The organism is Micromonospora gifhornensis, assembly GCF_016863515.1.
Lineage (GTDB): Bacteria > Actinomycetota > Actinomycetes > Mycobacteriales > Micromonosporaceae > Micromonospora > Micromonospora gifhornensis.
The window spans coordinates 1-57,671 of record NZ_BOPA01000035.1 but is presented as its reverse complement, the minus strand read 5'-3'; the positions used below and the strand labels follow the sequence as shown (position 1 = coordinate 57,671).

The 57,671-nt window shown below is 71.3% G+C and carries 34 protein-coding genes (1 of these 34 running past the window's edge); 6 read left to right on the top strand and 28 right to left on the bottom strand.

Annotation, left to right across the window (positions count from 1 at the left end; genetic code table 11):
- Positions 1-1,675, bottom strand: partial view of a CHAT domain-containing protein gene (locus tag Vgi01_RS23480; RefSeq protein WP_239089125.1) — the 5' portion only. The gene continues 998 nt to the left of window position 1, outside the view; 1,675 of the gene's 2,673 nt are visible here — the first part of the coding sequence; the start codon lies at positions 1,673-1,675; its stop codon lies beyond the left edge, outside the window.
- 180 nt (positions 1,676-1,855) lie between these two features.
- On the opposite strand from Vgi01_RS23480, the gene Vgi01_RS23475 reads away from it, so the two are divergent.
- Positions 1,856-3,268 (top strand): S8 family peptidase, encoded by a 1,413-nt coding sequence (locus tag Vgi01_RS23475; protein WP_204292395.1) that lies wholly within the window; start codon positions 1,856-1,858, stop codon positions 3,266-3,268.
- A gap of 39 nt (positions 3,269-3,307) precedes the next feature.
- Here Vgi01_RS23475 and Vgi01_RS23470 read toward each other — a convergent pair whose 3' ends face one another.
- The 4 genes from Vgi01_RS23470 to Vgi01_RS23455 all read right to left on the bottom strand — a co-directional run bounded on the left by Vgi01_RS23470 (position 3,308) and on the right by Vgi01_RS23455 (position 9,266).
- Complete coding sequence (locus Vgi01_RS23470; protein ID WP_204292393.1) at positions 3,308-3,826, bottom strand: hypothetical protein; 519 nt, start codon at positions 3,824-3,826, stop codon at positions 3,308-3,310.
- A 35-nt stretch (positions 3,827-3,861) separates the two neighbouring features.
- Complete coding sequence (locus Vgi01_RS23465; RefSeq protein ID WP_102658421.1) at positions 3,862-4,491, bottom strand: RNA polymerase sigma factor; 630 nt, start codon at positions 4,489-4,491, stop codon at positions 3,862-3,864.
- A gap of 186 nt (positions 4,492-4,677) precedes the next feature.
- Positions 4,678-5,994: an ATP-binding protein gene (locus Vgi01_RS23460; RefSeq protein ID WP_126710610.1), complete on the bottom strand. Its 1,317-nt coding sequence runs from the start codon at positions 5,992-5,994 to the stop codon at positions 4,678-4,680.
- Positions 5,995-6,239: 245 nt separating this feature from the next.
- Positions 6,240-9,266 (bottom strand): AfsR/SARP family transcriptional regulator, encoded by a 3,027-nt coding sequence (locus Vgi01_RS23455; protein ID WP_013734748.1) that lies wholly within the window; start codon positions 9,264-9,266, stop codon positions 6,240-6,242.
- Between the two features lie 275 nt (positions 9,267-9,541).
- Between Vgi01_RS23455 and Vgi01_RS23450 the strand changes: the two genes are divergently transcribed.
- Entirely contained in the window at positions 9,542-9,925 is a 384-nt protein-coding gene (locus Vgi01_RS23450; RefSeq protein WP_204292392.1) for a nuclear transport factor 2 family protein, read from the top strand.
- A gap of 90 nt (positions 9,926-10,015) precedes the next feature.
- Here Vgi01_RS23450 and Vgi01_RS23445 read toward each other — a convergent pair whose 3' ends face one another.
- The 21 genes from Vgi01_RS23445 to Vgi01_RS23345 all read right to left on the bottom strand — a co-directional run bounded on the left by Vgi01_RS23445 (position 10,016) and on the right by Vgi01_RS23345 (position 52,611).
- A complete protein-coding gene (locus Vgi01_RS23445; RefSeq protein ID WP_204292390.1) occupies positions 10,016-11,428 on the bottom strand; it encodes an MFS transporter in 1,413 nt (470 codons plus the stop codon).
- Entirely contained in the window at positions 11,425-11,901 is a 477-nt protein-coding gene (locus Vgi01_RS23440; protein WP_204292389.1) for a hypothetical protein, read from the bottom strand. Before Vgi01_RS23440 ends, Vgi01_RS23445 begins: the two co-directional genes overlap by 4 nt.
- Entirely contained in the window at positions 11,898-12,737 is an 840-nt protein-coding gene (locus tag Vgi01_RS23435; RefSeq protein ID WP_204292388.1) for a 4'-phosphopantetheinyl transferase family protein, read from the bottom strand. The genes Vgi01_RS23440 and Vgi01_RS23435 overlap by 4 nt, the downstream gene beginning before the upstream one ends.
- Complete coding sequence (locus Vgi01_RS23430) at positions 12,721-13,875, bottom strand: acyl-CoA dehydrogenase family protein (protein ID WP_204292387.1); 1,155 nt, start codon at positions 13,873-13,875, stop codon at positions 12,721-12,723. Before Vgi01_RS23430 ends, Vgi01_RS23435 begins: the two co-directional genes overlap by 17 nt.
- Positions 13,872-14,546 (bottom strand): hypothetical protein, encoded by a 675-nt coding sequence (locus Vgi01_RS23425; protein WP_204292386.1) that lies wholly within the window; start codon positions 14,544-14,546, stop codon positions 13,872-13,874. The genes Vgi01_RS23430 and Vgi01_RS23425 overlap by 4 nt, the downstream gene beginning before the upstream one ends.
- Positions 14,543-15,448, bottom strand: a complete 906-nt coding sequence (locus tag Vgi01_RS23420; RefSeq protein ID WP_204292385.1) for a hypothetical protein — start codon at positions 15,446-15,448, stop codon at positions 14,543-14,545. Before Vgi01_RS23420 ends, Vgi01_RS23425 begins: the two co-directional genes overlap by 4 nt.
- Positions 15,449-15,450: 2 nt before the next feature.
- Complete coding sequence (locus tag Vgi01_RS23415; protein WP_204292384.1) at positions 15,451-15,717, bottom strand: acyl carrier protein; 267 nt, start codon at positions 15,715-15,717, stop codon at positions 15,451-15,453.
- A gap of 85 nt (positions 15,718-15,802) precedes the next feature.
- Positions 15,803-17,071, bottom strand: a complete 1,269-nt coding sequence (locus Vgi01_RS23410; RefSeq protein ID WP_204292383.1) for an alanine racemase — start codon at positions 17,069-17,071, stop codon at positions 15,803-15,805.
- The gene (locus Vgi01_RS23405; RefSeq protein ID WP_204292382.1) at positions 17,064-18,446 is read right to left on the bottom strand and encodes a preATP grasp domain-containing protein; all 1,383 of its coding nucleotides are present in this window, start codon (positions 18,444-18,446) and stop codon (positions 17,064-17,066) included. The genes Vgi01_RS23410 and Vgi01_RS23405 overlap by 8 nt, the downstream gene beginning before the upstream one ends.
- 34 nt (positions 18,447-18,480) lie before the next feature.
- Complete coding sequence (locus tag Vgi01_RS23400; protein ID WP_102658438.1) at positions 18,481-19,404, bottom strand: 3-oxoacyl-[acyl-carrier-protein] synthase III C-terminal domain-containing protein; 924 nt, start codon at positions 19,402-19,404, stop codon at positions 18,481-18,483.
- A complete protein-coding gene (locus tag Vgi01_RS23395; RefSeq protein WP_102658434.1) occupies positions 19,401-20,720 on the bottom strand; it encodes a glutamate synthase-related protein in 1,320 nt (439 codons plus the stop codon). The genes Vgi01_RS23400 and Vgi01_RS23395 overlap by 4 nt, the downstream gene beginning before the upstream one ends.
- Positions 20,717-21,733, bottom strand: coding sequence for an asparagine synthetase A (locus Vgi01_RS23390; RefSeq protein ID WP_204292381.1), 1,017 nt, complete (start codon positions 21,731-21,733; stop codon positions 20,717-20,719). Before Vgi01_RS23390 ends, Vgi01_RS23395 begins: the two co-directional genes overlap by 4 nt.
- 296 nt (positions 21,734-22,029) lie before the next feature.
- Complete coding sequence (locus Vgi01_RS23385) at positions 22,030-22,236, bottom strand: MbtH family protein (protein ID WP_204292380.1); 207 nt, start codon at positions 22,234-22,236, stop codon at positions 22,030-22,032.
- A 34-nt stretch (positions 22,237-22,270) separates the two neighbouring features.
- The gene (locus tag Vgi01_RS23380; RefSeq protein WP_204292379.1) at positions 22,271-35,818 is read right to left on the bottom strand and encodes a non-ribosomal peptide synthetase; all 13,548 of its coding nucleotides are present in this window, start codon (positions 35,816-35,818) and stop codon (positions 22,271-22,273) included.
- Positions 35,819-36,038: 220 nt separating this feature from the next.
- Entirely contained in the window at positions 36,039-40,844 is a 4,806-nt protein-coding gene (locus Vgi01_RS23375; RefSeq protein ID WP_239089127.1) for a condensation domain-containing protein, read from the bottom strand.
- Positions 40,845-40,992: 148 nt separating this feature from the next.
- Complete coding sequence (locus Vgi01_RS23370) at positions 40,993-42,810, bottom strand: non-ribosomal peptide synthetase (protein WP_204292377.1); 1,818 nt, start codon at positions 42,808-42,810, stop codon at positions 40,993-40,995.
- A gap of 7 nt (positions 42,811-42,817) precedes the next feature.
- Complete coding sequence (locus tag Vgi01_RS23365; protein WP_102660633.1) at positions 42,818-43,852, bottom strand: TauD/TfdA family dioxygenase; 1,035 nt, start codon at positions 43,850-43,852, stop codon at positions 42,818-42,820.
- Between the two features lie 29 nt (positions 43,853-43,881).
- Positions 43,882-44,706 carry a thioesterase II family protein gene (locus Vgi01_RS23360; RefSeq protein ID WP_233197060.1) on the bottom strand — a complete coding sequence of 275 codons (825 nt, stop codon included), beginning with the start codon at positions 44,704-44,706 and terminating at the stop codon, positions 43,882-43,884.
- 57 nt (positions 44,707-44,763) lie between these two features.
- On the bottom strand, positions 44,764-51,087 hold the full coding sequence (locus Vgi01_RS23355; RefSeq protein ID WP_204292376.1) for a non-ribosomal peptide synthetase: 6,324 nt from the start codon (positions 51,085-51,087) through the stop codon (positions 44,764-44,766).
- A 145-nt stretch (positions 51,088-51,232) separates the two neighbouring features.
- A complete protein-coding gene (locus Vgi01_RS23350) occupies positions 51,233-51,469 on the bottom strand; it encodes an acyl carrier protein (RefSeq protein WP_102660635.1) in 237 nt (78 codons plus the stop codon).
- Between the two features lie 95 nt (positions 51,470-51,564).
- Positions 51,565-52,611 (bottom strand): beta-ketoacyl-ACP synthase III, encoded by a 1,047-nt coding sequence (locus Vgi01_RS23345; RefSeq protein WP_102660636.1) that lies wholly within the window; start codon positions 52,609-52,611, stop codon positions 51,565-51,567.
- A 27-nt stretch (positions 52,612-52,638) separates the two neighbouring features.
- On the opposite strand from Vgi01_RS23345, the gene Vgi01_RS23340 reads away from it, so the two are divergent.
- The 4 genes from Vgi01_RS23340 to Vgi01_RS23325 all read left to right on the top strand — a co-directional run bounded on the left by Vgi01_RS23340 (position 52,639) and on the right by Vgi01_RS23325 (position 55,435).
- Positions 52,639-52,836: a hypothetical protein gene (locus Vgi01_RS23340; protein WP_146017640.1), complete on the top strand. Its 198-nt coding sequence runs from the start codon at positions 52,639-52,641 to the stop codon at positions 52,834-52,836.
- Positions 52,837-52,939: 103 nt separating this feature from the next.
- Positions 52,940-53,113, top strand: a complete 174-nt coding sequence (locus tag Vgi01_RS23335) for a hypothetical protein (RefSeq protein WP_203222841.1) — start codon at positions 52,940-52,942, stop codon at positions 53,111-53,113.
- Between the two features lie 58 nt (positions 53,114-53,171).
- Positions 53,172-54,029, top strand: coding sequence for a 2OG-Fe(II)-dependent halogenase WelO5 family protein (locus Vgi01_RS23330; protein ID WP_102660638.1), 858 nt, complete (start codon positions 53,172-53,174; stop codon positions 54,027-54,029).
- 53 nt (positions 54,030-54,082) lie between these two features.
- Entirely contained in the window at positions 54,083-55,435 is a 1,353-nt protein-coding gene (locus Vgi01_RS23325; protein WP_204292375.1) for an aldehyde dehydrogenase family protein, read from the top strand.
- Between the two features lie 111 nt (positions 55,436-55,546).
- On the opposite strand, the gene Vgi01_RS23320 is transcribed toward Vgi01_RS23325, so the two are convergent.
- Positions 55,547-56,218, bottom strand: coding sequence for a MerR family transcriptional regulator (locus Vgi01_RS23320; RefSeq protein ID WP_204292374.1), 672 nt, complete (start codon positions 56,216-56,218; stop codon positions 55,547-55,549).
- A 144-nt stretch (positions 56,219-56,362) separates the two neighbouring features.
- The gene (locus Vgi01_RS23315) at positions 56,363-57,250 is read right to left on the bottom strand and encodes a helix-turn-helix domain-containing protein (RefSeq protein ID WP_204292373.1); all 888 of its coding nucleotides are present in this window, start codon (positions 57,248-57,250) and stop codon (positions 56,363-56,365) included.
- Between the last annotated feature and the right edge of the window lie 421 nt (positions 57,251-57,671).

Below are 57,671 nucleotides of genomic sequence, written 5' to 3'. Positions count from 1 at the left end.
TCCCGTCGCGGCCCCAGGACCGCCGCCTGATCTGCGCCTCCAGCGTGGCCTGGCGAGCCAGCAGGGTGCGCGGTAGTGGGCCACGTTCGCGCCGCGCCGCCCGCAGTTCCTGCTCGACCGTACGCAGCGCGATCACGAGGTCGTCGAGGTCGTCGTGGGCAGCGGGTTCCACGGTCAGCAGGGCAGCGGCCCGGGTGCGTTCCAGCCAGTGCAGCACCCGACTCGGGGGCGCGGTGCGCAGCAGGTGGCGCAGACCGAGGTCGCCGAGTTCCACGCCGTGCCCGGCGGCCAGCACCCGCAGTTCCACCGACGGCAGCGCCGCCCGGTGGCGGGCGAGGTCGGCCAGTCCGGCCGCGCAGTGCCGCACCACGGCACCCGCGTCGGGCGCTGCCGAGCGGGTCGCTGCCCCCTGGCCGTACGCCGATGCCGTGCGGGGGCGAGCAGCCGTGCCCTGGGCGGTGTGCGTCGTGGTGTCGGCCAGCAGGGCCAGCGCCAACCGTCCGCGTAGCCGCACCAGCAGCGTCTGACCGTCCGCCAGGGCACCGGCCGCTGCCAGGTGACGTCTCGCTCGCCGCTGGTCATCCGTGGCCAACGCCGCCCGCCCGGCCACCAGATGCGCCTCCACCGCGTTGGCCCGCAGACCGAGACGATGCAGCGTGGCCGCCGCGTGACCGAGTCGGCGTACCGCCATGGTGGTGAAGCCGTCCGCGACGGCGTCCGCCTCCACGGCGGTGACGACGGCCCACGCCGCCCAGGCGGTGCGGCGCTGCCGCCGGAAGTCACGCACGGCGCTCGTCGCGTCGGCGCGGGCCGTGTCGACGTCGCCCAACGCCAGCGCCAGCCGGGCACAACGCAGCCGCGCCTCCGCGGCCATCAGCCGGGCACCGTGCCGTTCGAGGTCGGTGGCGGCCAGCCGGGCGACCGCGGCGGCCTCGTCCAGCAGGCGCAGCTCGGCCAGCGCGTCGGTGTAATCCAGATAGTGTTCGCCGAGCGGCAGCCCGGCTGCGGTGTACAGCCGGCCGGCCTCGGCGAACCGGCGCAGACTCTCGGTGAACCTGCCGGCATGGAAGCTGGACCAGGCCCGACTGTTCTCGATGACCGCCGACAACATCGGTCCCAGGTCGCTCGCCAGCGAGGCGGCCCGGTCCAGGTAGGCCAGCGCCGCCTGCGGACGACCGAGCTGGGTCTGCGCGTACGACAGGTTGTTGGCCGCCTTCACCCAGATCACCGGCGGACAGGCGGGCTCGGCGAGCACCACCCGGTACTGACGCGCGGCGGCGCGCACCCGACCGGCGTTGTGGTCCAGGATGGCGAGCTGCATGAGCAGTTCGGGACGTTGCTGCGGGGACACCAGGCCCGCCGCCCGCCGCAGATCCCGCGTCGCCGCGGGATACCTGCCGAGTTCCTGAAGCGCCACCGAGCGGGTGAGGAGCACCTCCCCGAGTCGACGGTGCAGGCCACGGCGGGTGGCCAGCCGGGCCGCGGAATCCAGCAGGTGCTTGGCCGTCTCGTTGTCCAGTACCGCGTGGCGGGTCCAGGCCAGCGCCCGCAGACCCACGATCAGTGCCTCGTCGTTTCCCGCCCGGCGGGCGAGGTCGACGATTTCTCTCGCCGTCGCGGTGTATCTCGCGGGGTCGAGGACGACTCTGGAGTACGCGGCATCCGCCTCTGCCACGAGAGCTGCGCAAAGATCAGCGGTCATCGTGGGGCCGCTCGTCGCCGTACGTCAATGTCCGCAGTGTATCCGTACCTTGCGTCGGGTTATTGCTGGTGTACCGACGAGCCGTGACCGAATCTGACTGCCGTCACCGCAGCGCCAATCACCAAGATCTTCGATAGGAGCGTCACTGTGAACATGAAGCCCAGGCCCCCGTCGGCGCCGTCGCCGGACGAGTTCCCGGAGCACCGCTCCAGCAAGCAGTTGAAGATCGACGCCGCCCACGCACGCCGGCAGGTGCAAGTGATGATCGTCGACGCCAGACGCGGGCGCACCAACGAGATCATCGACCAGATGCAGGAGCGGCAGGACCGGGCACCGGGGCAGTTCGCCCTGCCCTTCGACAGGTACCCGGTGACCGACCTGGCCGGCCAGCGGACCTACGTCCTCGTCGCGCGGGGGCAGCTGGTGGTCGACTTCGAGGCGACCCGACCGGAAGTCGACCCGCTGCAGGTGTTGCGCCGGTTGGGCTACCGGCCGTGGAAACAGGCCGAATCGTCGCAGCAGCGGCGCACCGCAGTGTTCGAAGGGCGCAAAGGCCCGCAGGACCTGGCCGGTGACGTCCGCCAGTTGGCGAAGCTGGGCATCACCGCCGCGCCGCACCTGGTCGTACCGCTCGGACACATCATCAAGGGCGACGACTATCCGTTCGCCACCGCCGCCCTCGGCGACTTTCCACAGGCCGCAGCCGCGCGCAGACCGGGCGTCCCGGCGGTACGGGTGGCGGTCATCGACACCGGCATCACCCCGGAGGACCGGACCGACAGTTGGCTGGACACCATCGTCCGGCGGCCGGACAACACCGAACTCCTCGACGTGCTGCCGGTCGTCAACGGCCGCGCGGGGGACGGCCGGCTCGACTGGTCGGCCGGGCACGGAAGCTTCGCCGCCGGCATCGTGCAGCGGGTGGCGCCCCGCTGCGAGGTACGGGCATATCGGTTCACCCGCAGCGACGGGCTGGGCACCGACCAGGAGGCCGCCGAGGCGATGCTGCGCGCCGCGCACGAGGCCGCCACCGACGGCGTACGGCTGATCATCAACGCCTCGATCGGTACGCCCGCCGTCGACGGTGTGCCACCACTGGCCCTGCAGAGCGCGGTGCGGACGATCGTGGACCGGTTCCCGGAGGTCCTGATCGTGGCGAGCGCCGGAAACAACGGCAGCAAGGATCCGATGTATCCGGCCGCCTTCGACGGTGTGGTCGCCGTCGGTGCGCTGACCGCGGACCTGCTGCCGGCCCCGTTCTCCAGCCACGGCGACTGGGTCGACTGCTCCTGCGTCGGTCTCGGCGTGGTCGCCACGTTCGTGACCGGCACACTGCCGCCGGTGCCGGACCCGTCGGTAGCCGACTACACGTTCCCGGCGAACTCCTGGGCGGTCTGGAGCGGCACCTCGTTCTCCGCCCCACAGATCAGCGGCCTGGTCGCCCGGGCCTGCCTGGACGACCCGAAGCTGACTCCCCGCGATGCGTTGAACGCGTTGCTGGCGGGGCGGCGCATCCTCCGCGACTACGGGCGGGTGCTGCGGGTGCTGCCGGGCACCCCGGTCTGAGGACCACGGTGCCGGTCGGCGTGACGCCGGCCGGCACCGTCAGTCCAGTCTGAACCAGGCCGTGGCGATCGCGTGGCGTCCCGGGCGATGCCAGGTCAGCCGGATCAGCCCGACCCCGACCGCCGCCACGACGAACCGGCCCTGCTCGTCGGCGTCCACCGGATCAACGGCGTCACCCCCGGGCTGCCGTACCTCGATCCGGGCCGCCCCCGGCGGATGCAGCTGGCCGAGCAGCCGCCGGTACCGGCCGGAACCGCTGACCTCCACCTCCACCGCCTGCGGGGTGTCGTCCGGGCCCTCGACCTCGAAGGTGAGCAGCCGAGGGAGGGTGCTTTGCTCGCCGGCGCGTACCGCGGTCCCGACCGGGTCCATCGCCGAGTCGGCCACGAGCGCCGCCAACTCGGTGTCGACCTGGCGCAGACCGAAGCTCTGCTTGGCCAGTTCCACAGCCACGGTCGGCGGTGCGTCGGCCGCCCGGATCAGCTCGCCGAGGGGGGCCAGCAGCGGATCGTCCGCCCCCGGCGCCGGCGTCTGCGGCCCCGTGTGCTCGTCGTCCACGATTCCTCCCTCAGTCCTCGGGTTGCCGTTTCCTCCTAGGAGTCGCGAAGCGCGTCGCTGATACCCTCCGCGTCGAGCAGGCGGCGTAGTCGTGTCAGGCACCGCCCCCGGATCGGGCCGAGACTACCCACCGGCATGTCCAGCGCCGAGGCGACCAGCTCGTAGGAGACCCGGTCACCGTCCGGTTCGATAAGCAGGAGCCGCAGGATCCGCTGACAGCGGGCGTCGAGTCGGTCGAACTCACGCCACAGCCGTGCGTTGCGGTCCGCGATCAGCACCGGCTGGTCGGCCGACGAGGACGGTCCGCGCAAGCGATCGAGCAGCCGGTCGTCATCCGTGGGCCGGACCCGCTTGGTGGGCCGCAGCAGACCCAGGCACTCCCGGCGACAGGTGGTGCCGAGCCAACCGGGCAGGCGAGCCGGATCCTGGATCGTGTCGAGATTCTCCAGCAGTCGCAGCCAGGTGAGCTGGAACGCGTCCGCCGCGTCGGCCGAACTCAGACCGAAGTGCCGACAGATGGACCAGAGCAGCGGGCTGAACCGGTCCACGAGGTCATTCCAGGCGACCTGGTCGCCGGCGGCGGCGAGTTGCAGTTGGTGCGCGATGTCCTGCTGCGCAGCGGCCACCGGTCGAGGCGAATCCGCTTCGGTGTGCCGCTGTCTCATGCGAAGCCCTCCGACGTGCCGGCCGCGCAGCTGTCGGTGGGCGGGCCGGACTCCGGCCGCACACACGTCGAGGTGAGAGCTGAGCAGACCAGCGGATCCTATCGGATGCGGTGAATGCGACGAGGACAGACCGCGGACGAGCCGGGGGCACGCCGGGTGGCGTGCCGCCGCGGCCGCACCGCACCGTCAGACCCGGACGTCGAGAGCGCAGAGCTGGGCCGCGCGTACCAGGTGCAGGATCCGGAACCGGGACTGGCCGCCGGTGTACCAGGGGCGGACCAGACCGCGCAGCACCAGAGCGCGGACCGCACGGCCGCTGTCGGGCAGGCTGCGGCCGGTCAGCGCCATCACCTCGGCCAGGTCGAAGGTCTCACCCTGGCCGCAGAGCGCGTCGAGCAGGTCGCGTTCGGCGGTGGGCAGGGTGGTCAGCCGGCGTTCCAGGGCGTCGCGCAGGCTGGTGCCGCCGTCGGGGCCGGCGAGGTGGTGCAGCAGTCCGGACGGACCGTCGTGCAGGCAGTGGTGCAGGGTCGCGATGTCGTAGACGACGAGCCAGGAGGCGGCGGCGTGGATGGCCTGCGGTATCCCGTCGAGGCGGCGGCAGATCTCCGCGATCAGGGCGGTCTCCCGGGCATCCGGGTCGACGTCGGGACGGTACCGGCGGGCCCGCTCCATGAAGATCCGGACGGCGGGCGCGTGCGCGTCGAAGGGTTCGCCTTCGTCGGCGACGGCCAGCGGGTTGAGCAGGAAGTGTCGCTCACCGGGCACCCCCAGCGGGAACGCGGCGGTGACCAGGATGCGCAGGCCGGGGCAGTCGCGCAGCAGCTGCACCAGGCGGCCGGGGTGGGCGACCTCCCGTACCCCGTCGAGCACCAGCAGCGGCGGCCGGTCGGCGACGATCTCGACGAGGGCGGCGATGGCGTCCGTGCCGTCCGCGGGGTGCGTACTGTCGCCGAGCAGTTGGTCGGCGGCGGCGCGTACCAGGGTGGAGAGCCGGTCACCGCTGGTCGGGCCGGTCACCGGACACCAGAGCACCGGGGTACGGTCTGCCGCGTGCATCCGGGTCGCCACCTCGATGGCCAGCCGGGTCCGGCCGACCCCGTCTATCCCGACGACGGTCACCAGCCGTTCGGCGCCGGTGGCGAGTTCGTCGACGATGACGGCGGTCTCCGGTTCCCGCCCGAGCTGCACGTCGATGGCGAAGGGGGGCGCCGGCGGGTCGGCCTCGTAGCCGGCCTTCACCGCCCAGCTGGTCCGACCCTCCCCGGCGGCCGACTCCAGGTCGGCGCGGGCCCGTGCCCCGAGCCGCAGGCCGTCGGCGATCAGCCGGACGGTGTCCTGGCGCGGTCGGCGGGCCCGGCCCTGTTCGAGGTCGCGGATCGCCCGGACGCTGACGGTGGACAGGTCCGCCAGTTCGCGCTGGGTCAGCCCGATACGCATGCGATGTTGGCGTACCAGTAATCCGAACAGTGGCACGGTGTCGCCGGTCGGCAGGTCGATGCTCATCTGGTGTCCCACTCCCTATCACGATGTCGTGGCGCGGGGGTAGCGCGCCTGGAAGCGCCGCCCGGCACCGCTCACGACACCGGGACAACCGCCGTCACACACCATGGTCGGGATCTCACTATCGGCCGGCCATCATGCCGCCAATCGGCAGCATTTTCGCAGCTCAGGGTGGATTTCCCAGGGGTTTGTCGAGGGTGGGCGCGCCGCTGGTGCGCCGCGCCGTGATAACCGTGATAGCGGCGAGGTCAGCCGGCGGACGGGTCCGCGGCGGTCAGCTCCTGCGCCAGCCGTTCCGCCTCACGCAACTCGGCCCGCATGCCCCGGGCCCGGAAGGTCTCCGTGGCCTGTTCCAGCAGCCCGCCGGCCTCGGCGAACTCGCCGGTGTGGAACAGCAGCCGGGCCAGGTCGAGGCGTACCAGCGCCGCACCGCCGAGGTCGATGATCTTCTCCCGTACGGTCAGTGCCTGCGTGTACGCCTCGCGGGCCTGCTCGTGGCGGCCACTGGCCTCGTACACCTCACCGAGGTTGCGCAGCAGGTGCCCCTCGCCGATGATGTCGCGGCTGCGGCGGACCATCTCCAGCACCCTGGTCAGCACCTGTTCCGCCTGCGCGTGTTCACCCCGGCGCAGCAGCACCTGCCCCGCACGGCGCAACGCGTGCGCCTCCCCGTGCGAGTACCCGACGGAACGGAAGGCGGCCAGCGCCTCGTCGAGCTGCTCCTGCGCCATGGCGGTGTGACCGCGGCGCATCCACACGTACGCGCTCTGGGTCAGCACCGTCGCCCGGCCGATCACGTCCCCGACCCGATCGAAGTCACGGGCCGCCTGCTCGTAGAGCACGAGCGCGCGGTCGTCCTCACCGATCTGCCGGTCCAGCAGGGCGAGATCCCGGCGGCACAGGGCGAGGCCGTGCAGATCCTCCAGGTCGTCGAAGATCTCCAGCGCCGCGGTCAGCGACTGCCGCGCCTCGTCCGGCTGCTGCCGGCTCAGGTGCATCGTGCCCAGCGACGCGAGGACGGCGGCGATGCCGCGTCGGTTGCCCGCGTCCCGGGTGGCCTCCAGTGCCCGCTGGTGCGTCCGTTCCCACTGGTCGAAGTAGCCGCGCGCCTCGAACAGGGTGACTAGCGTGGTGGCCAGGTTCCAGGAGAGCTCGTGCAGACCCGCGTGGGCGGCCTGCTCGACGGCCAGGCAGAGGTTGGGCTGCTCGCTGTCGAGCCATTCGAGCGGATCGGTCAGCAGGTTCTCCACGTAACCGGCCGGCGGATGCCACCGCATGCCGTCGCCCTGCAGCAGCGTGTAGGCGCCGCCGTAGATGCGGGCGTGCGCCTGCTCGGCGATCGACAGCCAGCCGCCGATCATCCGTTCGGTCGCCGCGCGCTGCACGGCTTCGCCATCGTGCAGGGTGAGCTGTTCGCGGGCGAACAGCCGGATCACCTCGTGGAACCGGTAGCGGAACTCCCCGGTGCGCTCGATCGCCACCGCGTCCAGCATCTGCACGTCGACCAGGGGCTCCAGCAGGTCGGACGGGAACGGCCGGTCGTCGTCGAGCAGGGCACCCGCGATCCAACCCGGCACCGTCGGCCCCTGCGCCAGGCTGAACAGCCGCAGCAGCCGCCGGTCGGGGCGGCGCAGACCGTCGTGGGTCAGCGACAGGCTGGCCCGCATCGTCATCTCGCCGTGCGCGAGCTCATCGAGCCGGTGCCGCTCGTTGGCCAGCCGGTGCACCATCGACGCGAGGTTCCAGTGCGGCCGGGCGGCCAGCCGCGCGGCCACGATCCGCAACGCCAGCGGAAGCCCGCCGACCGTACGGACCAACGCGATGGCGGCCTCCTTCTCCTGGCTCACCCGCTCGACGCTGATCACCCGGCCCAACAGTTGCAGGGCCTGCTCCTGGTCGAGCACGTCCAGCTCGACCCGCTGGGCGCCGGGCAGCGCGGTCAACCTCGACCGGCTGGTGACCAGGACCGCGCAGCTGCTGCTGCCCGGCAGCAGCGGCATGATCTGGGCCTCGTTCGCGGCGTCGTCCAGGACCACAAGCATCCGGCGGGAGGCCAGCAGCGTCCGGTACATCTCGGCGCGTTCGTCGGTGCTGTCCGGTATCACCGGGCCGGGAATGCCGAGGGCCCGCAGGAACCGGCCGAGGGCGTCCTTCGCGCTGACCGTGTCGACGCCGACCCCCCGCAGGTCGCAGTAGAGCTGACCGTCGGGGAACCGCTGGGCGCCGAGCCGGTGCGCGACATGGGTGGCCAGTGCGCTCTTGCCGATGCCGGGTTTGCCGGCGATGACCACGAGCCCGAGTGCCCGCTGCCCGTCGCCGCCGACCAGCGCGGCCTCGATCGTACGCAGGATCGGCTCGTTGACGACGAAGTCCGCGGTGTCGGCGGGCAGCTGGTGCGGCTGCTCCTCGCCGTACGGGGACAGCGGCGCGGTGGGAACCTCGGGGACGCGCGGTGCCGCGGTCACCGGGGCCGGCGTCGCCGGCAGGTGCAGGGCGGGATCCCTGGTGAGAATGGCGGTCTCCAGTTGCCGCAGCTCCTCACCCGGCTCCAGCCCCAACTCGTCGTTGAGCAGCTGCCGGCCGGCCCGGTAGATGTCGAGCGCCTCCGCCTGCCGGCCGGAGCGGTGCAGCGCCAGCATCAGCTGTCCGCGCAGCCGCTCGCGCAGCGGATGCTCGTGCAGCAACTGGCTGATCTCGCCGACCAGCTCGTGGCCGCGCCCGAGGTTCAGTTCCAGCCCGAGGTACGTCTCGATGGCCGCCAGCCGCTCCTCGTCCAGCCGCAGCCCCCGGGTGCGCAGGGCGTCACTGGGTACGCCGCTGAGGCAGGGTCCCCGCCACAGGGCCACGGCGGCGCGCAGCCGCTCGGCCGCCTCGGCGAGCCTGCCCTCCTTGACCAGCACCCGCGAGGCCATCACCTGCCGGTTGAACACCTGCAGGTCCACGCTGTCGTCGTCGGTGCGCAGGAGGTAGCCGGGGGCGCGGGAGATCACCGAGGCGCTGACGCCCGCCTCGGTGAAGCTCTTGCGCAGGCGTGACACGCAGATCTGGATCTGGGTGCGGGCGGTGTCGGGTGCCTCGTCCGGCCAGACGAGGTCGAGCAACCGGTCGGTGTCGACGAGCCGGCCCGCCTCCATGAGCAGGCAGGCGAGGATGACTTCCTGACGCCCCGGTGGGATCCGAACCGTCTTGGTCGGCCCGTCCACCTGTAGCGGACCGAGAACTCGGAAGACGATTCCAGCCTCGGCGACCGGGCTGGCGAGGATCAGGTTGCGCATGGTACTCCCGGGCCGACACTGTTTCTGTCGAAACAGTGCACTCCATTGAGGATGCACTTGTCCAGCCGTTGGAGCGAATGCGCGATGCTTCTATGGCTATCGATGGATATTGCCGGTTTACGGTCGTAATTTCGGCATCTATGCAGGCTGAAGGCGTCGCGTGGTGGGTGAGGAAAGCGCCGTGATAGGCGGAGGTTGTCCGTCTGGTGGAGATTTATGTTCAGCGGCCGCACACGGAGTTGGGGCCAGCTAGCCAGACAAGAGGAGACCGCCGGATGACCTGCCATGGGGGTTCGCTGAAGTACAGTGCCGCCACTGCGGTCGGGGTCGACCACGTCCGCCTGTCGTACCACTATCTCAACATCGGCGACATCGACGGATACGGCTCACTGCTCGACGAGAACGTGCAGGTCCAGAGACCGGACATGGCGCACGGCTGCGGGCGCAACGAGGTGCTGCGTACCCATGCCCGGGTTGCCGGACCGCCGAGCCACCACCAGATCTACAAGGTGATCGCCGACGGTGACGGTGTCGCCGTCACCGGCCGGTACACCGATCTGCCGGGTCGGACCACGCTGGACTTCGTCGACGTGTTCACCCTGACCGACGAGGGGATGCTGCTGGGCTACCGGCGCTTCTACTACGTCGCACCGGACTGACGGGTCAGCGGCCGGGATCCGTGGGCTGACGCCCACGGATCCCGGCCGCTTCACCATGCGGGGCACCAGGTCACGGTGCACCGCGTCGGATCATCCGTTGCGACTCGCGGCGACCAGGACCTGGTCGGCAGGGTCGCGATCGGATCCCTCGAAGGCCACCGGCACCGGCTGGGCCTCGGGCGTCGGCTGCGAATCCGGAGTCGGCTGCGCCTCGGCGGTGGCCGGCTCGGGCTCGGGGGACGGTGCCGCCGTGTCGGTGCCGCCCAGGCTCTCCGGTCCGGGCGGCGGCTGACGCAGTGCCCGCAGCGCCGCCACCGGCGCGGCCAGGGCGACGAAACCGCACACGAACCAGGTGGCGGTCACCCCGATCACAGCGGAGAGCGCGCCGAAGACCACGATCGACACCGGAACGGTGCCGATGCCGGCCAGCGTCAGCATCGACATCGCCGTGCCCATCCGGGCACGCGGGGAGGCCTGCTGGTAGACGGTGACGATCGCCGGGCCGTTCAGGCCGGCCATCAGACCGACCAGCGCGCCGACCGCGGCGAGGGTGAACACCGAGTTCATCGCCGCCATCGCCAGGATGCCCAGACCGATGCCGACGCCCGTGACGACCAGGCGCACCATCAGCGGGATGCGGTGGGCGAGCAGGGCACCGGTCACCCCGGCGGCGATCGCGCCGCAGCTGAACGCGACCACGACCACGGCCACCGAACCGACACCCCAGCCCCGGCCGTCGACGATCAGCGGCAGGGCCACCTCGATCGGCCAGCCGAAGGCCATGTCGAGCAGGAACGCGCAGATGAACAGCCAGCGCAGGCGGCCGTACGTGCGCAGCAGGCGGATGCCGTCGCCGGAGCGTCGGAGCATGTTCTCGCCCGGCGTCCGGTCACCACCGGCCATACCACGGGTGACCACCCACATCGCGGCGAACGAGACACCGCAGGTCGCCGCCACCACCGCCATCGCCTCCCACAGCTCACCGGTGGCGATCAGCCAGGCGCCGATCGGGGTACCGATGATCGGCGCGAGCCGGGTGACCAGGGACGACAGTGAGTTCGCCCGGGCCAACTGCTCGCCCTGGGCCAGCCGGGGCATCAGGGTGCCGGCGGCCGGGCTGCCGATGCCCAGCAGCACCCCCTCGATGGCAGCGACGACCACCAGCGGCCAGAACCACGGCGTGGTGAAGACGACCACCGCGCCGGCGGCGAGTAGCACGGCGCGGGCGGAGGTGGTGCGCAGCAGGACGAACCGGGCCCCCAACGAGTCGGCGATGGGGCCGGAGAAGACCAGCGTCAGGGCGCGGGGGACGGTGCCGGCCAGCATCAGGGTGGTGATCGCGCCGACGCCGCCGAGTTGGACCGCGGTCCAGGCCAGGGCGACGAGCAGGACGTAGTCGGCGGTCAGCGACAGGCCCTGGCTGGCGGTCAGGGTGATGACCTTCCGCCACTGGACCGCCGCCTGGACCCCGTCGGGGGCCTGGGACTTCTGCGTGGACGTCATCGGAGTTCCTCACTCTGAATGCGGGTCGTGGGTGGGGGAGCGGACGGGTTTGGGGTGTCCGGGCGGTCGCGGTGCCGTGTCGACGGAGGGCGAGGTGGCGGGAGCAGGACGGTGCCGCAGCCGCCGTGCAGGGCGTTCTCGACGGCCCGCCGGGCGGCGAGGCGTTCGGCGGCGGCGTCGGCCGAACCGGGTGCGCTGACCCGCAGAATGCCGCCCAGATCCGAGCGGCCCAGGCGGGCCAGGGCCTCCACGGCACCGCGTAGCGCCGCTTCATGCCGGGCGGGCACACAGGTCAGGACGGGTATCGCCGAAGGAGTGAAACGCATCCGTGGCACAGCATCCGGCGGGTACGGTCCACCGCCGGTCCGTCGGGCGATGCACCTGTCGTCCGGCTCACCGCCGCGGCCCCGGCCCGGTCCGGTGGAGTTGGTCGGCCGGTATCGGCGGCCGGCGGGTTCGAGATGGTGTCTCATGCGGCTCTCCTCGCTACGGGGGGCGGGGACGAGTCCTCGTCTCCGGGTGGTGGGGTCGCGTCGGGTCGCTCCGGTGCTCGCCCGGTCGGTGCCTCGGCGTGGCCGCCGTACGGGTAGGTCCGCCAGTCCCACTCGAACATCCGCAGCCGCCGGGGACGGTCACCGAGGGTGGCCAGGGTGGCGACGAAACCGGGCGGGGCGGGCAGGTCCCGCAGCGACCAGCGCTGCCCGAGGAAGGCGCCGGAGCCCTCGACGAGCCCGGGCACCAGGACGCCGAGGCGCAGCCCGTCCAGCAGCCGCCCGCCGCTGGCTTTCACACACGCCTCCTTGCGGGACAGCAACCGGTGGTAGGCGGCGTTACGCGCGGCGTCGTCGGGCTGGGCGGCGACCTCGGCGGCCTCCTCGGGCGGCATGAACCGGGCCGAGAGGGCGTGGGCCCGGACGTCGTCGCGGATCTGCTCCACGTCCACCCCGACCGGCTCGTGCAGGCGGACGGCGAGCAGGGCGTGCCCGCCGGACCGGCTGAGGCTCCACTGCCACCGGCTCCACTCGCCGTCGAAGTACGGTTTGCCGTTGGGGCCGCGGGCCCAGTGCAGCGCGTAGCCGGCGACGTCGAGGTAGCTGCCCAGCACCGACCGCACCGCTCCGTGGGCCGCCACGAAGCGGTGGGCCGCCTGCTCGTCGCGCAGCCGGTGCGCGCGCCGCAGTTCGTTGGCGTCGAGCAGCGCGGTGAACGGGTCGACGGTCTCGCGTGCGACGTCCAACACGATGTGCCACACGTCGGTGCCCGGCGGCGTTCCGACGTCGACCCAGACCGGATCACGCGGCGCGGACATCGGGAAGCCGCCTTTGCAGGTAACCCTCGGCGAGGGTGAGCCGCTGAACGTTGCCGGTGCCTTCCATGAACTCGAAGGCGCGTGCGTCGCGCAGGAGCTTGTCCAGAATCGGGTGCTCCCAACGCGCCCCCGGCCCGAGCAGCCGCACCGCCGTGGTGGTGATCTCCTCGGCGAGGCGGGTGGCACGCAGCTTCGCCGCGGCGGCGAGGGTGCCGTCGCCTGGATTCGCGTCGGCGGATCGGGCGGCGGCCAACACCAGGGCGCGGGTGCCGGTGAGACGCTGTTCCCAGTCGGTGAGCAGGTGCCGCTCGGCGACCCGGTATCCGCGGCGTTCCGTGACGACCAGGTCGTACGCGGCCTGGGCGACGCCCAGCGCGAGGCAGGACACCACCGGGCGGTACCGGTTGAAGGTGCGGGTGGCCGCCCACATGCCCTGCCGGGTGGCGGAGCGGTGCCGGCCGAGAATGTCGTCCTCGGTGACCGGTACCTCGGCCATCCGCAACTCGCTCAGCTGCAGCGCGCGTACACCCCGGGTGGACAGCGGTGCGGCGGTGAATCCGGGCAGGTCGGTGTCGACGAGGACCGCCACCATGCCCAGCGGACCGGCGCCGCGGCGGGCGAAGACGATGCCGATACGCGACCGTGCGGCGTTGCCGATGTACCGTTTCGTGCCGTTGAGCAGGAAGCCGTCACCATCGCGGCGAACGGTGGTGCGCATGCCGCTCGGATCGGAGCCGTGCGTCGGCTCGGTCATGGCGAAGAAGGTCCAGGTGGGTTCGGCGGTGATCCTCTCCCAGAACCGTTGCCGCTGGTCATCGTCGGCGAGGTCCCCGATGACGGACGAGGACATCGACGGGCCGGGCAGGGCGAGCACCGCACCGGCGTCGACACGGGCCAGTTCCTCCAGCACGACGACCCGTTCGACGCAGCTGTGCAGCAGGACGGGCCGGCCATCGACCCGCAGCGGCTCGGGGTTGTACTCGGCGGGCAGGCCCGCGAAGGTGCGCCACGGCAGTCCGCAGCCGGGCGACGAGACCGCGAGGTCCGGGTTGCGGTCGCGGTCCAGCGCGGTGGGGCGCAGCAGGTCCGCGTACGCGCGGGCATGTGCCCGCAGATCGGTGAGGAAGTCGGTGTTCATGACGCCTCCATGTCGGTCGGGGGCGGGTAGGTCTCGGCGAGCAGCTCCGACACGTGCAGGTCACCGCCGGGCCCGTCGGTGAGGAAACCGGCGGCACCGAACAGGTGCAGACAACTGCGGCCGCTCTCGTCGAGGGCGCGGTGCACCCGGTGCAGATCGGTTCCGCACGCGTCGGTGTCCAGCAGCGCCCGTGCCTCGGCGATCCCGGCGGCGGCGTCGGCGAGGATTCCCCGGACCATCGGCAGGTGCAGGGTGACGACGCCGGCGATGGTCCGGCCACGCAGGTGTTCGGCGGCCTGTTCGAGCAGCCGGGTGGTCAGGCCGAGCCGGATCCAGGCGATCCCGGCGGTCCAGGCCGCCCCGGTGTCCGGGTCGGGGCCGCCGCCCGGTACCCGCCAGGCGATCAGCTCCCCGTCGGCGGTGACGATCCGGTCCAGCACCTTCTGGCCGTACGGCTGCGGTCGTGGTCCCTGTGGTGTGGTGTAACGGTCGCTGGCGGCGTAGACGGCGGCCGGTAGCAAGGTGTGTCCGCCCGGCCCGACCGGCACGATCCCGGGGCTGGTTTCCGCCTGGAGCACGCCCAGTGCCGTGACCACCCCTGTGGTGCACGCGAGGGTGTGGTACCGCGCCAGGTCGGTGGCGGCGGCCGGCGTGCTGACGGTGACGGTCATCGGACCAGTTCCCTCACCTTCTGCGGACGGATGGCCAGGTGCGGCATGGCGGGTGACGCGATGTCGCCGGCCGGGTGCCGTGGTGGTTCGGGGTGCGACGTCGGCAGGGTGACGGTGACGGCGCACCGGTACGGCAGCACCGGGTCGCGGTCGGCGACCAGCACCCGGCCGCCGTCCGGACGGCTGTCGAGCAGTTCGGCGAGGGCCAGCCACACCCCGGCGCAGGGGTGTCCCGGCTCGGCCCGCCGCACGGGTACCCCGGTCGGCAGGTCGGCCAGCGCGGCACCGGCGACCACCAGGTCGACCTCGTTCGTCAGCGCCCCAGCCGCCTCGGCACGGGTGACCGCCACCGTCGGCAGGTCGAGTTCGACGGTGCCCTCCGGGCCGAGCAGCAGGGCAACCGCGACGTCCCGGACGGGCCGGACCGCCGCGTCGTCGGGCGGCAACGTCGACTGTTCCATGATCAGGATCAGGGCTCGGGTGGCCGCGCCGGAGCGCAGGTACTGGTGGGCGATCCGCAACGCGGTGTACGGGCCCGCCACACCCTGCTCCGATACTCCGAGCATGATCGGGTCGCCGGGCAGGAGGTGGGACAGGACCGGCCCGGGAAAACTCTGGTGCCGGCAGTCGGGGCTGGCGTCCACGGTGATCGCCAGATCGACGTCGACGAGTTCCGGGCCGAGTTCCTGGACGACCGTACGGACCATGTCGTGGTAGCTGACCATCGGTCCGTCGGTCAGCCAGGACACGTCGGTGAAGTCGCCGTAGAGCTTCTCCATGCGATCCCGCAGGTTGGCCCGGTCGGCCGGGTCACACGGGATCACCGGGTGGGTGAAGGTGCGGGCGAAGAGGCGTTCCAGCCCCGGCCCGGCCCGTTCACCGGGTTGCCGCAGGGCCGACATGGTCAGCGGCTCTCGGCGAGGAAGGCGGCCAGGGATCCCACCGACTCCAGGTGGGCCTGTTCCAGGCTCTCCGGGTCGACCTGGGTGTCCAGGGCGTCCTCCAGGGTCATCAGCAGGGCGAGGACGCTTGTGGAGTCCAGGTTCAGGTCGTCGAAGAGTCGGGTCTCGACGGTGATGTCGGTGAGTTCCTGGCGCAGCACCTCCTCGAGCGCGGTGACGATGACGCTGACGATCTGCTCGTTGCCGGTCTCGACGGTCGTGGCGTTCATTGCGGGCCTGCCTTTCGGGCGTGAGGTGGGGGAGATGACGCGGTAGGAAAGAGGGCGTTGCAGGTGGTGCGGAGTCGAGCCGGGGTCAGCGGAAGTCGTGCAGGATCTGCGCGGCGAGCATGCTCTCCACGTCGTCGCGGGAGCGGACCAGCCGGGGCTCGCCCTGGTGGATCAGCACCTCGGCCGGGTAGCCGTGGCTGAGGAAGTGCACAGGCGAGGCGGTCGGGCCGTACGCGCCGGAGCGGTCGACTCCGACCACGTCGCCGGGGCGCAGGTCGCCGGGCAACTCGACGGCCTTGCCGATGGTGTCGTTGGGGGTGCAGAGCGGGCCGGTGACGTTCCACTTCACCGGCTCGGCGGTGCTGTCCCGGTTGAGCAGCCGCATCGGGAAGTTGCGTTTGACGAAGGAGCCGATGCCGACCGCGGCCATGTGGTGGTTCGTGCCGCCGTCGGCGACCGCGAACCGTTCGCCCATCGACTCCTTCACGTACCGCACCTGTACGGCGTAGGTGCCGCTGTGCCCGACCAGGTATCGACCCAGCTCCATCACCAGGGCGGTCTGCGGGTGGCGGGCGTGGAAGGCGGCGAAGACCGGGTTGAGCTGGTCGGTCAGCGCGGCGATGTCGAGGTCCTGCTCGCCGGCGAAGTACGCCACGCCGAGCCCGCCGCCGACGTCGACGACCTCCAGGTCGACCGCGAGGTGCCGACCGAGTCGTTCGGCCAGGTCGAGGATCCGCGCGGTGTTCTCGGCGATCATCGCCTCGGAGAGGAACCGGGTGCCCAGGTACGCCTGGAAGCCGCGCAGCCGCACCGACGGGTGCCGGCCGGCGAGGTCGGACTCGGCCAGCAGGGCCGTCTCGTCGATGCCGAACTGACGGGGCTTGCCGCCCATGGTCAGGCCGCTGCCCTTGACCGCGAAGCTCGGGTTGACCCGCAGCACCACCCGGGCGGTGGTGCCCAGCTCCGCGGCCAGCTCGTCGATCAGGGCGAGTTCGCCGAACGACTCGCAGATGAGGGTGACCTCACCCTTCAGGCACGCGGTGAGCTCGGTGCGGCTCTTGCCGGGGCCGAGGAACATGATGTCCTCGGCCGGGACACCGGCGCGTTCCGCGGTGACCAGTTCGGTCAGGGACGAGACCTCGGCGCTGGCGCCCAGCGAGTGCAGCAGCGCGCAGACGCTGATGTTGGGGTTGGCCTTCAGCGAGTAGAACATCCGCACCGCCGGATGCAGCCGTTCACGCAGTTGCCGGTACCGGTCGGTGATCGTCGCGCCGTCGTAGACGTACAGGGGCGTACCGAACCGTTCCACAAGTTCGGTGACGGGGACACCGCCCAGCGCGGTCGACTCAGACATGGACGGTCTCCTTCTGCACAGCCGCGACAACGGCGTTGTCGAGGTCGGTGAGTTCCTGTTGGGTACGGGCCAGCAGCAGCCCGTACAGGCGTCCCACGTACGGGCGGGTGTCGCCGGGTTCGGGGGTCGCGGCGTTGACCGTGGCGAAGTTGTTCACCACCAGGCCGGTGCCCCGCTCCCGGTCGAACAACAGGTCACCGAGGCGGTCGGCCAGGCCGGCGAAGGTGACCGGCCCGGTCAGCCGCAGGTCGTACTGGCGGGCCAGGGCGACGCTGTCCGGGCCCATGAAGCGCTCCTGCAGCCCGGTCTGGTACGTCGACATGTTGTTCCGGGCGTTGATCTCCAGGACCGGCAGTAGACCGCCGTCGGTGGTGGTGATGGCGTCGACCCCCACCACGCCGTGGAAGCCGTCGGCGGCCAGTCGCGCGCCGAGCCGTTCGCTGGCGACGACGAGCTGCGCGGCGTGCTCGGTGGAGAGTCGGGCGGGGAAACGGTGTCCCTTGTGGACGCCGTTCTCGGTCAGCGCCTCCTTGACGAAGTCGAACCGGACCGAGCCGTCGCGGGCGACGGTGAAGTGGTAGTTCAGGTCCAGCGCCTTGTCCGCCCACTCCTCGATGACCAGGGCGACCCGCTGGTCGCCGGTGCGTTCGGCGCGTCGGGTGACCATCCGGACGAGCTGGTCCATCCGGCGGAGGTCATCGACGACCATGATGCCCTTGCCGGAGACTCCGTACGCGTCCTTGACGCCGACCCGGCGCCCGGCGGCGACGGCGCGTGCCGCCTCGCCGGCCGCGGCGACGAACTCGTCCACGGTCTCGCACTCCCAGCCCACGGCTTGGGGCAGCCCGAGGTCCGTCGCGACCCGGCGGCTGTAGATCTTGCTGTTGACCGCCTTGACCACCGACACCGCCGGCAGCGCCGGGGCGAGCCCGGTCAGCTCGCACAGCTGCTGCTCCAACACCGACATGCCGTGCGGCAGCAGGTACGCCCCCTGCCCGGCCAGCGACCGCAGCGCGGCCAACAACCGGGGCGAGCGCAGCGCGTCCTCGCTGACCGTGGCCGCCGGGTCGTGTTCGTCGGTGAGCAGGATCCCGGGAAGCTCGATCCCCAACTGCCGCAGGTAGTTCAGGTAGTCGGAGTCGGGGGCGGACTTCAACACGACGTGGTCGCCGGGACCGGCCAGCAGGACGGTGAACTCGTCCATCCGGTTGACGATCGCCGTGGACGCCCGACCGCCGAAGACCGGCAGTCCCACCTCGTCGCGGGCCCACTCGTCCTCGACCTCGAAGTTGCCCAGCAGGACGAACGGAGTGCCGGTGGCTCCGGTACAGGCACTCTTGACACCCTGTAGGAACGTCGGATCCGGAGGTGACATCGGCTGTTTCCCTTTCTGCGACGAGGTCGACGGGTCAGTGCCGCAGCACGGCGGCGGTGAACGTCGCGCCGAGCCCGACGGCGGCCATCAGGTACAGATCACCCGGGCGTAGCCGGTCGGCCGCGCGGGCATGGACGTAGTTGACGAACGGATCGGCACCGAAGCAGTGCCCGGTGGCCGCGATGTTGTCCAGGTAGACCCGGTCCAGCGGCACGTTCAGCAGCTGACAGGTCCACGACCAGGACAACTTGTTGACGTTGTGGGGCAGCAGCAGTGCCAGGTCGTCGACCTCGACCCCGGCGTCACGGCACGCCTGCCGGATCACCTCGGCCAGCACCTCGTTGTGGTCCTTGACGAAGTCCGGGTGCAGGGGCTGCGGTGGGACCGACTCGGCGAACTGGCCCAGGGTGCGGGTGGCCACGCCGAGCAGCCGGTCCCGTTCACCGTTCGCGGTGACCAGGCAGGCGGCGGTGGCCTCCCCCATCACGGTGCTCTCCGGGATGGTCTCCAGCAGCGGCATGAAGGCCTTCTCGCCGGTGAGCACCAGGGCCAGGGCGTCCGGGTCACCGTCCGCGGCGAGCAGCCGGCCGGCGAGGTCCACCGCGAGCAGACCTGCGGCACAGGCGCGCTGGGTCAGGGTGAACGCGACCGCGTTGGGTAGGCCCAGCGTGCTGCAGACGTCCTCCAGCAGGGTCTCCCCGGCCCGGTCTGCCGGAACGATGGTCCGGCCCAGCACGACGTAGCGGACCCGGTGTTCGTTGCCGCGCAACTCCGTCAGCGACTCGACCGCCGCGACCAGCAGCGGTCGCAGATCCTGCCCGGGATCGCGGAGCACCTTCTTCAGCCCGAACAGGCGCCGGTAGGTCCACATCTGCTTCGGGTCGGCGTCGACACAGATGTCACCGATGTCCACGCTCAGCGCCGGCAGGTGACATCCGACGTCCAGCAAGGCGGTCATGCCGGGCTGCCGATCGGTGCGGTACGCGCCGGTGACACGGCCGTCGGGGTGGCACCCGGCCACCAGAGGTCCTCGTCGGTCAGTGCGTCGGCGCGGTACTTGCCGACCGAGCTGACCAGCAGCCGGGCCTCCAGCGCCAGGGCCTCGACCAGCCGGGTGAGGCCCTGCTCGGGATCCTCGTCGACCGCGAGCAGCGCGGCCCTACCCAGACCGACGGCGGTGGCGCCCATCGCCAGTGCGCGGACCGCCCGGCCGCCCTCCCAGATCCGGCCGGTGGCCAGCAGGCAGCCCTGAGGGCGGCCGATGCGACGCAGACACTCGCCCAGCGGCAACCCGACCTGATCGAGGAACGTCCGGGGTGCCCACCCCGTGCCGCCCTGCGCGCCGTCGACGGTCACCGCGTCACTACCGGCCTGCCAGGCCGTGGTCGCAGCCGACGCCACGTCGCGGCCGGGGTGGAACTTCACCCACACCCGGGCCCGCGGGAAGTTGTTGCGCATGAACCGCACCTGCTGGCGCAGGATCTCCTCGGTGAAGGTTCCCGGGGTGGCGCAGCGCAGCCACCGGTCCGGACCGAGGATCTCCCGGACGGCGAACTGACCGGCCAGCCGGGCGGCTTCCTCGGCGTCCACCGCGGTCATCCCGCCCAGTCCCGGCTTCGCGCCCTGACCGGTCTTCAGCTCGAAGCCCAACCGACCCGAGTCCCGCAGCTCGCGCACCGACGTGTCGCTGTAGACGAGGTTCCACACCTCGGAGTCGGCGTCCTCGGTGCTCTGCTGCACCACCACACCACCGACCCCGGGCGGGCACTCCTGCGCGTAGGCGCGCAGCCGGGCCAGGATCGGCGACTGGCTGGCCTCGGCCCGCCGGTACCCGCCGACCGGCACCATGTTCTCGCCGATCACCATCGGAATGCCGAGCCGGCCGGCCTGCCGGCTGGCGGCGATCCCCGCGTCACCGGAGGCGACCCGGGTCGAGCCGAACGCGGAGACGTACACCGGCAACGGCGAGTGGAAGCCGCCGATGACGGTGGTCAGGTCCACGTCCTCGTGCAGTGGCTCCCGGCCCAGGTCGATCAGCTTCTCCAACCGCCGAGGCATGAACACCGGCGGCACCAGGCGGGCCAGGTCCAGGTCGTCGGTGATGCCGGAGGGGCCGGACAATTCCTCGTCACCGGCGCCGTGCAACTGTCGGCCGTACGTGTCGACCGGCGGGAACACCGCGGCCACGCCCTCGCGGGCCCGCTGCCGGATCAGCCCCTCGGGCAGCCCCGGCGCGTAGACCCCGCCCCGCTGCGTTGCACCCTCAGCGCTCACGGCGAGACCACGCCGGGAAGCTTCGGGTACGCGCTGACCTGCCAGAGTGCGTCCAGGCCGGTCAGGAACCGGATCAGGCGCTGCAACCCCATGCCGAAACCGGCGCTGGCCGGCAGGCCCTCGCGCATCAGCCGCAGGTACCAGTCGTACTTGGCCGGGTTCTCGCCGCTCTCCCGCATCCGGGTCACCAGGGTGGCGTAGTCCGCCTCCCGCTCGCTGCCGCTGACCAGCTCCCCGAAACCGCCGTGGGCGATCAGGTCGAAGTTGCGCAGCACTCCCGGGTCCTGGGGGTTCTCCCGGTCGTAGAAGCCCCGCGATCCCTTGGGGTAGTCGGTGATGAAGAAGGGCCGGTCGGCCTCCCGGGACAGGATCTCCTCACCCGCCCAGTTGATCTCGGCGTCCGGGCTCTGCGGGTGACCCTGGTCGCGCAGCCGCTGGACCGCCTCGGTGTGGGTGCAGCTGTCGAACTTGCCGGTCAACAGCTCGGCGAAGTCGAGCGGGTCACGGCCCAGCTGCCGCAGCACGTCCGGCACGGTGTCGAACACGTGCGCGACGACGTGGGTGAGCAGCCCGGCGGCGGTGTCCATCGCGTCCTCGCGGGTACCACCGGCGATCTCCACGTCGATCTGGTGGAACTCCACCAGGTGTCGGCCGGTGTCCACGGTCTCCGGCGGTTCCACCCGGATGTTCGGGGCGATGTAGAACAGCTTCGGGAAACCGCGCAGCGACGCCTGCTTGTAGAGGATCGCGCTGGTCATGATCTTGTACGTGTGGCCGTAGAAGTCGACATCGAGGGCCTTGGCGCCCCGGGCGCCCGGGTCGGTGACCGGCCCGATCAGCGGGGGCAGCAGCTCGGTGAAGCCCTGGCTGCGCAGGAACTCCCGCGCGGCGTACAACGCCTCCTGCTGGACCGCCATGGCGGCCCTGGTCTTCTCGGCGATCAGGTGCTCGCCGAGGAGACCGGGGTAGGCGACGGCTTTTCTCACCGCCACCGTTTGCTCTGCCTGGTACATCTCGCCTCCCGGGGTCTTTGCTCGTACCTGGTTACGACGGCCGGCAGCGCCGACAGCAGACGTGTCGAAGTGTGCGAATCACGCACCGGAGATTTGCACCGGCTCGCGGTCGACCCATTCGGTCGCGCTATTTCCCACACGTCGAATATAGGAGCGCCCGGGGGTGGTAGACGGTAGTTGGAAGGGCAGAAAGGCGGGCAGTCGAAGCGGCAGTGACCGGCGTGTGGACACGACTGAGCGGCCCCTGCTCACGAGGTGAGCAGGGGCCGCTGGAGGTGATCTGACCTGGCGTTTCGTTACGCGTACTGCGCCACCAGGCTCCGCGGTCGGATGTCGGTCCAGGAGCTCTCCACGTGCGCCAGGCACTCCGCCCGGCCGGCCGGCCCGAAGGCCGTCTGCCAGCCGCCGGGTACGGCGGCGAAGACCGGCCAGAGGCTGTGCTGGGCCTCGGCGTTCACCAGCACCAGGAACGTGCCGTTCTCGTCGTCGAACGGATTCGCCATGTCATTTCCCTTCTCGAAGGTTTCCGGAGTTCTCTTATGCCAATTCGGCAAGTCTTGCGGCGAGCTTCTCGCCGATTTCCGCGAGTGGTTCCCGTTCGGTCATCCGAAGATGAGTGGTGGCCACGTCGTGCCACTCGATGACGCCGCTGAAGTGCTCTTCCCACAGTTTCGGTGCCGGGCCGTCGGCCACGCCGGCCCGGCCGGCGGAGAAGAACAGCAGGTCACCGGCGACCATCCCGGGCCGGTACGCGGCCATGATGTCGGCGTGGTTGACTGCGGCCCGGACCAGGGCGTGGACCTCCCCGGGGGTGAAACCGGCGAGCACCGGGTCGCGCCGGCGCAGGACCTCGACCACCGCCGCCGGGTCGTACCGGTCGAGGAGCCCGTCCGGCAGCTCACCGGTCTCTCCGTCGTCGTCGCCGAGCAGCATCAGCATGGTCTCGCGCTCGGTGCGCGGCCGGGCCGCCTCCTCGACGGACACCGGGTAGGCGTCCATCATGGCCAGCAGTTCGACCTCCTCGCCGGTCTGTTGCAGCGCAGTGGCCATCGCGTGTGCGACGACCCCGCCGAAGGACCAGCCGAGCAGCCGGTACGGGCCGTGCGGTTGCACCCGACGGATCTCCGTCAGGTACTCCTCGGCCAACTCGGCTACTCCTGCGGCCCGGTAGCCGGGCAGGCTCAGCGCCCGGGTCTGGAGGCCGTAGATCGGCTGCTCCGGGCCGAGGTGCCGGGCGAGTCCGGCGTACGACCAGCTCATGCCGGCGCCGGGGTGGACACAGAACAGCGGGCGGTGTCCACCGGACGGTTGCAGCGGCACCAGGACCTCGGAGGCTTCCCCGCGCCGCGTGCCGTCGAGCAGCCCGGCGACGGTCGGCCGGTCGAACAGGTCGCGGACCCGGATGTCGAGACCCATCGTGTCGCGGATCCGGCTGACCAGCTTGGTGGCGAGCAGTGAGTGTCCGCCGAGTTCGAAGAAGTTGTCGTCGACGTTGACCGCTGCGACGTCGAGGGTTTCGGCGAACAGGCCGCACATCAGGTGTTCGTCGGGGGTCCGGGGGGCTCGTCCGCTGCGTTGTCCCTGCTGAGGGGCGGGCAGGGCACGCCTGTCGAGTTTGCCGTTGGCGGTGACGGGGAGTTGGTCGAGTACCACCACCGCGTTCGGCACCATGAAGTCGGGCAACGTGCGGGCGGTGAGCTGACGTACGGTCGCCTCCCAGTCGCGTGGGGCGGCCGCCTGGGTGGGGACGACGTAGGCGACGAGTCGCTTGTCGCCTGGCCGGTCCTCGCGGACGACGACGGCGACCTGCCCGATGCCGGGGTCCTCGCCGATGGTGGCTTCGATCTCGGCCGGTTCGATGCGGAAGCCCCGGATCTTGACCTGACCGTCGGCTCGACCGATGAAGCGGAGTCGACCCTGGCTGGTCCAGGCGACGAGATCGCCGGTGCGGTACATGCGAGCGCCGTCGGGGTCGTACGGGTCGGCGACGAAGCGCTCGGCGGTCAGCCCCGGCCGTCCGAGGTAGCCGCGGGCGACCTGGTCGCCGGCGAGATAGAGCTCGCCGGTGGCGCCGAGGGGTACGGGGTTGAGGTGTTCGTCCAGGACGTAGGTGCGGTTGTTGTCGAGGGGACGGCCCAGGTGGATGCCGGGGAACTCGCTGCGGTTGGTGTCGAAGCGCTGGTGGTGTGAGGCGAAGGTGACTTCGGTGGGGCCGTAGCTGTGGACGACGACGGTGTTGGGGCAGTGGTCGAGGACTCGCTGCATGGCGGCTGGTGAGGCGGTGTCGCCGCCGGTCCAGACCTCTTCGAGTCGGGCGAGGGTGTCGAGTCCCTCGTCGGCCATGATGTGGAACAGGCCCATGGTGAAGTAGGCGGCGGTGATCTGGTGCCGGGTGATGGTGTCGGCTAGTTCTGCCAGGTCGGCGCCTTCTCCGGGGGCGATGACGAGTTCGCCGCCGAGGAGTAGTGGTACCCACATCTCGTAGGTGGAGGAGTCGAAGCCGTAGTTCGAGTGGACGAGCATCCGGCGGTGGTGGGCGGCGTTCCAGCAACGGTCGGCGGCGAGTTCGCGGACGTTGTGGTGGGTGACTCCGACCCCCTTGGGCCGGCCGGTGGAGCCGGAGGTGAACATGACGTACATCAGGGAGCGGTCGTCCAGGGGCAGGTTCAGGTCGTCGTCGCGGCCACCGGTCGGGCCGTCGAAGGGCACGATCACGGTGCCGTGCTCCCGCTCCGCGTCCTGGGCCGGGTTGGTCTCGGCGTGCCGGTCGACCAGCAGCACCGGAGCCGCCGAGTCCGTCATGATCGTGCGTACCCGGGCCGGTGGGAGGGTGCTCCCGACCGGCACGTACGCCGCACCGCACTTGAGGACCGCCAGGCTGGCCGCGATCAGATCCGCACCCCGGTGCATCAGGACGCCGACGGTGGACTGGGGTGTGACGCCGGCCGCGATCAGACGGTGGGCCAGCCTGTTGGCGCGTCGGTTCAGCTCGGCGTAGCTGATCCGCTGCTCGCCGAAGGTGACGGCGGTGTGGTCGGGGGTGCGCCGGGCCTGCTCCTGGAAGGCTTCGTGGACGCAGCCTCGGGTGGGCGGGACGGTGGTGTCGTTGTAGGCGACGAGGAGTTGGTGGCGTTCCTCAGCGCTGAGGAGGTCCAGTTCACCGACGCGCTGTTGCGGGTCGGCGACGGCCGAGTGCAGCAGTCGGGTGAGTCGTCCGGCGAGGAGTGCGGCGGTGTGCTCGTCGAACAGGTCGGTGGCGTATTCGAGGGCGCCGTCGAGTCCGGCGGGTGCGCCGGTGGCGTCGGTCAGCTCACCGACGGACAGGGTCAGGTCGAACTTGACGGTACCGATGGCCAACGGGATGTCGCTGCCGGCGAAGGGTGAACCCGTGGTGTCGGTCGGAGCGGTGTTGTTGACCATCAGCATGATCTGGAACAGGGGGTGGTGTGCGGTGGTGCGGGTGGGGTTGAGTTCTTCGACGAGGCGTTCGAAGGGGAGGTCCTGGTTGTCGTAGGCGGCGAGGTCGGTGTCGCGGACGCGGGTGAGTAGTTCGGTGAAGGTGGGGTTGCCGGTGAGGTTGGTGCGTAGGACGAGGGTGTTGACGAAGAATCCGACGAGGTTGTCGAGGGCTTCGTCGGTGCGTCCGGCGACGACGGTGCCGATGGGGATGTCGGTGCCGGAGCCCATTCGGGACAGCAGGGCGGCGAACGCGGCCTGCAACACCATGAACACCGACGTACCGGTGGTGCGGGCCACCCGCAGCAGCGCCGCATGGCCGGCCGCGTCCAGGGTGAACCGGACGGCGTCGCCACGGTGACTGGCACGGGCCGGCCTCGGCCGGTCGGCCGGGAGGTCCAGGACCTGCGGCGCGTCGGCGAGGGTGGTGCGCCAGTAGTCGAGTTGCCCGGCGAGCAGGCTGTCGGGGGCGTTCGCGTCGCCGAGGAGATCCCGTTGCCAGCGGGTGTAGTCGGTGTAGCTGACCGGCAGCGGAGTCCAGCCGGGTGCGTGGCCGGCGGCGCGGGCCTGGTAGGCGACGGTGAGGTCGCGCAGCAGGGGTGCCATGGAGGCGCCGTCGCCGGCGATGTGGTGGAGGACGACGACCAGCACCTGGGGAGCGCCGGTGGGTCGGAGGAGCCAGGTCTTCAGCATCGGATCGGTGCTGAGGTCGAAGACGTGTCCGACAGCGGCCTCGACGGCCGCGGGTAGCTGGTCGGGGGTGAGGTCCTCAACGGTCAGTCCTGGTCCGGGGTCATCGAGGATGACCTGGTGGGGTTCGCCGTCGATGGTGCGGAAGACCGTACGCAGGGCGTCCTGGCGGTGCAGGACGTCGGTCAGGGCGGCGGCCAGGACGTCCGCGTCGAGGTCGTGGTCCAGTTGGAGTGCGACGGGGATGTTGTAGACAGCGCTGGGGCCGTTGAGTTCGTTGATGAACCAGAGCCGGTGCTGGGCGTACGACAGCGGCACCGGACCGGTCGACTCGGTTGCCACCAGCGCGGGCCGTACGGGCGTGCCAGCCAGTTCCCGGATGCGGTGCAGCAGTCCGGCCGGGGTCGGAGCCTGGAACACGTCCCGCACCCCGATCTCGGTGCGGAAGACCACCCGGATCCGGTTCACCAGTCTGGTGGCGAGCAGTGAGTGTCCGCCGAGGTCGAAGAAGCCGTCGTCGACGCCGACTGCGGGGACGACCAGGGCCTCGGCGAACAGGTCGCACATGAGGTGCTCGTTGGGAGTACGGGGGGCACGTCCGGTGCTCTGGCCGTATTGCGGTGCGGGCAGGGCGCGACGGTCGAGTTTGCCGTTGGCGGCCAACGGCAGCCGCTCCAGCACCACGAAGGCGGCCGGCACCAGATGAGCGGGGAGTGTCTCGGCCGCGGCGCGGCGCAGCTCGGCCTCGTCCAGCTCCGACCCCTCCACAGCGGGCGTCAGGTACGCCACGAGCCGTTTGTCGCCGGGCCGGTCCTCACGAACGATCACGGCCACCCCGCCGACGCCAGGCTGTCGGGCGAGCACCGCCGCGATCTCACCGGGCTCGATCCGGAATCCCCGGATCTTGACCTGGTCGTCGGCCCGTCCGACGATCGCCACCGCGCCATCGCGGGTCCAGCGGGCCAGGTCGCCGGTGCGATACATCCGGGCGCCGGCTGGATCGAACGGGTTGGCGACGAAGCGCTCGGCGGTCAGCGCGGTCTGGCGCAGGTACCCGTCGGCCAGCCCGGTACCGGCGACATAGATCTCGCCGGTGACGCCGACCGGGACCGGCCGCAGCTCATCGTCGAGGATGTAGCAGGCGCGGTTGACAAGTGGCGCACCGACCGGGACCGGCGCATGGTCAGGCGGTGCCTGGACCTGGTGGCAGTTGGTGAAGATCATGCTCTCCACCGGCCCGTACGCGTGGATCAGGCGCTGTCGGGGCAGCAGACGGCGGGCCCGGGCCAGGTGCTCCACCGAGGGCGCCTCACCACCGGTCATCACCTGCCCGGCGGCGGCGAGCGTGTCGGGGTACTCGTCGAGCATGACGTTGAACAGCCCGGCCGACAGCCACATGGTGGTGATCCCGTGGCGGGCGACCAGCTCGGCGATCCGGGCCGGCTCCGGCCGCTGGCCGGGGTGCAGCACGCAGCTGGCGCCGTGCAGCAGCGGGCCCCAGAAGTCCAGCGCGAACGCGTCCCAGGAGACCGGCGCGCTCTGCAACCACACCTGGTCCGGTCCGAAGTCGACGAAGTCCTGTCCGGTGAGGGTTCCGACGATGGCCCGGTGGGACGCGAGCGCCCCCTTGGGCGTTCCGGTGGAGCCGGAGGTGAACATGATGCAGGCCGGGTCCCCGGGGTCGCCGGCAGGTAGGGCGGGCACATCCGCCGGTGCCGCACCGGGGACGGCGCCTGCCTCGTCGACCAGCACGGTGACTGCGGGACGCGCCGTGCCGAGCCGACCGGCCAGGTCGTTCGCGGTGACCAGCGCGGCCGGTGCGGCGTCGTCGGCCAGGGCGGTCAGCCGGGCGTCCGGAAATTCCGGATCGAGCAGGGCGTACGCGGCACCGGCGCGCAGCGTGGCGAGGACGGCGACGGCCATCGGCAGGCCACGCTCCAGCAGCACCCCCACGATGTCCCCGCGCCGTACGCCGACCGTCACGAGATGCCGGGCGAGCCGGTCGGCGGCGATGTCGAGTTCGGCGTACGTCATCCGGGTGTCGCCGTCGATAAGCGCGATCCGGTCCGGGCCGGTGGCGACCTGGTGGGCGAACACCTCGGTGACCCGCAGGTCCGGTGCGGAAACCCCGGTGTCGTTGAAGGTGTTCAGCAGGGTGTGACGCTGGTCGGCGGTGAGCAGGTCGTGCCGCCCGACGGGGGCGTCGGGTGCGGTGGCGAATGCGCCGAGCAGCCGGATGAAGGTGGCGCAGAGGTCGTGGACCGTCTCGGTGTCGAACAGGTCGGAGGCGTACTCGAGGATGCCGTCCATCCCGTCGGGGGCGCCGGTGGGGTCCTGCCGTTCGGCGACGGAGAGGGTCAGGTCGAACTTGACGGTGCCCATCTCGAACCCGACCTCGGTGCCGGCGAACGGGGATCCGTCGGAATCGGCCCCGACGGCGTTCCGGACCATCAGCATCACCTGGAACAGCGGGTGATGCGCGGTGGTGCGGGCCGGGTTGAGCTCCTCGACGAGACGCTCGAAGGGAATGTCCTGGTGCTCGTATGCGGCCAGGTCGGTCTCCCGAACCCGGGCCAGCAGTTCGGTGAAGGTGGGGGCACCGGAGACATCGGTCCGCAGCACGAGGGTGTTGACGAAGAACCCGACCAGGTCGTCGAGGGCCTCGTCGTCCCGACCCGCCACCACGGTGCCGATGGGGATGTCGGTGCCGGAGCCCGTCCGGGACAGCAGCACCGCGAAGGCGGCCTGCATCACCATGAACATCGACGTGCCGGCGGCACGGGCCACCTGACGCAGCGCGGCATGGGTGGCCGGGTCCACAGTGAACGGGACGCCGTCGCCCTGGTGGCTGGCCCGCGCCGGGCGGGGCCGGTCGGCGGGCAACTCCAGCACCTGCGGTGCGCCGGCCAGAGTGTGCCGCCAGAAGTCGAGCTGCCGGGCCAGGAGGCTGTCCGGGTCGTCGGCCGCGCCGAGCAGATCCCGCTGCCAGAGGGTGTAGTCGACGTACCGTACCGGCAGGGGCGCCCACTGCGGTTGCTGTTCCACGGTCCGCGCTGCGTACGCCGTCGACAGGTCCCGCAGCAGCGGTGCCATCGACATGCCGTCACCGGCGATGTGGTGCAGGACCACCACCAACACCTGGGGCGCACCGGCCGGGCGCAGCAGCCAGACCCGTACGGGGATCTGCGTGGCCAGGTCGAAGACGTGTCCGGCCGCCGCGTCCACCGCCGCCGACACCTCGTCGGGGGTCAGGTCCCGCACGGTCACCTCGGGGCGTACCCCGTCGAGAACGACCTGATGGGGCTCGCCGTCGGTGACCTGGTAGACGGTGCGCAGCACCTCCTGCCGTTCGACGACGTCGGCGAGGGCCGCCGCCAGGACGTCCGGGTCGATCGCCTGGTCCAGTCGGATGGCGACGGGGATGTTGTAGATCGCACTCGGGCCGTCGAGTTCCCCGAGGAACCAGAGACGGCGCTGCGCGTAGGACAACGGCACCGGGCCATCCGGTGTGGACGCCACCAGCGCAGGCCGCACGGGCGTACCGGCCAGCTCACGGATCCGGTCGAGAAGCCCAAGCGGGGTCGGCGTTCCGAAGACGTCCCGGACACCGATCTCCGTTGCGAAGACCGCCCGGATCCGGTTCACCAGTCTGGTGGCCAGCAGAGAGTGTCCGCCGAGAGTGAAGAAGCCGTCGTCGATGCCGACCGTGGGAACTCCGAGGACCTCGGCGAAGAGGTCGCACATGAGCTCCTCGTTCGGGGTGCGGGCGGCACGGCCGACGCGCTGCTGCTGCTGGGGGGCGGGCAGGGCGCGGCGGTCGAGTTTGCCGTTGACGGTGACCGGTAGCTGATCAAGGACCACCACCGCCGAGGGGACCATGTAGTCGGGCAGGGTCCGTGCGGTTCGTTGCCGTACGGCCGCCTCCCAGTCGGCGTCGGTGCGGGCGGCTGCCCCGTGGGCGGGCGCGATGTACGCGACGAGCCGCTTGTCGCCGGGCCGGTCCTCGCGGACGATCACGGCGACCTGACCGATGGCCGGATCCGCGGTGATGGTGGCTTCGATCTCGGCGAGTTCGATGCGGAAGCCGCGGAGTTTGACCTGCCCGTCCGCGCGGCCGACGAAGCGCAGCTCACCCCGACCGTTCCAGGCGACGAGGTCACCGGTGCGGTACATCCGGCCGCCGGCCGGGTCGAACGGGTCGGCGACGAAGCGTTCGGCGGTCAGCCCCGGCCGGCCAAGGTAGCCGCGGGCGACCTGCTCGCCGGCCAGATACAGCTCGCCGGTGCCGCCCAGGGGCACCGGGCGCAGCCGCTCGTCGAGCACGTACGTGCGGTTGTTGTCCAGCGGCCGGCCCAGGTGGACCCCGCCGAACTCGCCCCGGTCGGTGTCGAACCGCTGCTGGTGGGAGGCGAAGGTGACCTCGGTCGGGCCGTAGCTGTGCACCAGCACCGTGTCCGGGCAGTGTTCCAGCACCCGCGCGACGGCGGCGGGGGAGGCCACGTCACCTCCGGTCCAGACCTCCTTCAACCGGGCCAGGGTGTCCAGCCCTTCGTCGGCCATGATGTGGAACAGGCCCATGGTGAAGTAGGCGGCGGTGACGTCGTACCGGGTGATGGTGCGCGCGATCTCCGCCAGGTCGGCGCCTTCGCCTGCCGCGATGACGAGTTCGCCGCCGAGCAGCAGCGGCACCCACATCTCGTAGGTGGAGGAGTCGAAGCCGTAGTTGGAGTGCACAAGCATCCGCCGATGGTGTGCCGCGTTCCAGCAGCGGTCGTTGACGAGTTCGCGAACGTTGTGGTGGGTGACACCCACGCCCTTGGGGCGACCGGTGGAGCCGGAGGTGAACATGACGTACATCAGGGACTGATCGTCCAACGGCAGGTTCAGGTCGTCATCGCGACTGCCGGTCTGATCATCGGTCGGGCTGTCGAAGGCGACGACGACGGTGCCGTGTGTGTGCTCTTCGGCCAGTGCGGGGTTGGTGCTGGCGTGGCTGTCGACCAGGAGTACGGGGGCGTTCGCGTCGGTCATGATGGTGCGTACGCGGGCTGGTGGCAGGGTGGTGCCGACCGGTACGTAGGCGGCTCCGCACTTGAGTACGGCGAGGCTGGCGATGACGAGGTCGGCGCCACGGTGCATGAGGACGCCGACGGTGGATTGTGGTGCGACGCCGGCCGCGACGAGTCGGTGGGCCAGCCTGTTGGCGCGTCGGTTCACTTCGGCGTAGGTGAGTTGTTGTTCGCCGAAGGTGACGGCGGTGTGGTCGGGGGTGCGCCGGGCCTGCTCCTGGAAGGCTTCGTGGACGCAGCCCCGGGTGGGCGGGACGGTGGTGTCGTTGTAGGCGACGAGGAGCTGGTCCCGCTCCTCGTCGCTGAGCAGGTCGAACTCGCTGACGCGTCGGCGCGGGTCGGCCACGGCGGCGGTCAGTAGCCGGGCGAACCGGTCGGCCAGCAGCGCGGCGGTGTGCTCGTCGAACAGGTCGGTGGCGTACTCGAGGAAGCCGTTCAGTCCGGCGGGGGCGCCGCTGGTGTCCGCCTGTTCGCGGATGGAGAGGGTCAGGTCGAACTTGACGGTGCCGATGTCGAAGGGGATCTCCGTACCGGCGAAGGGCGATCCGTCGGGATCGGGCTGGGCGGTGTTGCCGACCATCAGCATGATCTGGAACAGGGGGTGGTGTGCGGTGGTGCGGGTGGGGTTGAGTTCTTCGACGAGGCGTTCGAAGGGGAGGTCCTGGTTGTCGTAGGCGGCGAGGTCGGTGTCGCGGACGCGGGTGAGTAGTTCGGTGAAGGTGGGGTTGCCGGTGAGGTTGGTGCGTAGGACGAGGGTGTTGACGAAGAATCCGACGAGGTTGTCGAGGGCTTCGTCGGTGCGTCCGGCGACGACGGTGCCGATGGGGATGTCGGTGCCGGAACCCATCCGGGACAGCAGGGCGGCGAACGCGGCCTGCAACACCATGAAGATGGTCGTGCCGCTGTCAGTGACGAGTCGCAGCACCGCCCGGTGCATGTCCGCGTCGAGCCGGAACGGCACCGCACCCCCGCGGTGGCTCGCCTGGGCCGGTCGGGGCCGGTCGGCGGGCAGGTCGATTACCTGGGGGGCCCCGGTCAACGTCTCCCGCCAGAAGGTCAACTGCCGATTCAGCAGGCTGTCGGGGTCGTCGGCGTCGCCGAGGAGGTCGCGTTGCCAGAGGGTGTAGTCGGTGTAGGTGACCGGCAGTGGGGCCCAGTCGGGCGTGCGGCCTGCCAGGCGGGCCTGGTAGGCGGTGGTGATGTCACGCAGCAGGGGAGCCATGGAGGAGCCGTCCCCGGCGATGTGGTGCAGGACCACGACCAATACCTGGGCGGCGTCGGCGGGGCGCAGCAGCCAGGTCTTCAGCATCGGGTCGGCACTCAGGTCGAAGACATGTCCGACGGCGGCTTCGACGGCTGCGGGTACCTCGTCGGCGGTGAGGTCGAGGACGGTCAGCCCTGAAGCGGGGTTGTCGAGGACGACCTGGTAGGGCTCGCCGTCGACGGTGCGGAAGACGGTACGCAGCGCCTCCTGGCGGTGGATGACGTCGGCCAGGGCGGCGGCCAGAACCTCCGCGTCGAGGTCGTTGTCGAGTTGGATCGCGACGGGGATGTTGTAGATGGCGCTGGGGCCGTTCAGCTCGTTGATGAACCACAGCCGGTGCTGCGCGTACGACAACGGCAACCGCTCCGTCGGCGCCGCGGCCACCAGCGCGAGCCGCTCCCGAGCGGTCAGCTCGCCGATCCGGTGACCCAGCGCGGCAGGGGAGGGGGCGAGGAAGATGTCGCGGATGCCGACCTCGACATCGAGTACCGACCGGATCCGGTTGACCAGCCGGATCGCGAGCATGGAGTGTCCACCGAGGGCGAAGAAATCGTCGCCCGGGGCCACCGTGGGCAGGCTCAGCACCTCGGCGAACAGGTCACACAGGACCGGGGTACGGGGACAGCCGTCGTGCCCGCCGACGAATACGGGAACCGCGACCGGGCGGGTACGGGCGGCGCGGCGCCGCTCCTCCAGGCCCGCCTGCTCGGCGTCGGTGAGCACGTCGAGGGTGCTGACCGGGGTGCTCGGGTCGGTGGTGGCGGCCCGCAGCAGCCGCAGGTACGTCTCCAGCATCAGGGCCGCGGTGTCGGCGTCGAACAGGTCCACGTCGTACTGGAGCCAGATTTCGACCTCGGCGTCGTCGGCGGTGGCGATGCAGGACAAGCTGAGGTCGAACTTGGCGGTGTCGAGGCCGGCCGGGGCGATCCGGCCGTCGAGGTCGAGGATCCGCAGCTGGTCCGGGGTGGACGTGTTGACGGTCAGCATCACCTGGAAGAACGGATGGTGCGCCAGCGACCGGACCGGGTTGAGTCGCTCCACCAGCAGGTCGAACGGGACCTCGGCGTGCGCGTACGCGGCGAGATCGTTGTCGCGTACCCGGACGACCAGGTCGGCGAAGCTGGGGTCGTCGGAGAGGTCGGTGCGCAGCACGGCGGTGTTGACGAAGAAGCCGATGAGGTCGTGCAGCGCCTCGTCGCCGCGTCCGGCGACGGGGGTACCGACCGGCACGTCAGGGCCGACGCCGAGCCGGGTGAGGGTGGCCGCGAGCGCGGCGTGGAAGAGCATGAACGCGCTGGCCTGGTGGGTGTTGCCGAGGTTGCGCAGGCGCTGGTGGGTGTCGGCGTCGAGGACCGCGCACAGCGAGGCGCCCCGGTGGCCGAACTCGACCGGGCGGGGCCGGTCCAGTGGCAGATCGAGCACGGCCGGCAGATCGGCAAGGGTTTCGCGCCACCAGGACAGGTGCCGCGCCATCAGGCTCTCCGGCTGGTCGGCGTCGCCGAGCAGTTCCCGCTGCCAGAGGGCGTAGTCGGCGTACTGGACGGGCAGCGGCTCGAAGTCCGGTTCCGTTCCGGCCAGGCGGGCCCGGTAGGCGATCTCCAGGTCGCGCAGCATCGGGGCCAGTGACCAGCCGTCGGTGGCGATGTGGTGCACCAGCACCACCAGCACCGAGCGCTGCGGCGTGTCGACGAGCAGCAGGGACCGCAGTGGCGGCTGCGTCGCGATGTCGAAGGTGCCGTCGACGAACTCGGCCAACCGGGTGTCGACGTCGTCGCCATGGCAGTCCTGCACGACCAGCAGCCGGGGGTCGGGGTCGTCGAGGATCCGCTGGACGGGTGTGCCGTCGACCGAGGGGTACACGGTGCGCAGCACCTCGTGCCGGGTCACCAGGTCGGTCAGCGCAGCGGCCAGCGCCTGCTGGTCCGGCACCCCGTCCAGTTCGATCACCAGCGGCATGTTGTACGTCGCGGTCGGGCCCTCCATGGCGTGGAGGAACCACAGCCGGTGTTGGGAGTAGGACAGCGGGATGAGTTCCTCGCCGGCCTCGGGCAGGTACTCGGCCGACCCCGAGCCGGCGAACGGCTCGGCGGGAGTGGGGCCACCCGGCCCGGACGCCGGAGTGGCCCGCAGCGTGCCCCGGTCGATCTTGCCGGTGCTGCTGCGGGGCAGGGCACCCACGAGCCGGACCACGCCGGGCACCGCAGCGGCGGGCAGCCGCTGCGCGAGATAGCCGCGGACCTCGTCCGCGCTGACCGTGCCGGCCACGTACGCCACCAGGCGCTTCATGCCGTTGCCGAGGTCCTGGGCGACGACGGCGCATTCGCGCACCCCGTCGAGGCCGAGCAGGACCGACTCGACGGCCGCCGGATCGATCCGGTGCCCGTTGATCTTGACTTCGTCGTCGAGGCGGCCCAGGTAGTCCAGTTGACCGTCGTCCCGGACCCGGACCCGGTCACCCGTGCGGTAGGCGGGCTGCCCGCCAAGGGTGGTGAACCGGTCAGCGGTCAGTTCCGGGCGACCCAGATAACCGTCAGCGAGCGCGCCGCCGAGCAGCCACAGCTCACCGTCCACGACGGCCGCCCGCACCCCGGGCAGGGGCAGCCCGATCGGAACCTCGTCGGCGTCGTCGTGCCCGGACAGGTCGGCCACCGTCGCGACCACGGTCGCCTCGGTCGGCCCGTACGTGTTGAGCAGCCGTACCCGGTCGCCGACGGCCTGCCGCCAGCGGGCCACCCGCTCGGGTAGCGCCGCCTCACCACCGATGATCACGGTCTGGAGGGTCGGGGGTAGTTCGGCGACCCCGGTGGCGAGCGCGTACGCCAGCTCGTGCCAGTACGCCGTCGGCAGGTCCAGAACGGTGATCCCGTGTCGGACACAACCGGCCAGCAGCGCCGGTACGTCGAGCATGTCGTCGTCGCGCAGCACGAGTGTGCCGCCGGCGGTGAGGGTCAGGAAGATCTCCTCGACGCTGGCGTCAAAGTGCAGGGGGGCGAACTGGAGCATCCGGTCGTCGGCGGTGACACCGTACCGGCAGGTCGCTCCGGCGACGAAGTGTGCCAGGGCGGCCTGTCCGACGAGGACGCCGTTGGGCGTTCCGGTGGAACCGGAGGTGTAGATGACGTAGGCCGTACCGGCTGGCACGCCTGCCCCGCTGAGCACCACCTCGCCCTGCGCGATCACCTGGGCCAGGGCCGGCGGCGTCCCCGCGCAGGCGTCGGCGAGGATCGCCTCGTTGCGGGCGGCCGGCGCAGCCGGGTCCAGCGGCAGGTATGCGGCTCCGGTACGCAGCACGGCCAGGACCGAGACGATCGCCTCCACACTGCGGGCCCGGCAGACGGTCACCAGCCGGCCAGGTCCGGCACCCTCGGCGTGCAACAGTTCGGCGCGCAGTGCGACAGCCGCGTCCAACTCCGCGTAGCTGAGGCGGGTCGCCCCGGCGACCAGGGCCGGGCGGTCCGGGTCGACGGCGACCCGCTGCGCGAACGCCTGCGACACGCCGACGACCGGCCCGGTGAGCGGCCCGCCGTTGAGGACCGTGCTCGCCCGACGGTCGTCGCGGCCCGGCCCGGCCTGGACAACCGGTTCCGCGTAGTCGATCGATGGCATTGCACTTCCTCCTGCGGTTTGCGGACGGGGTGGGCCCCGGACGGTCGCGTGTCTAACTCCAAAGTGGACAGAACTGGTGCCGCGTCCGGCCGTCGACTGCCGGCGGAGAGGGCCCGCCGGAAGGAAAAAGCCCCGGCGGTGCGCTGACATCAGGCTAGTCAGCACACCACCGGGGCAGCGGCAGTCGGCGCGGCAGGATGCTCCCGCCGCCGGGGCAGGTCTACCGCACGCCGGCTCGACGGCGCAGGGTCGGCCGGGCCGGCGTCACGGTGGCCGTCAGCCGTTCCACGAGCGCCGCCACGGTCGGCGCCTGGAACACGTCCCGGATCGTCACCTCGACCGACAACGTCGACCGAATCCGGTTGACCAGTCGCACCGCCAGCAGCGAGTGCCCGCCGATGCGGAAGAAGTTGTCGTCGAAACCGACCGGACGCCCACCGAGCAACTCCGAGAAGATTTCCCGCAGCACCTCCTCGCGCGGATCCCGGGCGGTCTTCCCGGCACCGGTGTCCTCCGGGCCGGGCAGCGCACGGTGATCGAGTCGACCGTCTCCGGTGAGCGGAACCGTCGTCAACACCACGACCCGCGCGGGCACCAGGTGCTCCGGCAGAAGCTGCGCGACATGCCGCCGCACCTGCGCGACATCGACCGACGACGTCGTCGGCACGACGTGCGCCACCAACTGCTCGCCACCATCGGCCTCTGCCCGGACGGACACCACCGCCCAGCGCACCGACGGATGGCTGATCAACGCCGTACTCACCCGCTGCGGGTCGACCGGCACCCCGTTGCAGGTCGGCGCGGCGACCGGCCCGTGCACCCGCAGGCCACCCTCGGCGGACCAACTCGCCGAGGTGCCGGTGGCGAACATCCGGCCACCACCCGCATCGGCGACGAAGCGGGCGGCGGTGGCACCGGGCCGGTCCGGGTAGCCGTCGGCGAGTCCGGGACCGCACAGGAACAACTCGCCCCGGACCCCGGCGGGCACCGGCCGCAGCCGACCGTCGAGGACGTGACAGCGCAGCCCGTCCTGCGCCACCGGCACATCCGGACCGACCGGCGGTGTGTCGACCACCCGGCCCAGCGCCCACCATCCGCCCTCGACGCCGCCGTACCCGTGCACCAGGCGCAGCGTGGGATGACGATCACGGGCCAGGGCCAGGTGGGCCGCCGCCGTACGACCGGTGACAAGGATCTGCCGTAGCCGGGTCAGCACCTGTGGGTGTTCCTCGACGAGCAGCGCGAACAGCTCCGCGGTGACCGTGAGGCTGGTGACGCCCTGCTCGGCGACCAGCCGCGCCAGCCGGGCGGCGGACGGCGGAGTCGGTGCCGGCAGCACGCATGTCGCTCCGGTGCTCAACGCGGACCACAGCGGCATCATGAACTCGCCACCGGCCGGTGCGGCCCACCCCAGCCAGACCTGAGCGGCGTCGGTGTCGAGTCCGGCGCGCCGTGCCGCGCCGACCAGTGCCCGATGCGGATATCGCACCGCACGCGGCCCGTCCGCGTCATCGACCACCAGTACGACGGCCCCGTCGCCGGGGTCGCGTGGCCCGGGCGGTGGGGCGGCCGACCGCTCACGCCAACCATCCACGTCGGTCAGCACCGTACGGCCGACCCGCAGCCCGGCCAGCCGGGTCGCCTGGTCCGACGTGGTCACCACCGCGGCGAGCACGACCGTACGGATGTGGGCGGCCAGCCTGTCATCGCGTGCCGCCGGGTCGAGCGGCAGGTACGTCGCCCCGGCCCGCAGCGCGGCGAGCACGGCCACTGCCAACGTCGGACCCGCCTCCAGGAGCACACCGACGGTGTCCCCCCGACGTACGCCGCGCGCGGCCAGGTGCGCGGCGAGCCGGTCGGCGTCGGCGTCCAGATCGGCGTACCGGATCCGGTCGGACCCGGTCACCACCGCGACGGCCTGCGGGTTGTCGGCGGCGTGCCTCGCGACCAGGTCGGCGAGCCCGACCGACTCGGCCCGGCAGCCGTGTTCGGCCGCGGGGCCGTAGCGTCGGCGCTCGGCGGGGGTGAGGACGTCGAGGTCGTCGATCCGGGTGCCGGGGTCCGCCGTCACCGCACGTAGCAGCTGGACGAAGCGGTCGGCCAGCAGCTGCGCCGTGGCCGGGTCGAACAGGTCGGCGGCGTACTCCAGCGCACCCTTGAGGCCCTTGGGCGCACCCCCGTCGAACTCCTCCCGTACTCCCAGGGTGAGGTCGAACTTCGCGGTGCCGGTGTCGAACGGGACCTCGGTGCCGGCCAGCGCGCTCGGCCCGGCCGCGCCGTTCTGCACGCTGCCGGTGTTCTGCAGGACCAGGGTGACCTGGACCAGCGGGTGGTGTGCGGTGGACCGGTTCGGGTTGAGTTCCTCGACGAGGCGTTCGAAGGGTAGGTCCTGGTTGTCGTAGGCGGCGAGGTCGGTGTCGCGGACCCGGGCGAGCAGCTCGGTGAAGGTGGGGTCGCCGGAGACGTCAGTACGCAGGACGAGGGTGTTGACGAAGAATCCGACGAGGTTGTCGAGGGCTTCGTCGGTGCGTCCGGCGACGACGGTGCCGATGGGGATGTCGGTGCCGGAGCCCATGCGGGACAGTAGGGCGGCGAACGCGGCCTGCAACACCATGAACACCGTCGTACCGCTGTCGCGCGCCGTACGCAGCACCGCACGGTGCAGATCCGCGTCCATTCCGAACGGCACCACGTCACCGCGGTGGCTCGCCTGGGCCGGGCGGGGCCGGTCTGCGGGCAGGTCGAGGACCTGCGGTGCCCCGGCGAGCGTGGTGCGCCAGAAGTCGAGCTGCCGTGCCAGCGCGCTGTCCGGATTTCCGGCACCGCCGAGCAGATCACGCTGCCAGAGCGTGTAGTCGGCGTACTGCACGGGCAGCGGCTCCCAGCCCGGCGCCGTACCGGCCAGTCGCGCCTCGTAGGCCACGGCGAGATCCCGCAGCAGCGGCCCGGTCGACCAGCCGTCACCGGCGATGTGGTGCACCAGCACCACAAGCAGTTGACCGCCGTCGTCACAGCGCAGCAGCCACACCCGCAACGGGATCTGGGTGCCGAGGTCGAAGACGTGTCCGGTCGCCGCGTCGATCACCGCAGGCAGGTCGGCGACCGGCACGTCCAGCACGGTCACCTCGGGCTGGGCGCGGTCCAGCACGACCTGGCACGGCTCACCGTCGATGACCGCGTACACGGTGCGCAGCACCTCGTGCCGGTCCGCCACGTCGCGGACCGCCTCGGTCAGCGCCGCCGGTTGCAGCGGCCGGTGCAGGCGCAGCACCACCGGGATGTTGTACATCCGGCTGGCCCCGCCCATCTCGTCGAGGAACCACAACCGGCGTTGCGCGTACGACAGCGGCAGCAGGTCCGGCCGGACCGCGGGGGCCAGTGGCGGGCGCGCCCCGGTCCCGGCCAGGGTCCCGATCCGGCGGTCCAGGCCGGCGACCGTGGGGTCCACGAAGAAATCTCGCAGCCCGACCTCCACGCCCAGCACCGCCCGGACCCGGTTGACCAGTTTGATGGCGAGCAGGCTGTGGCCGCCGCGGCGGAAGAAGCTGTCGTGGCGGCCGATGCGGTCCACGCCCAGCGCGTCGGCGAACAGCCCGCAGAGGATCTCCTCCCGCAGGCTCGTCGGCCCGTCGTCCGGCAGGTCCGGCCGACGTACCCGGGTGGCGTCGACCCGGGCGATCCGCTCGGCGAATCCGGCGCGTTCGGTGTCGGTGACGACGTCGAGGGCACCGACCGTGGTGGTCGGGGCGAGGGCCACGGCCCGCAGCAGCCGCAGGTACACGCCGAGCATCGACTCCACGGTGGCACGGTCGAACAGGTCCACCGGGTACTGGAACTCCACCTGCACACCGGTCGGTGTGCCGTCGGAGTCGCGCAGCTCGGTGCAGTAGACCGTCAGGTCGAACTTGGCCACCTCGAGATCGACCGGGAGGCTCCGGGCGGGCAGGTCACCGAGGCGCAGGTCGGTCGGGGTGTGCGTACCGACGGTCAGCATCACCTGGAAGAACGGGTGCTGTCCCGGTGCCCGGACCGGGTTGAGCTGCTCCACCACCAGGTCGAACGGCACCTCCTCGTGGGCGTACCCGGCCAGGTCCGCGTCGCGTACCCGGGCCAGCAGGTCGACGAAGGTCGGGTCGCCGGAGACGTCGGTGCGCAGCACCACCGAGTTGGCGAAGAAGCCGACGAGATCGTGCAGGGCCTCGTCGGAGCGGCCGGCGACCGGAGCGCCGACCGGTACGTCGGTGCCCGACCCGATCCGGGTCAGGGCGGCGGCCAGGGCGGCCTGCATGGTCATGAAGGTGCTGGCCCGCTGGGACCGGGCGAGGTCGACCAGGCGGCGGTGGGTGTCGGCGTCGAGCAGGCCGGTGACGGTGCCGCCGCGCCCGGAGGCGCCCGTCGCGCGGGGCCGGTCGAACGGCAGCGGCAGCGCCGACGGGGAACCGGCCAGGTTCTCCCGCCACCAGGCCAGGGACCTGGACAGTTCGCTGTCCGGATCGTCCACCTGCCCCAGCAGTTCCCGCTGCCAGAGGGTGTAGTCGGCGTACTGCACCGGCAGCGGTTCCCAGTCCGGTGCCGCACCGGCCAGCCGGGCCCGGTACGCGGTGGACAGGTCCCGCAGCAGCGGGGCGATCGACGCCCCGTCGGTGGCGATGTGGTGCAGCAGCAGCACCAGCACCGACTCGTCGGGGCGGGCGACGAACAGCCGGACCCGCAGCGGGCCCTGCTCGGCCAGGTCGAAGGTGCCGACGCAGAAGCGCCGCACCTCGGCGTCGACCTCCTGCGGTGCGCACCGCTGGACCGGGACCGCGACGGTGGCCGTGGGCAGGACCCGCTGCACCGGCTCACCGTCGACCATCGCGAAGGCGGTACGCAGCACCTCGTGCCGCTCGACCACGTCGGTGAGCGCCGCCGTCAGCACCTCGGGGTCGGGCACCCCGGACAGGGCCAGCACCACTGGAGCGTTGTAGGTCGACGACGGGCCTTCCAACCGGTTCAGGAACCACAACCGGCGTTGCGCGTACGACATCGGGATCACGGGAACTCCTCCTGCTCGGCCACGACCCGACTACCGCCGCGCAGCCGTGGAACTCACGAAAGTCAATGTCCGGATAGGGGCGGCGTGCGAGCCGTCCGAGCAGCGCCGGTACGGCTCGCACGCCGGTGGTACGTGCCGGTCAGGCCGAGGCCGACGGCTCCAGCCGGGCTTCGATGGCCCGGGCCAGGTCCCGCAGTCGCGGGTTCTCGTAGACGGCGCGGATGGGCAGACTCAGGCCGAGTTCCGCGCGGACCCGGGAAACCAGCTTGATCGCCAGCAGCGAGTGGCCGCCGAGCTTGAAGAAGTTGTCCTCGGCGCTGATCGACGGCTGCCGCAGCACCTGGGACCAGACCCGGGCGATGAGCTCCTCGACCGGGCCGGTCGGGGACACACCGGAGGGCACCTGCGGTGCGGGGGTGAGGGTGGGAGCGGGCAGGGCCGCCCGGTCGAGCTTGCCGCTGTTGGTGCGCGGGAAGCGGTCGACGGCGACGAACGCGCCCGGCACCATGTACCCGGGCAGGCTGCGCGCCGTCCACTCGCGCAGCGCCGCCGCGTCCACCGGCGCGGCCGGCCGGTAGTAGGCGACGAGCAGTTGCCCGTCCTCCTCGTGCACCAGCACGGCCGTCTCGGCCACCGCCGGGTGGGCGCCGACCACCGACTCGATCTCACCCAGTTCCATCCGGTGGCCGCGTACCTTCACCTGGCTGTCGACCCGGCCGAGGAACTCCAGCCGGCCGTCGGGCAGCTGCCGGCAGCGGTCCCCGGTGCGGTACATCCGGGTGCCGTCATCGGAGTCGAGGTCGGCGACGAACCGCTCGGCGGTCAGGCCGGGGCGGCGGCGGTAGCCGCGACCGACCCGCGACCCGGCCAGGTAGAGCTCCCCGACCTCGCCGGGGGTGACCGGGGCCAGGGTGTCGTCGAGCACCCGCAGCCGCAGGCCGGGCAGGACGGTGCCGATGTGCGGGGCCCGGTCCGAGGTGATCCGGCCGACGGTGGCGTCGACAGTGCACTCGGTGGGCCCGTACGCGTTGACCGCGCGCAGGATCCCGGCGTCGACCAGCTCACCGAGCCGACCCCACAGGGTCGGGCTGATCGGTTCGCCACCGACGATCAGGGTCAGCGGCCGACCCTCGGCACCGCGCGGAGAGGCGGCCAGGTGCTCCAGCAGCAGCTCCAGATGCGACGGAGTGATGTCCAGGTCGGTGAGCGGGTACCGCTCGACGAGTGCCCCGAGCAGCGCCGGGTCGGTACGGGTCTGCTCGTCGAGCACCACCACCGTGTCGCCCCGGCAGATCCGGATCCACTGCTGCACGGAGGCGTCGAAGGAGGGCGAGGCGTTCCAACCAACCGTGCCCGGACCGGGGCGTACGACCCCGGTGGACTCCAGTTCGGCCAGCAGCGAGGCGAGCGCGCCCCGGCTGATCTCGACGCCCTTGGGGCGGCCGGTGGAGCCGGAGGTGTAGATGACGTACGCCAGGGTGTCCGGGCCGACCGGCACGGGCGCGTACCCGCCGGTCGGCGCGTCGTCCGGGGTGGCCAGCGCCGCCAGGGACACCTGCGGGGTCGACGCGGTGAGGGGCTCGGTGTCCCCGTCGACGATCAGCAGGTCGGCGCGGGCGTCGTCGACGAGATAGCGGCGTCGGTCGACGGGCAGCTGCGGGTCGACCGGCAGGTACGCCGCGCCTGCGGTCATGGTGCCGAGCAGGGCCGCCACCAGGTCGACTCCGCGGGGCAGGCCGAGGGCGACGACGCTCTCCGGACCGACGCCGCGGGCGGTGAGACGGCCGGCGACGACGCCGACGCGCTCCCGCAGCTGTCCGAAGGTGAGGCTGGTGTCGCCGCAGACGACGGCCACCCGGTCGGCCGGCACGTCGGCCAGCCGGTCGAGCAGGTCCGCTGCCGGCACCGCCGCGACGGTGGGCTCGGCCATTGGGGCGTTGATCAGTGCGCTGGTCATCGTCGGCTCACTTCCCGTCCGACACGGTGGTGGACGGGGGAGTCTGCGGCGCGCAGTCGGCCAGGGCGACCGGGTCGCCCATCGCCACCAGGATCTTGCGGGCGCCGGAGAACGCCTCCCGCCCGTGCGCGTTGAGGATGTTGTCGACCATCAGCAGGTCGCCGACCTGCCAGGTCTCGCGGACGGTCACCTGCTCGTACACCGCCGCGATGCTCTCGACCTCCTCCCGGGTCAACGCCGAGCCGTCACCGACGTACGTGTCGAAGGGCAGCCCGTCGTCGCCGTAGGTGTCCAGCAGCACGTCGCGCACGTCCGCGTCGAGGGTCCACCGGTTCCAGAAGGCGTAGTGGTTGAACCAGGACTGCTCGCCGGTGACCGGGTGGGTGACGATCGCCGAGCGACGCTGCCGGGTGCGCAGCTCCTCCTCGTCGAGCCACTCGTAGCCGATCACGTTCTCGTCGCAGTAGGACTGCACGTCGGCCGGGTCGTCGCTGGCGAAGCTGGTCTGCCAGGGCAGACCGGCCAGCTCCGAGTAGTTGCGTACCAGCAGCCAGCCGTGCGCGGCGAAGCGCTCCCGCAGGTCGGCGGGCATCAGGCGCAGCGCCTCGCGCATGTCGCCGACGGTCGTCGCGCCGCCCTCCTCGGGCGCGACCACACACCCGAACAGCAGGGTGCCGGGGAAGTCGAGGGTGTAGCTGTTCTCGTTGTGCAGCCGGATCGGCTGGGCGGCGGGCAGGTCGGTGGAGGAGAAGACGCCCTGACCGAAGTCGGTACGCGGGGTGGCCTTCTCCCGGTAGCCGGTCTGCTGCGGCATCAGCACGTCGCGGACCCGGGCGAAGTCGGTGGTGTCCCCGACGGGCAGGCCACGGATCATCAGGCTGCCGCAGTGCAGCAGTTCGGCGCGGATCGCCGCGCGTTGCGCGGTGAGCCACCCGACGGCGTCGTCGAGGTCGTTGAACGACGGGGTGACGAGGATGGTCGGCTTGCCCGGTTCGTGACGTACGTCGAGGTGGGCTACGGGCGCTTGGGCGGTGAGAGACATCGAGATCCTCCTGAACGAGGTGGAGTGGGTCAGGCGAATTCCGGCCGCGCGGCGCAGCCGTCGAGGACACCGGTGACCAGGGTGAGAAAGGCTTCGAGCTGGTCGTTGAAGTAGAAGTGGCCGCCGGGCAGCACGTGCGTGGTGACCGGTCCGTCGGTGATCTCGGCCCAGCGGCCGAGGGCCTCGGCCGGCACCACCGGGTCGGTGCTGCCGCCGAAGACGACCACCGGGCAGGCAAGCGGTGCCGCCGGCGGGCTGTGGTAGGCGTCGTCGATGGCGAAGTCGGCCCGGATCGAGGGCAGCACCAGCTCCCGCAGCTCCGGCTCGTCGAGGATGCCGTTCTCCGTACCGCCCCGTTCCTTGATCGCGGCGACAAGCGCGTCGTCGTCGAGGTCCTCCGGATGCACCGGGCTCGGGTTGACCAGGAACGGTGCCCGGCAGGCGGAGACGACCAGGGCGCGGGGCGGGCGGCCGGCCTCGGTCAGGGCCCGGGCCACCTCGTACGCGACGAGGGAACCCATGCTGTGTCCGAGCACGACCAGGTCGTCGGTGTCGGCGGGCAGGCTGGCCAGGACCGGGTCGACCAGGTCGGCCATCGTCTCGGGCAGCGGCTCACTGAACCGGGCACCCCGACCGGGGTACTGCCCGACGAGCAGGCGTACCCCCTCGGGCAGCAGGTCCCGCCAGGGTGCGTACGCGTGTGCGTTGCCACCGGAGTGCGGCAGCACCAGCAGCGAGGTGTGGTGCGGGGCGTCCCCGGTGCCGCCGGGCAGCACCCAGACGACGTCGTCGGGGGCGGGCGACGGATGCCGGTCCGGCATCGCGCCGGCCGGGTCGAAGTGGGCATGGTCCACGATGCGCTCCATTCCTGGACGGCTTCACGGTCGGTGGTGCAGGGAGTGCGGGTGCGGTCAGGTGCTCTGTGGGCTGCTCGGCAACGCCCTGCCCGCTTCGGTGCGCCGGCGCAGCGTGGGTCGGCTGCGGGTCGGTGCGGCCGTGGGCAGTTGCGCGGCCAGGGCGGCGATGGTGGGGGCCTGGAAGATGTCGCGGATGGTGAGTTGGGTGCCGAGGATCGCGCAGACGCGGGCGGCGAGTTTCGCGGCGAGCAGGCTGTGCCCGCCGAGGTCGAAGAAGTCGTCGTCGATGCTGACGGTCGGTACGCCGAGGATCTCCGCGTACACCCCGCAGAGGATCTCCTCGCGGGCGTCGCGGGCCGCCCGACCGGTCCCGGCGGTGAACTCCGGCTCCGGCAGGGCCCGCCGGTCGAGCTTGCCGTTGGCCGTCAACGGCATCCGCTCCAGCGGGATCACCGCGGCGGGCACCATGTGCTCGGGCAGCCGCTCCCGCAGCCACGGTCGCAGACCGGCCGGGTCGGTGTCGCCGACCACGTAGGCGATCAGGCGCATCGTCCCGGTCGGATCGGGTACGGCGATGACGGCGGCCTGCGCCACCTGGTCGTGGCCGCGCAGTACCGACTCGATCTCACCGGGCTCGACCCGGAAGCCGCGCACCTTCACCTGGCCGTCGAGGCGGCCGGCGAACTCCAGTTGCCCGTCGACAGTCCACCTGGCCAGATCGCCGGTGCGGTAGAGCCGGTCACCCGGCGCACCGAAGGGATCCGGAACGAACCGCTGCGCGGTGGTGCCGGGCTGGTTGAGGTAGCCGTGCGCGAGGCCGATCCCCGCCAGGTACACCTCGCCGACGACACCGACCGGTGCCGGCCGCAGTGCGTCATCGAGCACGTACGCCCGCTTGTTCGCCACCGCCCGACCCACCGGCAGGCTGCTCGTTTCGGTGAAGTCGTCGGGCACGGGGTGGACGGTGCTGAACCCCATCGACTCGGCCGGCCCGTACGCGTTACCGACCCGCAGGTCCGGACACCGGCTCAGGATCCTGGCCACGTGCGTCACCGACGACGTCTCGCCGCCGGTGAAGGCGTACCGGACCCCCTCGAAGGCCTGCGGATACTCGTCGACGAGCAGGTTGAACAGCCCCGAGGAGAGCTGGAGCATGGTGACGCGGTGTTCGCGTACGAGGGTGGCGATCAGGGCCGGTTCGGGGCGCTGCCCCGGTTGCAGCACACACGTTCCGCCGAACAGCAGCGCGCCCCAGAACTCCAGCGAGAACGCGTCCCAGGACACCGGTGAGCACTGCAGGAACGCCTGGTCCGGGCCGAAGTCGGCGTAGCTCTGGCCGGCGAGGGTGCCGACCAGGGCGCGATGCGAGGTCAGGATGCCCTTTGGCGTACCTGTGGAGCCGGAGGTGAACATCACGCACGCCACGTCGTCCGGGCCGACGGGGGCACCGGGGTCGGTGGCCGGATGCGCGGCGATCAGCGCGGCGTCGGTGTCCACCCGCACCACCGGCGCGTCGGTGGTGATCCGCTCGGCCAGCGCGGCGCTGCTGACGAGCGCGGCGGCGCCGGTCTCGGTGACGATGCGGTGCAGCCGCTCGTCGGGGAACTCCGGGTCCAGCACCGCGTACGCGGCACCGGTCTTCACCACCGCGACGACCGCGACCGCGAAGTCCATGCCCCGTTCCAGCAGGACGCCGACGATGTCGCCGCGACGCACCCCGGCCGCGCTCAGGTGCCGGGCCAACCGGTTCGCCGCGGCGTCCAGTTCGCCGTAGGTCAGGGCGGCCGTTTCGTGACGCAGCGCCACCGCGTGCGGGTCGGCCCCCACCTGGGCGGCGAACCGGTGCGCCAGCGACTCGTCGTCGACCTCGACGGCGGTGGTGTTCCAGTCGTGCAACAGCGCCGACCGCTCCACCGGATCGAGGGCGTCGACCTCGTCGACCGGGCGGGACGGGTCGGCCAACACCTGCCGCAGGGTGCGCTCCAGGGCGGCGACCAGCCGTTGCACGGTGGCCTCGTCGAAGATGGCCGTGCGGTAGACCAGGCCACCACCGATGCCGTCGGCGCCCTCGTCGCGCAGCAGGAACTCCAGGTCGAACTTTGCCGCGCCGGTGACGACGATGCTGCCGCGCTCACAGCGCAGACCGGGCAGGTGCAGCTCGGCGTCGGTGGCGTCGTCGAAGCCCAGGCAGATCTGGAACAGCGGGTGCCGGGCCAGTGTCCGTACCGGGTTGAGATCCTCCAGCAGCAGGTCGAAGGGCAGTTCCTGGTGGGCGAAGGCGTCCAGGTCGGCACCGCGTACCCGCACCAGCAGGTCGGCGAAGGAGGGGTTGCCGGAGGTGTCGGTGCGCAACACGACCGTGTTGACGAAGAAGCCGACAAGTGGGGCCAACGCATCGTCGGAGCGGCCGGCGACCGGGGTGCCGATGCCGATGTCGGTGCCGGCACCGTAGCGGCGCAGGGTCAGGGCCAGCGCGGCCTGCAGCACCATGAAGGCGGTGCAGCGCTGTTCCCGTGCCACCTCGCGGACCCGGCCGGCCAGCTGGGGGTCGATCCGTACCGCCACGGCGTCGCCGCGGTGGTCGGCGACCGCCGGCCGGGGCCGGTCCAGCGGCAGCCCGGTCTCCTCGGGCAGCCCGGCGAGGGCCTGCCGCCAGTGGCGCAGATCGGCGTGGTGGGTGCTGTCCGGGTCGTCGCGGTCGCCGAGCACGGCCCGTTGCCAGAGCGCGTAGTCGGCGTACTGCACCGGCAGCGGCATCCAGTCGGGGGCCCGGCCGGCACGCCGGGCGGCGTACGCGGCGGACAGGTCACCCAGGAGCGGGCGCAGCGACTGTCCGTCGGTGGCGATGTGGTGCAGCAGGATCAGCAGCTCGTACTCCTCGTCGCCGAGCGCGAAGAGGGTGACCCGCAGCGGCGCTTCGGCGGCCAGGTCGAAGACGTGCCCGGCGGCGGCGACGAGCTGCTGGTCGAGGTCGTCGACGGTCGCCTCGCGCCGCGTCACGGTGACCGGCGCCGGTGCCAGGATCTGTTGGTACGGCTCGCCGTCGACGGCGGTGATGACGGTCCGTAGCACCTGATGCCGGTCGACCAGGTCGGTGACCGCCGCGGTGAGGGCGGCGACGTCGAGGGCCCCGCGCAGGCGGAAGGTCATCGGCACGTTGTAGGTGGTGCCGGGTTCCTCCATCGAGTCGATGAGCCAGAGCCGGCGTTGCGCGTACGACAGCGGCAGCCGCTCGCCGTGCGGTGCGGCGACGAGAGCGGGCCTGGTCCGGGCGGTACCGGTGATGGGCAGGTTCGCGGCGAGGGCGGCGACGGTCGGTGAGGCGAAGATGTCGCGGATGCTCAACTCGACGCCGAGCACCGCCCGTGCCCGCGCGGCGAGCCGGGCGGCGAGCAGCGAATGCCCGCCCAGGTCGAAGAAGCTGTCGTCCACCCCGACCTCGGCGACCCCGAGGACCTCGGCGTAGAGGCCGCACAGGATCTCCTCCCGGGCGTCGCGCGGGGCCCGACGGGTCGTCGGGCCGGCACCGAACTCCGGCTCCGGCAGGGCCCGCCGATCGACCTTGCCGTTGGCGGTCAACGGGATCCGGTCCAGCAGCACCACGGCACTGGGCACCATGTGCTCCGGCAGCCGCTGGCGCAGCCACCCGGTCAGCGCGGCCCCGTCGGTGCCGGTGGTCCTCGGCACCACGTACGCGATCAGGCGCAGGGTGCCGTTGCCGTCCGGCGAGGCCAGCACCACGGCCTGCGCGACGTCGGCGTGACCCAGCAGGGCCGCCTCGATCTCGCCGGGTTCCACCCGGAAGCCGCGTACCTTCACCTGGCCGTCGACCCGACCGACGAACTCCAACTGGCCGTCGGCCGACCAGCGGGCCAGGTCGCCCGTGCGGTACAGGCGTTCCCCGTCGCCACCGAAGGGGTCCGCCACGAACCGCTGCGCGGTGACTCCGGCCTGGTTGAGGTAGCCGTCGGCCAGCCCCACCCCGGCCAGGTAGATCTCGCCCGCAACACCGACCGGTACCGGTCGCAGGTGACGGTCCAGCACGTACGCCCGTTTGTTCGCCACTGCCCGACCCACCGGGACACCCACGCCGGTGAAATCCGCCGGTACGTCGAACGTGGTGGTGAACCCCATCGACTCGGCCGGCCCGTAGGCGTTGGCCACGCGCAGGTGCGGGTGGCGGGCTGACACCCGGGCGACGTGCGGACCGGAAGAGGGCTCACCTCCGGTGAACGCCACCCGGACCCCGGCGAAGACCTCGGGATACTCGTCGACCAGGACGTTGAACAGCCCGGAGGACAATTGGAGCATCGACACTCCGTGCTCCGGCACCAGCGCGGCGATCACGGTGGGATCGGGACGCTGCCCGGGATGCAGGACGCAGACGCCGCCGAACAGCAGCGCCCCCCAGAATTCCAACGAGAACGCGTCCCACGACACCGGTGAGCACTGCAGGAACACCTCGTCGGGCCCGAACGACGCGTACCGCTGACCCTGCACCGTCCCCACCAGGGCCCGGTGCGGTGCCAACACTCCCTTCGGCGCCCCGGTCGACCCGGACGTGAACATCACGCACGCCACGTCACCCGGGTCGATTCGCGGCTGCGGGTCGCCGGTGGTGTGACCGGCGATGGCCGCGGCATCGGTGTCCACCCGCACCACCGGGCAGGCCGCGTCGACGCGCGACGTCAACGCCTCGCGGGTCACCAGCGCCGAGGCGGCCGTCTCCCGCAGGACGAAGCTCAGCCGCTCGTCGGGAAAGTCCGGGTCCAGGATCGAGTAGGCGGCACCGGTGCGGGTCACCGCGACCACGGCGACCGCGAAGTCGACGTCCCGCTCCAGCAGCACCCCGACCACGTCGCCCCGGCGGAGCCCGATCGAGAGCAGGTGGTTCGCCAGTTGCCCGGACCGCTGCGCCAACTCCCCGTACGACAGGGCGACCCCGCCGCAGACCAGGGCCGGCGCCTGCGGACTCGCTGCCGCCTGCGCGGTGAACAGTTCCGCCAACGACCGGTCAGCCACCGGCTCGGCGGTGGCGTTCCACTCCCGCAGCACCAGCTCGCGATCCGCCGCGTCCAGTGCCTCGATCTCGGCGACCGTGACGCCGGAGCGACCGGTCATGTTCGCCAGGATCCGGTGGAAGGTGCGCTGGTACGCGTCGAGGTCCAGCGTCTGGGTGTACGCGGTGTCGGTGCTGACGTCGATGCGCAGACCGCCCTCGGGATGGTGGGTGACGGTCAACCCCACGTCCTCGATGGTGCCGCCGGTGGACAGCAGGTGGTACCGGGCGGGCAGACCCGCGAAGTCGTCATGGTCGTCCCCGGCCACGAAGTTGATCACCGGCCCGAACTGGCGTCCCTGATCGGCGGGCCATCCCAGGTCGCGTCGCAGGTCATCGCCGTCGTACCGTTGGTGCCACTGGGCACGCAGGCCCAGCGCAGCGACCCGGGCCGCCAGTTCCTCAGCGGTCTGCGCCGGGTCGACACGGCAGTAGAGCGGGAGGATGGTCGCCATCATCCCGGGTGTGACGGCCGAGCGGGGGTCCAGCCGTCCCGGTAGCGGCAGCCCGAGCAGGACGTCGTCGTCACCGGTCCACATCCGGCGGTGCAGCACCGCGGCGGTGATCAGCGCCTGCTGCCAGGTGGTGCCGGCCCGCTGCGCGAACTCTCGGAGCCGGTCGAATCCCGGCCCGTCCAACCGGGTCACCTGCCGGGTGACCCGGTTGGCGGGTTTACCTGCCGGTGCGGGCGGGGCATACGCCACGTCGGCCATCAGCTTGCGCCAGTAGGCGGCGTCCCGCTGCTGTGCCCGGGAGCCGACGTACCGGTCCTGGTCGTCGAGCATCGCGGTGAACGAGCCGAGCGGTGCTCCGGCCCCGCCACGACCGGTCACCAGAGCGGTGTACAGCTCGGCGACCCGCCGCCGGAGGATCGTCGCGCTGTAGCCGTCCTGGACAAGGTGGTGTGCCCGCAGGTACCAGAGGTGGTGCTCCGGGCCCAGCCGGTAGATCTCGTGCTGGAAAAGGCGGTCGTGCTCCAGGTCGAGGGGCCGGTTGAGGTCGTCGTGCATGTGCCGCAGCGCCACGGCCCGGGGATCGGCTTCGGCGCTGAGGTCCACCAGGCGGGGGGCGAAGTCCGTTGCCGGCCCGAACTGCTGCGTCGGCGTGCCGTCCACCTCGGTGAAGCGCAGCCGCGACGTCTCGTCCTCACCGACCAGCACGCACACCGCGGCGACCAGCGCGTCCGGGTCGAGTGGCCCCTGGATCTCCAGGTAGCCGCCCATGTTGTGGACCGGATTACCCGGATCGATCCGTTGGGCGTACCAGACGCCCCGCTGCGCCGCGTTCAGCGGTCGCGAGCCGGCGGACGGATCGGACATGGTGGAACCCCCATCTGGACACGGAATGCGGAAACGGAACCCACGACGACCGGCGACCGCCCACCGCGACCGCCCCGATTCGTGCGGAGGCGGGCGGGTCACCGATGCCGTCGCGGCCTGCGGTGGACGGTGCCGGGGAACCCGGTCACCGCGTCTTGTGCTCCACGAGATCGAGGATGTCCTGGACGCTCTGCACGGTGGCGAGTTCGTTGTCGCTGAATTCGACGTCGAACACTTTCTCGATCTTGACGAGGATGTCGACGAAGGTCAGCGAGTCGATGCCGAGGTCCTGACTGATCCGCAGGTTCGGGCCGATGACAACCTCGACGTCCGGCGCCTGCTCCAGGACGATCTCGCTGACCTTCTCCAGGGTGTTGGGCATGTTCTCTTCCTTTCTTCGGGGCCACTTTCGTGAAGTGCCTGTGCACGTGCAGGAGGTACGGCCGCCGTTGGCACGACGGCCCTGCGTGGCTGTGCTCAGCGGACCGTCTGCGTCGGGGCCAGGGTCAACTCCGGCCAGGTGAGGCCGGCCGCAGCCCAGGTGGCCCCGCCGCCGAACGCCGCGAGCAGCACCTTGTCGCCGGCCGTCAGCGCGCCGGACTCCACGGCGTCGACCATGGCCAGCGGGATGGAGGCGGCGGAGGTGTTCGCGACCCGGTCCACGTTGATCACCGCCCGCTCAGGTGCGATCCCGATCTCCTCTGCGGTGGCGGTCAGGATGCGCCGGTTGGCCTGGTGGGCGATCAGCCAGTCGACGTCGTCGGGGGTCCAGCCCAACCGCTCCAGCACGGAACGGGAGACGGTGCTCATCCGGTTGATCGCATGCTTGTAGACGGCCCGGCCGGACATGGTGAAGTAGCTGCTGTCGATGTCGACGGGCACACCGGCGGCGCGTTGCCGCGAGCCACCGCCCGGCGTCTTCATGATGTCCAGCAGGTCACCGTCGCTGCCGAGCTGCTGCACGGAGACACTGCCCGTCTCGCCGAGGTGGCCGGCCCGCACGACCACGGCGCCACCACCGTCACCGAAGATCGGCCCGGTGATCTCGTCGTCGTGGTTGAGGATCGACGAGATCGCGTCGGCGCCGATGACCAGACCCGTGCGGTACGCCCCGGTGGCGAGCATCCCGGTGCTTACCGACAGCGCGTAGACGAACCCGGAGCAGGCGGCGTTGAGGTCGAAGGCGGCGATCCCCTTGAACCCCAGCCGGGACGCGACCGACGGTGCGGTCGACGGAAACAGGTGGTCCGGCGTGCAGGTCGCCAGGATCAGAAAGTCGATGTCCGGGTTGCCGCAGGAGTCGAGGGCCCGTTGGGCCGCCTCCACGGCGAGGTCCGAGGTGGCGCCCTCCGGATTCAGGACGAACCGTTGCTCGATTCCCGTGCGGTCCCGGATCCAGTCCGTGGTGACGCCGAGTCTTGCGGCTATCTCGTCGTTCTTGACCACCTGATCCGGCACGTACGCACCGAGCCCGGCGATGACGGCCGTCCTGGTGGTGCTCTCGTACTCGACATGCGACGACAAGGCACACCCCTCCTCTACTGTCGTCCGGTGAGCCGGCCGGCTCCCGGCGGCCACGCCCTGCTGGGTCGTGTTGCCAGTGAACCCGCGGTCGGTGCCGTCGAGCGGCAGTTGTCCCGGCACCCTCGCAGCAGCTACGTCATGCGTCCCCGCCCGAGGGCGGTGTCCGCGTCGGCGACGCCCGCGTGGGCCTCCCTCGACGCCGGCCGCCGTGCCGGCGGTCGGTGAAAGGGGTGATAGCGCCGGGATAGTTCCGGGGATAAGGCCAGGATTCCGACCGTTGTTAGCTTCATTTCAACGCCACAGGGAAACACCGAAAAAGGAGCCGACAATGGGCCGCACCGCCAAGATCTTCGCTCTCGCCGCTACGACCGCAGCCCTCGTCCTCTTCGGTGCCTCGGTGGCACAGGCCGACACCACGGCCCCGGCCACCGCCACGGTGGTCCCCTCGTCCCCGTCCCCGTCGCCCACCGCCACCACCGCCGGCAACAACCCCTGGGACTGATCCCGGTATCAGCGCCCCTCACCGATCCGTCTGCCCCACAGAATCGAGGAGTACAGAAATGACGAGCTCGCTGAGCCTCCGCCCCATTACCGGCTGGTCCGGAAACAAGGACTACTTCACTTTCCGGGAATACGACAAGTTCGACCCGGAAGCGGTAGTCGACGTTCTTGACGGTCGAGTCGCCGGTGTCATGTTCCGTGGCATGGTCGCGCCGGAGGTCGCCGCCAACATCTCCCAGCGCTTCTGGGACAGCCCGCACCGCAAGGTCCGCGGCGTCGAGGCACCCGGCTATTACATCGGCGCGTACACCTGGAACAAGCCCACCAAGCAGTACCTGGACGAGGCCGAGGAGGCCAACCCGATCCTGCGGGACCTGCTCGACGTGCCGAACGACCCGATGAAGGAGTTCTACGCCGGGCTCGGCAGTTCCCTGGCCAAGCGCGGCGCGGTCGTCCGACCCGCCGAGCACGAGGGCCGCAGCGCGGCGATCGCCCTGTTCCGCTCGTGGCACGGCCGTGGCACCTTCGCCCTGGAGCCGCACGACGACGACTCGCAGTGCTCCGACCCGCAGATGGCGGACTTCGAGCGCAACCGGGTGTTCGGCAACCCGATCGCCGCGCTGAACATCTGCCTGGAGAACGAGGGCGGCGGCGGCCGGCTCGTGTACTGGAACATCCAGCCGGACCTGGAGAGCAAGCGCCGCCTCGGCGTCGAGTTCACCGGCTCGCCGTACCCGCACGAGGGCCTGGTCGACGTCGAGTCCAAGTGGATCGACGTGCACGCCGGCGACGTGTACGTCTTCAACGGCGCGCACGTGCACGCGGTCGAACCGAACACCACCGAGCGGCAGACCCGCACCACGCTCGCCGCGATGATGGCCTACGCGGACCCGCAGAACGTCGTCACCTGGAGCTGAGCCGACCCCCGCTCCTCCGTCCGTACCCGGTGCCCGTCCGTGAGGTGAGGAAGATGTCAGCTGTCCACGACCCCAGAACCGGTGACGTGGTCGGTCACCTCACGCTCCTCACCTCCGACGACGTACCCGAGATCGCGAACCGCGCGTCAGTGGCGTTGCCCGGGTGGTCCGCCGTTGCGGTGGCCACCCGGTGCACCATCCTCAAGGAACTGGCCCGGCTGATCGCGCAGCGCCCCGCCGACCTGGGGGCGCGGTTCGCCCTGGAGACCGGCAAGACCGTCGCCCAGGCCGAAGCCGAACTGGACCGCGCCGCGGAGACCTTCGCCTGGACCGCCGAGGCGGCCGTCCAGGCGACGGCCGGGCGCACGATCTCCGGCGGCGACGGGCTGCACCGGCAGGTCCTCGTCGACCCGGTCGGCCCCGTGCTCGCCATCGTGGCGAGCAACTTCCCCGCCGTCGTGCTCGCCCGCAAGCTGGGGCCCGCGCTCGCGATGGGATGCACCGTCGTGGTCAAGGCACCGGAGACCACCCCGTCGGTGGTACGGGAGATCGCCGACCTGGCCACCAAGGCCGGCCTGCCGACCGACGTGCTTCAGGTGGTGTACACCGACGCGGTCGGCTCGGCGGCGCTTGTGGCCCGACCCGAGTTCCCGCTCATCACCTTCACCGGCTCGCACCGCACCGGGCAACTGGTCGCCGCCGGTGCGGTCGCTCACCTGGCCGACTGCGTCCTGGAGCTGGGTGGTCACGCCCCGGCCATCCTCCTCGACGACGCCGACCTGGCCACCGCCGTACCGGCCCTGGTCGCGTCGAAGTTCAGCTCGGCCGGGCAGAGCTGCGCGGCGCCGAGCCGATTCCTCGTCCACGAGCGGATCCACGCGGAGTTCGTCGACCGGTTCAGCGCTGCGGTACCCGGCCTGGACCACGAACCCGGCGGCACGATGGGGCCCCTGCACACCGAGGCCCGGCGGGACGAGGTGCACGCGCTTGTCCTCGACGCCGTGGACCGGGGAGCCACCGTGATCACCGGCGGTCGGCGTCCCTGCGGACCGGGCTGGTACTACCCGGCCACCGTCCTGACCGACGTGCCGGCGCAGGCGCGGGTCCTCCACGAGGAACCCTTCGGGCCGATCGCACCGGTCATGCGCTTCACCGACGAGGACCAGGCGGTGGCGACTGCCAACGCCACACCGTTCGGCCTGGGCGCATTCGTCTTCGGCGGCCACGCGCGGGCGACCGCCCTGGCGCGACGACTCCACGCGGGCCGGGTGTCGGTCAACTGCGCCACCGGCGCCGACCCGATGTCACCGCTGTCCGGTCGCGGACTGAGCGGATACGGGTACGAAGGCGGGCTGGAAGGACTGGCCGCGTTCGGTCGGCTCAAGGTGCTCCAGCGCCCGGTGTGACCCCGCCGCCAACCCGTCGGCACCGGTGTACGTCGCCGCGTCGCCGAGGTCGATGCCGACAAATGGGCGAGAAGATGCGAGTCGAGGAGTTGACCGTCGACGGTGCGGACCTCACGGCCCGGTGGCGGGCAGTGCTCCACCGTCCGCACTGACCGCCTGCCCGTTGAGGCGTAACTGCACGAGGTGTTCCCGGGCCATCCGGCGCAGTGCGGCGGAGGCCACGCCGAGCAGGACGGACCGCACTGCCGCGGCGGCGCGGTCGTCACGCTCGAACTGCTCCGGCACCTGGGCGAGCTCGTGCGCGGCGAGCCGCTCGGCCACCTCCGCGTACGGGGTCAGGAAGTCGGTGCCGCATGCGCAGCCGAGCAGCCGCAGGGCCGCCAGCACCTGCGCGAGCCGAACGGCGGCCGGGGTGTCGGCGGGAAGCTGCCAACCGAGTTGACTGACGAATTCGTCGACTTCGGCCTGCGCGTCTCTCAGGTGTGCCGATTCCGGGGCCTCCGATTCGAGGCCGAACACCGCACGATCGGTGACGGCATAGAGGCCGGACAGGGACATGTCGTCGTCCGCGATGGCGGAGAGCACGTCCCGAACCGACGAAAGATCGAGTTGGGCGATCGTGGTGAGGGAACGGATCAACAGGAGTTGCCGTAGGTGCTCCTCGCCGTATACGGCCTGGTTGCGGCCAGTGGGGGTGCCGGCTGGGAGGAGCTTTTCCCGCAGATAGAACTTAATCGTCGCAACGGGTGCGCCCGATCTCCTGCTGAGATCCGAGATTCGCATGCATCCCCCAGGCGATCGGCAACTTGCCCTCCGCAGTATTCCACAGAGGAGCCTGGGTCAAAGTTCCCAAATCCTTCCGGATGGGAATTGTGGGTGCCGCACACTCGGGCGATTGGAAAAGCTCGGACCGGTCCGGCTGGCCGCTCAGGCGGCGGGCCGGTGGTTCTGGGCCGCGGCGAAGCGTCGCTGGGGGCGCAGCTCGGTCGGCGCGGTCTCCGTCCGCCCGCTTTCCTCCCGTCCGGTGCCGTCCCGTCCGGTGCCGTCCTGTCCGGTCATGGACAGGGCCAGCTTGCGGACGTCGAGCAGAGCCAGCAGCACCGGTGGGTCGAGCGCTCCCGCCGGTTGCAGGGTCAGCTCCGCCTCGATGTCGGTGTCCGGGCGTACGGTCAGCGGACCGTAGGACGCCACCGACACCCGCTGCTCGGGTTGGGAGGCGTCCCACACCGACTGCTGCGGATCACCCGTCACCGACTGCGCCAGCAGGTACCAGCTGCCGCTCGGCACCTCGTCGAAGGTGAACCGGCCCGGCTCGGGCAGCACGGCGCAGCGCACCGGCCGGCCCTCCGGGATGCGGTCGGCGAACATGCCGACGAAGATCAGACCGGGTGCGACGTCGGACCCGGGAAGGATCCTGCCCCGGACCCGCGCCGTCGACGGTTGACCGAGTCTGCCGGAGCGGTCGATCGGGATGTCCGTCGCGAACCCGGCCAGCCGACGGTAGGTGGTCGGCGGCATGCCCACGCTGCGGGTGAAGCGGGAACTGAAGGTGCCCACGCTGTTGTAGCCGACCCGCAGGCTGATGTCCGCGACGTTGAGCGACGTCGACTTGAGCAGGTGCTTGGCCCGCTGAAGCCGCAGCGCCGACAGGAACCGGGCGGGTGAGACCCCGGTGGCCCGCTGGAAGATCCGCGTGAAATGGAACTTGCTGAACATGGCCGCGCGGGCCAGGTCCTCCACGGTGAGCTGCTCACCGAGGTTGTCGTGCATCATTTCGATGGCGCGCTTCACCGCAAGCTCGACTGACTCTTCCATTTGCTCCACCCCGTTCCCGATGGCGAGCGGGATCAGGCACGATCCCATATACCTGGTGACACTGCAGGGGCGATTTCTGCGCGGGCGACAATTTGAAGCGTTCTTTCCGAATGGTCGACGCTTCCAATTTCGTCGGTTTGCCGTTTCCGTCCGGCGCTGTGTCTGGCGTCGAGATTAGCGGAGCCGGTAATCCGGTCGCAATGACTCCGCAACCGCCTGCTCGCTGTCCGCAATCGTGAAGTAACGGCTTCCTGTGGCGACGTCTTTGCAGCTCAAGCGCTTCTGCGGATAGTGGCACGCACCACTTCGGATAGCGCTGATAGCTATTTGGGTGGCTGCCTGGACAACTGCTTCGGTGAGGTGCGAACAGCCCTAAAGTGCACCATTCGACCGTCCGCCCGGCGGTGAGGTTGTCATGCCT

What these genes read in the sequence shown, in the direction of transcription:
- Vgi01_RS23350 (WP_102660635.1), bottom strand. Translation starts at nt 51,469, where the DNA reads ATGCCCAACACCCTGGAGAAGGTCAGCGAGATCGTCCTGGAGCAGGCG.
- Vgi01_RS23370 (WP_204292377.1), bottom strand. Translation starts at nt 42,810, where the DNA reads ATGACCAGCGCACTGATCAACGCCCCAATGGCCGAGCCCACCGTCGCG.
- Vgi01_RS23415 (WP_204292384.1), bottom strand. Translation starts at nt 15,717, where the DNA reads ATGAACGCCACGACCGTCGAGACCGGCAACGAGCAGATCGTCAGCGTC.
- Vgi01_RS23465 (WP_102658421.1), bottom strand. Translation starts at nt 4,491, where the DNA reads ATGAGACAGCGGCACACCGAAGCGGATTCGCCTCGACCGGTGGCCGCT.
- Vgi01_RS23390 (WP_204292381.1), bottom strand. Translation starts at nt 21,733, where the DNA reads ATGTACCAGGCAGAGCAAACGGTGGCGGTGAGAAAAGCCGTCGCCTAC.
- Vgi01_RS23410 (WP_204292383.1), bottom strand. Translation starts at nt 17,071, where the DNA reads ATGTCTGAGTCGACCGCGCTGGGCGGTGTCCCCGTCACCGAACTTGTG.
- Vgi01_RS23385 (WP_204292380.1), bottom strand. Translation starts at nt 22,236, where the DNA reads ATGGCGAATCCGTTCGACGACGAGAACGGCACGTTCCTGGTGCTGGTG.
- Vgi01_RS23405 (WP_204292382.1), bottom strand. Translation starts at nt 18,446, where the DNA reads ATGTCACCTCCGGATCCGACGTTCCTACAGGGTGTCAAGAGTGCCTGT.
- Vgi01_RS23435 (WP_204292388.1), bottom strand. Translation starts at nt 12,737, where the DNA reads ATGTCCGCGCCGCGTGATCCGGTCTGGGTCGACGTCGGAACGCCGCCG.
- Vgi01_RS23400 (WP_102658438.1), bottom strand. Translation starts at nt 19,404, where the DNA reads ATGACCGCCTTGCTGGACGTCGGATGTCACCTGCCGGCGCTGAGCGTG.
- Vgi01_RS23475 (WP_204292395.1), top strand. Translation starts at nt 1,856, where the DNA reads ATGAAGCCCAGGCCCCCGTCGGCGCCGTCGCCGGACGAGTTCCCGGAG.
- Vgi01_RS23375 (WP_239089127.1), bottom strand. Translation starts at nt 40,844, where the DNA reads ATGTCGTACGCGCAACGCCGGTTGTGGTTCCTGAACCGGTTGGAAGGC.
- Vgi01_RS23450 (WP_204292392.1), top strand. Translation starts at nt 9,542, where the DNA reads ATGACCTGCCATGGGGGTTCGCTGAAGTACAGTGCCGCCACTGCGGTC.
- Vgi01_RS23320 (WP_204292374.1), bottom strand. Translation starts at nt 56,218, where the DNA reads ATGCGAATCTCGGATCTCAGCAGGAGATCGGGCGCACCCGTTGCGACG.
- Vgi01_RS23420 (WP_204292385.1), bottom strand. Translation starts at nt 15,448, where the DNA reads ATGTCGGCCCTGCGGCAACCCGGTGAACGGGCCGGGCCGGGGCTGGAA.
- Vgi01_RS23460 (WP_126710610.1), bottom strand. Translation starts at nt 5,994, where the DNA reads ATGAGCATCGACCTGCCGACCGGCGACACCGTGCCACTGTTCGGATTA.
- Vgi01_RS23455 (WP_013734748.1), bottom strand. Translation starts at nt 9,266, where the DNA reads ATGCGCAACCTGATCCTCGCCAGCCCGGTCGCCGAGGCTGGAATCGTC.
- Vgi01_RS23355 (WP_204292376.1), bottom strand. Translation starts at nt 51,087, where the DNA reads ATGTCCGATCCGTCCGCCGGCTCGCGACCGCTGAACGCGGCGCAGCGG.
- Vgi01_RS23335 (WP_203222841.1), top strand. Translation starts at nt 52,940, where the DNA reads ATGGGCCGCACCGCCAAGATCTTCGCTCTCGCCGCTACGACCGCAGCC.
- Vgi01_RS23315 (WP_204292373.1), bottom strand. Translation starts at nt 57,250, where the DNA reads ATGGAAGAGTCAGTCGAGCTTGCGGTGAAGCGCGCCATCGAAATGATG.
- Vgi01_RS23330 (WP_102660638.1), top strand. Translation starts at nt 53,172, where the DNA reads ATGACGAGCTCGCTGAGCCTCCGCCCCATTACCGGCTGGTCCGGAAAC.
- Vgi01_RS23430 (WP_204292387.1), bottom strand. Translation starts at nt 13,875, where the DNA reads ATGAACACCGACTTCCTCACCGATCTGCGGGCACATGCCCGCGCGTAC.
- Vgi01_RS23425 (WP_204292386.1), bottom strand. Translation starts at nt 14,546, where the DNA reads ATGACCGTCACCGTCAGCACGCCGGCCGCCGCCACCGACCTGGCGCGG.
- Vgi01_RS23380 (WP_204292379.1), bottom strand. Translation starts at nt 35,818, where the DNA reads ATGCCATCGATCGACTACGCGGAACCGGTTGTCCAGGCCGGGCCGGGC.
- Vgi01_RS23445 (WP_204292390.1), bottom strand. Translation starts at nt 11,428, where the DNA reads ATGACGTCCACGCAGAAGTCCCAGGCCCCCGACGGGGTCCAGGCGGCG.
- Vgi01_RS23325 (WP_204292375.1), top strand. Translation starts at nt 54,083, where the DNA reads ATGTCAGCTGTCCACGACCCCAGAACCGGTGACGTGGTCGGTCACCTC.
- Vgi01_RS23365 (WP_102660633.1), bottom strand. Translation starts at nt 43,852, where the DNA reads ATGTCTCTCACCGCCCAAGCGCCCGTAGCCCACCTCGACGTACGTCAC.
- Vgi01_RS23440 (WP_204292389.1), bottom strand. Translation starts at nt 11,901, where the DNA reads ATGAGACACCATCTCGAACCCGCCGGCCGCCGATACCGGCCGACCAAC.